The 56529-nt window shown below is 70.8% G+C and carries 55 protein-coding genes, 1 tRNA gene and 3 rRNA genes (2 of these 59 only partly in view); 31 read left to right on the forward strand and 28 right to left on the reverse strand.

The features are described from left to right. From V3C34_RS16825 to V3C34_RS16845, 5 genes are all read left to right on the forward strand, one after another. Positions 1-60, forward strand: the 3' end of a protein-coding gene (locus V3C34_RS16825; protein WP_068321164.1) for an ABC transporter permease. The gene continues 582 nt to the left of window position 1, outside the view; only the last 60 of its 642 coding nucleotides appear in the window; its start codon lies beyond the left edge, outside the window; its stop codon occupies positions 58-60. Beyond that, positions 60-1262 (forward strand): ABC transporter ATP-binding protein, encoded by a 1203-nt coding sequence (locus V3C34_RS16830; RefSeq protein WP_082817281.1) that lies wholly within the window; start codon positions 60-62, stop codon positions 1260-1262. Before V3C34_RS16825 ends, V3C34_RS16830 begins: the two co-directional genes overlap by 1 nt. Beyond that, positions 1259-2038, forward strand: coding sequence for an ABC transporter permease (locus V3C34_RS16835; protein ID WP_346007713.1), 780 nt, complete (start codon positions 1259-1261; stop codon positions 2036-2038). Before V3C34_RS16830 ends, V3C34_RS16835 begins: the two co-directional genes overlap by 4 nt. Then, complete coding sequence (locus V3C34_RS16840) at positions 2038-3042, forward strand: glycine betaine ABC transporter substrate-binding protein (RefSeq protein ID WP_346007714.1); 1005 nt, start codon at positions 2038-2040, stop codon at positions 3040-3042. The genes V3C34_RS16835 and V3C34_RS16840 overlap by 1 nt, the downstream gene beginning before the upstream one ends. Before the next feature lie 62 nt (positions 3043-3104). After that, positions 3105-4445: a serine hydrolase domain-containing protein gene (locus V3C34_RS16845; protein WP_346007715.1), complete on the forward strand. Its 1341-nt coding sequence runs from the start codon at positions 3105-3107 to the stop codon at positions 4443-4445. Positions 4446-4461: 16 nt separating this feature from the next. Here the strand turns inward: V3C34_RS16845 and V3C34_RS16850 are convergent, their stop codons facing one another. The 4 genes from V3C34_RS16850 to topA form a co-directional block, all read right to left on the reverse strand. Then, on the reverse strand, positions 4462-4896 hold the full coding sequence (locus V3C34_RS16850) for a pyrimidine dimer DNA glycosylase/endonuclease V (RefSeq protein WP_068321156.1): 435 nt from the start codon (positions 4894-4896) through the stop codon (positions 4462-4464). A gap of 30 nt (positions 4897-4926) precedes the next feature. Next, positions 4927-6510, reverse strand: coding sequence for an AMP-binding protein (locus tag V3C34_RS16855; RefSeq protein ID WP_346007716.1), 1584 nt, complete (start codon positions 6508-6510; stop codon positions 4927-4929). Next, the gene (locus V3C34_RS16860; RefSeq protein ID WP_068321150.1) at positions 6507-6959 is read right to left on the reverse strand and encodes an SCP2 sterol-binding domain-containing protein; all 453 of its coding nucleotides are present in this window, start codon (positions 6957-6959) and stop codon (positions 6507-6509) included. The genes V3C34_RS16855 and V3C34_RS16860 overlap by 4 nt, the downstream gene beginning before the upstream one ends. A 93-nt stretch (positions 6960-7052) precedes the next feature. After that, a complete protein-coding gene (gene topA, locus V3C34_RS16865; RefSeq protein ID WP_346007717.1) occupies positions 7053-9785 on the reverse strand; it encodes a type I DNA topoisomerase in 2733 nt (910 codons plus the stop codon). Between the two features lie 152 nt (positions 9786-9937). Here topA and V3C34_RS16870 point away from each other — a divergent pair, with 152 nt between their 5' ends. Both V3C34_RS16870 and V3C34_RS16875 read left to right on the forward strand, forming a co-directional pair. Continuing rightward, positions 9938-10726 carry a class III extradiol ring-cleavage dioxygenase gene (locus V3C34_RS16870; RefSeq protein ID WP_346007718.1) on the forward strand — a complete coding sequence of 263 codons (789 nt, stop codon included), beginning with the start codon at positions 9938-9940 and terminating at the stop codon, positions 10724-10726. 111 nt (positions 10727-10837) lie between these two features. Next, positions 10838-11221: a DUF4878 domain-containing protein gene (locus tag V3C34_RS16875; protein ID WP_068321141.1), complete on the forward strand. Its 384-nt coding sequence runs from the start codon at positions 10838-10840 to the stop codon at positions 11219-11221. A 94-nt stretch (positions 11222-11315) separates the two neighbouring features. On the opposite strand, the gene V3C34_RS16880 is transcribed toward V3C34_RS16875, so the two are convergent. The 3 genes from V3C34_RS16880 to V3C34_RS16890 all read right to left on the reverse strand — a co-directional run bounded on the left by V3C34_RS16880 (position 11316) and on the right by V3C34_RS16890 (position 15625). Next, positions 11316-12827 carry a DUF7059 domain-containing protein gene (locus V3C34_RS16880; RefSeq protein WP_346007719.1) on the reverse strand — a complete coding sequence of 504 codons (1512 nt, stop codon included), beginning with the start codon at positions 12825-12827 and terminating at the stop codon, positions 11316-11318. Between the two features lie 39 nt (positions 12828-12866). Then, positions 12867-15203 carry a sodium-translocating pyrophosphatase gene (locus tag V3C34_RS16885; RefSeq protein ID WP_068321137.1) on the reverse strand — a complete coding sequence of 779 codons (2337 nt, stop codon included), beginning with the start codon at positions 15201-15203 and terminating at the stop codon, positions 12867-12869. Between the two features lie 68 nt (positions 15204-15271). After that, complete coding sequence (locus V3C34_RS16890) at positions 15272-15625, reverse strand: STAS domain-containing protein (RefSeq protein WP_068321133.1); 354 nt, start codon at positions 15623-15625, stop codon at positions 15272-15274. 18 nt (positions 15626-15643) lie between these two features. Between V3C34_RS16890 and V3C34_RS16895 the strand changes: the two genes are divergently transcribed. Then, positions 15644-17968 carry a DEAD/DEAH box helicase gene (locus tag V3C34_RS16895; RefSeq protein WP_346007720.1) on the forward strand — a complete coding sequence of 775 codons (2325 nt, stop codon included), beginning with the start codon at positions 15644-15646 and terminating at the stop codon, positions 17966-17968. A 21-nt stretch (positions 17969-17989) separates the two neighbouring features. Then, the gene (locus V3C34_RS16900) at positions 17990-18499 is read left to right on the forward strand and encodes a hypothetical protein (RefSeq protein WP_068321128.1); all 510 of its coding nucleotides are present in this window, start codon (positions 17990-17992) and stop codon (positions 18497-18499) included. 59 nt (positions 18500-18558) lie between these two features. On the opposite strand, the gene V3C34_RS16905 is transcribed toward V3C34_RS16900, so the two are convergent. The 8 genes from V3C34_RS16905 to V3C34_RS16940 all read right to left on the reverse strand — a co-directional run bounded on the left by V3C34_RS16905 (position 18559) and on the right by V3C34_RS16940 (position 23793). After that, positions 18559-18942, reverse strand: coding sequence for an Rv3654c family TadE-like protein (locus V3C34_RS16905; RefSeq protein WP_068426134.1), 384 nt, complete (start codon positions 18940-18942; stop codon positions 18559-18561). Beyond that, on the reverse strand, positions 18929-19261 hold the full coding sequence (locus V3C34_RS16910; RefSeq protein ID WP_346007721.1) for a TadE family type IV pilus minor pilin: 333 nt from the start codon (positions 19259-19261) through the stop codon (positions 18929-18931). The genes V3C34_RS16905 and V3C34_RS16910 overlap by 14 nt, the downstream gene beginning before the upstream one ends. Positions 19262-19280: 19 nt before the next feature. Continuing rightward, on the reverse strand, positions 19281-19472 hold the full coding sequence (locus V3C34_RS16915; RefSeq protein WP_068321119.1) for a DUF4244 domain-containing protein: 192 nt from the start codon (positions 19470-19472) through the stop codon (positions 19281-19283). Positions 19473-19687: 215 nt separating this feature from the next. After that, the gene (locus V3C34_RS16920; protein ID WP_068321116.1) at positions 19688-20233 is read right to left on the reverse strand and encodes a type II secretion system F family protein; all 546 of its coding nucleotides are present in this window, start codon (positions 20231-20233) and stop codon (positions 19688-19690) included. Continuing rightward, entirely contained in the window at positions 20230-20910 is a 681-nt protein-coding gene (locus tag V3C34_RS16925) for a type II secretion system F family protein (RefSeq protein WP_082817279.1), read from the reverse strand. Before V3C34_RS16925 ends, V3C34_RS16920 begins: the two co-directional genes overlap by 4 nt. Further along, positions 20907-21944, reverse strand: a complete 1038-nt coding sequence (locus V3C34_RS16930) for a TadA family conjugal transfer-associated ATPase (RefSeq protein ID WP_068321110.1) — start codon at positions 21942-21944, stop codon at positions 20907-20909. The genes V3C34_RS16925 and V3C34_RS16930 overlap by 4 nt, the downstream gene beginning before the upstream one ends. Continuing rightward, a complete protein-coding gene (locus tag V3C34_RS16935; RefSeq protein WP_338537552.1) occupies positions 21941-22657 on the reverse strand; it encodes a hypothetical protein in 717 nt (238 codons plus the stop codon). Before V3C34_RS16935 ends, V3C34_RS16930 begins: the two co-directional genes overlap by 4 nt. A 281-nt stretch (positions 22658-22938) precedes the next feature. Next, on the reverse strand, positions 22939-23793 hold the full coding sequence (locus V3C34_RS16940; protein WP_068426121.1) for a Fic family protein: 855 nt from the start codon (positions 23791-23793) through the stop codon (positions 22939-22941). Between the two features lie 32 nt (positions 23794-23825). Here V3C34_RS16940 and V3C34_RS16945 point away from each other — a divergent pair, with 32 nt between their 5' ends. The 7 genes from V3C34_RS16945 to V3C34_RS16975 all read left to right on the forward strand — a co-directional run bounded on the left by V3C34_RS16945 (position 23826) and on the right by V3C34_RS16975 (position 30492). After that, positions 23826-25025, forward strand: coding sequence for a sensor histidine kinase (locus V3C34_RS16945; protein WP_082817278.1), 1200 nt, complete (start codon positions 23826-23828; stop codon positions 25023-25025). A gap of 10 nt (positions 25026-25035) precedes the next feature. Next, entirely contained in the window at positions 25036-25800 is a 765-nt protein-coding gene (locus V3C34_RS16950) for a LytTR family DNA-binding domain-containing protein (protein WP_346007722.1), read from the forward strand. After that, positions 25797-26168 carry a hypothetical protein gene (locus tag V3C34_RS16955; protein ID WP_346007723.1) on the forward strand — a complete coding sequence of 124 codons (372 nt, stop codon included), beginning with the start codon at positions 25797-25799 and terminating at the stop codon, positions 26166-26168. The genes V3C34_RS16950 and V3C34_RS16955 overlap by 4 nt, the downstream gene beginning before the upstream one ends. Beyond that, positions 26165-27682, forward strand: a complete 1518-nt coding sequence (locus tag V3C34_RS16960) for a cation acetate symporter (RefSeq protein WP_346007724.1) — start codon at positions 26165-26167, stop codon at positions 27680-27682. Before V3C34_RS16955 ends, V3C34_RS16960 begins: the two co-directional genes overlap by 4 nt. Before the next feature lie 172 nt (positions 27683-27854). Next, positions 27855-28202, forward strand: a complete 348-nt coding sequence (locus V3C34_RS16965) for a DUF485 domain-containing protein (protein WP_068321095.1) — start codon at positions 27855-27857, stop codon at positions 28200-28202. Continuing rightward, on the forward strand, positions 28199-29833 hold the full coding sequence (locus tag V3C34_RS16970) for a solute symporter family protein (protein ID WP_068321092.1): 1635 nt from the start codon (positions 28199-28201) through the stop codon (positions 29831-29833). Before V3C34_RS16965 ends, V3C34_RS16970 begins: the two co-directional genes overlap by 4 nt. 74 nt (positions 29834-29907) lie before the next feature. Then, positions 29908-30492 carry a TetR/AcrR family transcriptional regulator C-terminal domain-containing protein gene (locus tag V3C34_RS16975; RefSeq protein WP_346007725.1) on the forward strand — a complete coding sequence of 195 codons (585 nt, stop codon included), beginning with the start codon at positions 29908-29910 and terminating at the stop codon, positions 30490-30492. Here the strand turns inward: V3C34_RS16975 and V3C34_RS16980 are convergent. Further along, the gene (locus V3C34_RS16980) at positions 30489-31370 is read right to left on the reverse strand and encodes a phenylalanine 4-monooxygenase (protein WP_245634843.1); all 882 of its coding nucleotides are present in this window, start codon (positions 31368-31370) and stop codon (positions 30489-30491) included. The genes V3C34_RS16975 and V3C34_RS16980 overlap by 4 nt on opposite strands. A 305-nt stretch (positions 31371-31675) precedes the next feature. Here V3C34_RS16980 and acs point away from each other — a divergent pair, with 305 nt between their 5' ends. Further along, complete coding sequence (gene acs / locus V3C34_RS16985) at positions 31676-33610, forward strand: acetate--CoA ligase (RefSeq protein WP_068321082.1); 1935 nt, start codon at positions 31676-31678, stop codon at positions 33608-33610. 151 nt (positions 33611-33761) lie between these two features. Here acs and rrf read toward each other — a convergent pair. From rrf to V3C34_RS17005, 4 genes are all read right to left on the reverse strand, one after another. After that, positions 33762-33878 (reverse strand): 5S ribosomal RNA (gene rrf, locus V3C34_RS16990). Between the two features lie 95 nt (positions 33879-33973). Beyond that, positions 33974-37086: ribosomal RNA gene (locus V3C34_RS16995) — 23S ribosomal RNA — on the reverse strand. Between the two features lie 371 nt (positions 37087-37457). Then, positions 37458-38982 (reverse strand): 16S ribosomal RNA (locus tag V3C34_RS17000). Together the 16S, 23S and 5S rRNA genes form the textbook arrangement of a ribosomal RNA operon. A gap of 578 nt (positions 38983-39560) precedes the next feature. Beyond that, positions 39561-40382: a glycerophosphodiester phosphodiesterase family protein gene (locus tag V3C34_RS17005; RefSeq protein WP_346007726.1), complete on the reverse strand. Its 822-nt coding sequence runs from the start codon at positions 40380-40382 to the stop codon at positions 39561-39563. A gap of 229 nt (positions 40383-40611) precedes the next feature. Here V3C34_RS17005 and V3C34_RS17010 point away from each other — a divergent pair, with 229 nt between their 5' ends. Both V3C34_RS17010 and V3C34_RS17015 read left to right on the forward strand, forming a co-directional pair. Beyond that, positions 40612-41076 (forward strand): phage holin family protein, encoded by a 465-nt coding sequence (locus tag V3C34_RS17010; protein WP_082807789.1) that lies wholly within the window; start codon positions 40612-40614, stop codon positions 41074-41076. 53 nt (positions 41077-41129) lie between these two features. Further along, positions 41130-41984 carry an alpha/beta hydrolase gene (locus V3C34_RS17015; protein WP_346008577.1) on the forward strand — a complete coding sequence of 285 codons (855 nt, stop codon included), beginning with the start codon at positions 41130-41132 and terminating at the stop codon, positions 41982-41984. On the opposite strand, the gene V3C34_RS17020 is transcribed toward V3C34_RS17015, so the two are convergent. Together V3C34_RS17020 and nth are read right to left on the reverse strand one after the other, a co-directional pair. Continuing rightward, positions 41947-42633: an NUDIX hydrolase gene (locus V3C34_RS17020; protein ID WP_068329672.1), complete on the reverse strand. Its 687-nt coding sequence runs from the start codon at positions 42631-42633 to the stop codon at positions 41947-41949. The two genes, V3C34_RS17015 and V3C34_RS17020, sit on opposite strands and share 38 nt — an antisense overlap. Further along, on the reverse strand, positions 42630-43307 hold the full coding sequence (gene nth / locus V3C34_RS17025; RefSeq protein ID WP_346008578.1) for an endonuclease III: 678 nt from the start codon (positions 43305-43307) through the stop codon (positions 42630-42632). The genes V3C34_RS17020 and nth overlap by 4 nt, the downstream gene beginning before the upstream one ends. A 105-nt stretch (positions 43308-43412) precedes the next feature. Between nth and V3C34_RS17030 the strand changes: the two genes are divergently transcribed. Next, entirely contained in the window at positions 43413-44090 is a 678-nt protein-coding gene (locus V3C34_RS17030) for a Crp/Fnr family transcriptional regulator (RefSeq protein WP_068329667.1), read from the forward strand. Positions 44091-44154: 64 nt separating this feature from the next. Here the strand turns inward: V3C34_RS17030 and V3C34_RS17035 are convergent, their stop codons facing one another. Genes V3C34_RS17035 through V3C34_RS17050 form a run of 4 tightly spaced genes read right to left on the reverse strand, consistent with a single transcriptional unit; the run spans position 44155 to position 46416 of the window. After that, on the reverse strand, positions 44155-44970 hold the full coding sequence (locus V3C34_RS17035) for an MBL fold metallo-hydrolase (protein ID WP_082807786.1): 816 nt from the start codon (positions 44968-44970) through the stop codon (positions 44155-44157). Further along, positions 44967-45797, reverse strand: a complete 831-nt coding sequence (locus V3C34_RS17040; RefSeq protein WP_338537543.1) for an NUDIX hydrolase — start codon at positions 45795-45797, stop codon at positions 44967-44969. The genes V3C34_RS17035 and V3C34_RS17040 overlap by 4 nt, the downstream gene beginning before the upstream one ends. Continuing rightward, complete coding sequence (locus V3C34_RS17045) at positions 45797-46261, reverse strand: RidA family protein (RefSeq protein WP_068329661.1); 465 nt, start codon at positions 46259-46261, stop codon at positions 45797-45799. Before V3C34_RS17045 ends, V3C34_RS17040 begins: the two co-directional genes overlap by 1 nt. Next, a complete protein-coding gene (locus tag V3C34_RS17050) occupies positions 46261-46416 on the reverse strand; it encodes a DUF4177 domain-containing protein (RefSeq protein ID WP_169702087.1) in 156 nt (51 codons plus the stop codon). The genes V3C34_RS17045 and V3C34_RS17050 overlap by 1 nt, the downstream gene beginning before the upstream one ends. Positions 46417-46444: 28 nt before the next feature. Between V3C34_RS17050 and V3C34_RS17055 the strand changes: the two genes are divergently transcribed. Genes V3C34_RS17055 through V3C34_RS17065 form a run of 3 tightly spaced genes read left to right on the forward strand, consistent with a single transcriptional unit; the run spans position 46445 to position 51179 of the window. Then, positions 46445-47440, forward strand: coding sequence for an ArsA-related P-loop ATPase (locus V3C34_RS17055; RefSeq protein WP_082807785.1), 996 nt, complete (start codon positions 46445-46447; stop codon positions 47438-47440). Continuing rightward, positions 47440-48594 (forward strand): ArsA family ATPase, encoded by a 1155-nt coding sequence (locus tag V3C34_RS17060; RefSeq protein WP_068329659.1) that lies wholly within the window; start codon positions 47440-47442, stop codon positions 48592-48594. Before V3C34_RS17055 ends, V3C34_RS17060 begins: the two co-directional genes overlap by 1 nt. A 53-nt stretch (positions 48595-48647) precedes the next feature. Beyond that, positions 48648-51179 carry a penicillin-binding protein gene (locus V3C34_RS17065; RefSeq protein WP_346007727.1) on the forward strand — a complete coding sequence of 844 codons (2532 nt, stop codon included), beginning with the start codon at positions 48648-48650 and terminating at the stop codon, positions 51177-51179. Here the strand turns inward: V3C34_RS17065 and V3C34_RS17070 are convergent. Next, positions 51176-51634, reverse strand: coding sequence for a GatB/YqeY domain-containing protein (locus V3C34_RS17070; protein WP_346007728.1), 459 nt, complete (start codon positions 51632-51634; stop codon positions 51176-51178). The two genes, V3C34_RS17065 and V3C34_RS17070, sit on opposite strands and share 4 nt — an antisense overlap. 57 nt (positions 51635-51691) lie before the next feature. Here V3C34_RS17070 and V3C34_RS17075 point away from each other — a divergent pair, with 57 nt between their 5' ends. From V3C34_RS17075 to V3C34_RS17110, 8 genes are all read left to right on the forward strand, one after another. Continuing rightward, positions 51692-52633: a metallophosphoesterase gene (locus tag V3C34_RS17075; protein ID WP_068329648.1), complete on the forward strand. Its 942-nt coding sequence runs from the start codon at positions 51692-51694 to the stop codon at positions 52631-52633. After that, complete coding sequence (locus V3C34_RS17080) at positions 52630-53172, forward strand: hypothetical protein (RefSeq protein ID WP_346007729.1); 543 nt, start codon at positions 52630-52632, stop codon at positions 53170-53172. The genes V3C34_RS17075 and V3C34_RS17080 overlap by 4 nt, the downstream gene beginning before the upstream one ends. Before the next feature lie 72 nt (positions 53173-53244). Further along, positions 53245-53318, forward strand: a tRNA-Pro gene (locus tag V3C34_RS17085). Positions 53319-53434: 116 nt separating this feature from the next. Beyond that, a complete protein-coding gene (locus V3C34_RS17090) occupies positions 53435-53860 on the forward strand; it encodes a VOC family protein (protein WP_346007730.1) in 426 nt (141 codons plus the stop codon). Further along, a complete protein-coding gene (locus V3C34_RS17095; protein WP_068329638.1) occupies positions 53857-54492 on the forward strand; it encodes a GntR family transcriptional regulator in 636 nt (211 codons plus the stop codon). Before V3C34_RS17090 ends, V3C34_RS17095 begins: the two co-directional genes overlap by 4 nt. 17 nt (positions 54493-54509) lie before the next feature. Continuing rightward, a complete protein-coding gene (locus V3C34_RS17100) occupies positions 54510-55256 on the forward strand; it encodes a YoaK family protein (RefSeq protein ID WP_346007731.1) in 747 nt (248 codons plus the stop codon). Between the two features lie 13 nt (positions 55257-55269). Next, positions 55270-55635: a YchJ family protein gene (locus tag V3C34_RS17105; RefSeq protein WP_346007732.1), complete on the forward strand. Its 366-nt coding sequence runs from the start codon at positions 55270-55272 to the stop codon at positions 55633-55635. Then, positions 55632-56372 carry an enoyl-CoA hydratase-related protein gene (locus V3C34_RS17110; RefSeq protein ID WP_068329626.1) on the forward strand — a complete coding sequence of 247 codons (741 nt, stop codon included), beginning with the start codon at positions 55632-55634 and terminating at the stop codon, positions 56370-56372. Before V3C34_RS17105 ends, V3C34_RS17110 begins: the two co-directional genes overlap by 4 nt. A gap of 39 nt (positions 56373-56411) precedes the next feature. Here the strand turns inward: V3C34_RS17110 and V3C34_RS17115 are convergent, their stop codons facing one another. Further along, on the reverse strand, positions 56412-56529 hold the 3' portion of the coding sequence (locus tag V3C34_RS17115) for a pyrophosphate--fructose-6-phosphate 1-phosphotransferase (protein WP_068329623.1). Its footprint extends 1106 nt past the window's final position; the window shows 118 of its 1224 coding nt (coding positions 1107-1224); its start codon lies off the right edge, out of view — the gene reads right to left on this strand; the stop codon is at positions 56412-56414.

The following is a 56529-nucleotide window of genomic DNA, read 5'->3' on the forward strand; positions in this document are numbered from 1 at the left end:
CTCGACGCCGCCCTGCTGCTCGTCAGCCGACTCACCACCTCGAAGGGGATCCGCGCCTGATGTCCACCACCGACGACCAGCCCGCCGAGCACCACGACGACGCCCCTCGCCTCGAGGTCCCGACCCGCGAGGTGAGCGGCGCCGAGATCGTCTTCGACAGCGTGGTCAAGACCTACCCGGGGCAGCGGACGCCCGCGGTCGACCACCTCTCCCTCACCGTCCCCGCGGGCCAGATCACGATGTTCATCGGCCCCTCGGGCTGCGGCAAGACGACGACGCTGAAGATGATCAATCGGCTCCACGAGCCGACCTCCGGCACGATCACCATCGACGGCGTGGACATCCGCTCCAGGAACGCGACGGAGCTGCGCCGCACCATCGGATACGTCATCCAGGGCGGCTCGCTCTTCCCCCACATGAGCGTCGGCGACAACATCGCGCTCGTCCCCCGCCTGCTCACGTGGGACAAGCAGCGGATCACCGAGCGGGTCGACGACCTGCTCGAGCTCGTCGGTCTCGACCCCGCCCGCTACCGCAACCGCTACCCGAAGGAGCTCTCGGGCGGCCAGCAGCAGCGCGTCGGCGTCGCCCGCGGCCTCGCGGCGGACCCGCCCGTGCTGCTCATGGACGAGCCCTTCGGCGCGGTCGACCCGATCACCCGCCAGCGGCTGCAGGACGAGCTGATGAGCATCCAGGAGGAGCTGCAGAAGACGATCGTCTGCGTCACCCACGACATCGACGAGGCGGTCAAGCTCGGCGACCGCATCCTCCTGCTGCGCGAGGGCGCCCACATCGCGCAGTACGACACCCCGACCAACATCCTGGCCAACCCCGCGGACGAGTTCGTCGAGGACTTCGTCGGCGCCGGCTCCTCGCTCAAGCAGCTGAGCCTCTCCCGCGTCGACGAGCTCGAGCTGCAGTCCCCCGTCGTCGCCCGCGTCGGGGACGAAGGGAGGGCCGCCGCCGAGGCCGCCCGCGCCGCCGGACAGCGGGACGTCATCGTCCTCGACGGCCGGCGTCGCCCCGTCGGCTGGTACAGCCTCGGCGAGGCCTCGCGCATGGCCCGTCTGCCCGAGCTCACCGACCAGGACATCTCGGTGGTCGACCGTCGCGCCACGATCAACGACGCGCTCGACTCGATGCTCGCCAGCTCGCACGGTGGCGTCCTCGTCACCGGTCGCCGCGACGAGTTCCTCGGCGTCGTGACCTTCGCGGCGGTCACCGACCACATCAAGGCGACCGCGGAGGAGGCGGCCTCATGACCGACGCGCTCCCCTCCCCTTCGTCCGCGGACACCGGTGTCGAGGACCGGCGCACGACGATCGGCCTGCTCGTCGGTCTCCCGCTGCTCTGCGCCGCCGTCCTCGGCGGCTGGGCGCTCTGGCGGCAGAACGCGGACCTCGACGAGATCGAGAACCGGCAGCTCGCCTGGGGCACGATCCTCGACCTCACCCGCGAGCACGTCGAGCTCACCCTCGTCACGACCGCCGTCGTGCTCGTCACCGCGATCCCGACCGGCATCATCCTCACGCGCGGGCCCGCCCGCCGGTTCGCCGGACCGATCACCGCGGTCGCCAACGCCGGCCAGGCCGCCCCGGTCATCGGCCTCATCGTGCTGCTCGCGATGTGGCTCGGCTTCGGCACCCGCACGGCCGTGATCAGCCTGGCGATCTACGGGTTCCTCCCGGTGCTGCGCAACACGATCGTCGGCCTCCAGCAGGTCGACCACACCCTCGTCGAGGCCGCGCGCGGCATGGGCATGTCGCCGCTCGACGTGCTCCGCCGCGTCGAGCTGCCCCTCGCGATGCCGGTGATCATGGCCGGCGTGCGCACCGCCCTCGTGCTCGTCGTCGGCGCCGCGAGCTTCGCGACCTTCGTCAACGCGGGCGGGCTCGGGGCGCTCATCGTCACCGGCATCACGCTCTTCCGTTACCCGATCCTCGTGAGCGGCGCCGTCATCATCGCGGCCCTCGCCCTGCTCATCGACTGGGCGGGCCGGGTGCTCGAGCTGGTCCTCACGCCCAAGGGGACCCAGTGATGACGCGACGTCTCCCCCCTTCGCCGGGCCCGACGCGACGCGCGCTGCTCCTCGGCGGCGCCGGCGCGCTCGGCCTGGGTCTCGCCGGCTGCGGCCTCGGGACGAGCGGTGGTTTCGTGCCGTCGGGCGAGGCCGCCGGCCCCATCGCCGACATCGACCTGTCGGGCGCGACGATCGGCGTCGGGTCGAAGAACTTCACCGAGCAGCTCATCCTCGGCAAGATGGCCGTGATCCTCCTGCGGGCTGCGGGCGCCGAGGCCCCGGACCTCACCAACATCCCCGGCTCCTCCAGCGCCCGGCAGGCGATGATCGAGGACCAGGTGCAGATGCAGTGGGAGTACACCGGGACGGCGTGGATCGCCTACCTCGGCGAGACCACCCCCATCCCCGACGAGCAGAAGCAGTACGAGGCCGTCCGCGACCGGGACCTGGCGGACAACCAGCTCGTCTGGCTCGAGCCGGCGCCGATGAACAACACCTACGGCTTCGCCGGCCCGCGCGAGGAGATCGAGCGGCTCGGCATCAGCAAGCTGTCGCAGCTGAAGGACGTCCCCGAGGAGGACCTGACCTTCTGCGTGGAGTCGGAGTTCAACAACCGCAACGACGGCTTCGGCCCGATGCTCAAGGCCTACGGGCTGACCCGCGGTAGGAGCTTCCCCGACGACAACGTCAAGGTCCTCGACACCGGCGCGATCTACCAGGCGACCGACACCGGCACGTGCACCTTCGGCGAGGTCTTCACGACCGACGGCCGGATCAAGGCGCTCGACCTCGTCGTGCTCGAGGACGATAAGGCCTTCTTCCCCAAGTACAACGTCGCGCCCGTGCTCACCGAGCAGGTTGTCGACGAGTACCCGGCGGTCGTCGACCTCTTCGCGCCCGTCGTCGAAGAGCTCACCGACGAGGTGCTGATCGACCTCAACGCCAAGGTGGACGTCGAGGGCGAGGACCCCGCCGACGTCGCCATGGAGTGGCTGCAGGCCCAGGGGTTCATCGCCCGCTGAGCCCGCACCGACCGAGCGCCGCGAGGACGCGGTCGACGGCACCACGGGGATACCTTGGGCCGGTGACCTTCAGCGACGAGACCGCCCGCGCCCTGACCGCCCGCGCCCTGACCGCGCAGACCGACGGGCGGGTGCCGGGGCTCGCCGCCGGCGTCGCCCGACGGGGCCGTCTCGAGTGGTCCACGGGGATCGGCACGGTCGATGTCGACCGCCCGGGTGACGCCCCCGACGAGGACACCCAGTACCCGGTCGCGAGCAACTCCAAGACCTTCACCGCGGTGGTCACGATGGCGCTGCGCGACGAGGGCCGCCTCGACCTCGACGACACCGTCGAGACCCACCTCGCCGACGCCGCGCACCCGGGCGTGACGATCCGCCAGCTGCTCTCGCACACCTCAGGGATGCAGCGCGAGCCGGTCGGCGACGTCTTCGACACGATGGTCATGCCCACCCGGGAGGAGCTGCTCGCCGGCTGGTCGCAGGCCGAACGGGTCGGTCGGCCGCACGACCGCTGGCACTACTCCAACCTCGCGTACGCGACGCTCGGCGAGATCATCTCCCGCCTCGACGGGTGCAGCTGGGAGGACTCGGTCCGCCGACGCATCCTCGACCCGCTGGAGATGCGGCGCACCGGCACCGCACCCTCCGGGCGGCAGGCGAAGGGGTACTTCGTCCCGCCCTTCGCCGACGTCCCGGTGCCCGAGCCGGTCTTCGACGCGCGGGCCCTGGACCCCGCGGGCGGGCTGCGCTCGACGCTCGCCGACATGGCCCGGTGGGGTGGGTTCATCGCCGACCCGGTCGAGGAGGTCCTTTCCGCCGGCACGCTCGAGGAGATGTGCCAGCCGCAGGTCATGGCGGACACCGTCGGCTGGACCTCCGCGTGGGGCCTCGGCCTGCAGCTCGTCCGGCACCAGGGGCGGACGTGGGTCGGTCACACCGGCGGCTGGCCGGGGTCGATCACCGGCGTCTTCACCGAGCGCGCCTCGGCGACGACGGGCGTGGTCCTCATGAACAACACCGCGCCCGTCCCGCCGGCGGCGGCCGCCATCGAGCTCGGCACCATCGCGATCGAGCGCGAGCCGGTGCCCGCCGAGGCGTGGGTGCCGGGCACCGACCTGCCCGAGGACCTCGTGCCGCTGCTCGGCCACTGGTACTCCGAGGGCGTGCACTTCGTGCTGTCGGTCCGGCAGGGGGTGCTCGAGGCGCGCGTCGCGGGCCAGCCCAAGGAGCAGCCGCCGTCGGTCTTCGAGCCCGCTGGCACGGACCGCTTCGTCACCGTCTCGGGGCGCGAGGCGGGCGAGCACCTCGTCGTGCACCGCGACGGGCAGGGGGCGGTGAGCCACTTCAGCTGGGCGACCTACCGCTTCACCCGCGAGCCGCTGGCCTTCGGCGCCTGGCTGTAGGCCCCCGGCCGCGCCGTCACGACCCGGCCCGCTCCCAGGCCTCGACCGGTCCGGGCACGACGTCGAAGAGCGGGTGCGGGCGCGGGCCCTCGAGGCGCAGGGCGGCCGCCCACTCGGGTGCGCGCTGCTCGCACTTGGCGAGCAGGTGGGCGTGCTCGAGGGCGAGCTGCCCGTCGGTGACGATCATCCGCAGTCCCGGGTCGCCGGGACCCGAGAGCCGTGTCCGGTCGAAGCGGTAACCCCGCCGGTCGGCCTCGTCCGCGAGGCCGGAGAGCCAGGTGACCACGCCGGTCACCGGTTCCCCGAGCGCCCGGAACCGCTCGAGCTGGGGGTGGCGCGTGTACCCCTTCGTCCGGCCGAGCAGGACGGCCTGCGCGAGCAGGCCCTCCCGCCAGCCGGACACGAGGGCGGCCCGGTCGAGCTGGGTCGGGTCCAGGCTCCACAGCCTCATCGAGGCACCTCGTCCGGGGACGGCTGCACGTCAGCCCGGGAAGGTCTTGCGCAGCTCCCGGGCCAGGACCTTGCCGGTCGCATTGCGCGGGAGCTCGTCGAGGAAGACGACCTCGCGGGGGACGCAGTGCCGCGCGCGGTTGGCGCGCACGTGCTCCCGGACGTCGTCACCGGTGAGGCCCTGGCCCTCGTTGAGCGCGACGAAGGCAGCCAGCCGCTGACCGAAGTCCGGGTCGGGGACACCGATGACCGAGACCTCGCGGACGGCCGGGTGCTCCGCGAGCAGCCCCTCGACCTCGATGGGGTAGACGTTCTCACCGCCGCTGATGATCATGTCGTCGTCACGACCGTCGACGAAGTACAGGTCGCCCTCGACGTGGCCGATGTCCCCCGTGGAGACGAGCCCGTCGACGAAGTCCTTGGTGTTGCCGTTGGTGTAGCCGTCGAAGACGAGCTCGTTGCCGCAGAAGATGCGGCCCTTCTCGCCCGGTGGGACCTCGCGCCCGTCGTCGTCGAGGATCCTGACGACGGTGCCGAGCGGCGGCGTGCCCGCGGTGTTGGGGTGGCGCCGCAGGTCGGCCGGGGTCGCGATGCACACCCACGAGGCCTCGGTCGAGCCGTACAGGTTGTAGAGCACGTCGCCGTACTCGTCCATGAACCGCCGCGTGAAGCCGGAGGGGTAGGCCGAGCCGGAGGTCGCGACGACCCGCAGCCGGCGGCGCTCCCGCGCGGCCGGGTCGCTCGGCAGCTCCATCATCCGCTGGAGCATCACGGGGATGGCGAACATCGCGTCGGGCTGCAGCTCCTCGAGGGCCGCGCGGGCCGCCTCGGGCGTGAAGCGACGCTGCAGGACGATCGTCGCGCGCAGCGCCATCGACAGCTGCATGGCGGCGTAGCCCCAGGTGTGGAAGATCGGGGCGGAGACGAGGATCCGGTCGTGGGCGCGAAGGGGGATCCGGTCGATGATCGAGATGAGCGGGCCGAACCCACCGGGGGTCTTGCGGGCCGCTCCCTTCGGCGTGCCGGTCGTGCCGGACGTGAGGATGATCGTGCGGCCACCCCGGGCGGGGACGGGCATCTCACTCGGGCGCACCGTCCGCGCGACCCGGTCGGCCAGCTCGGTCTCGGTGACCCGCGGCAGGGACTGCGGCAGGTGCTCGACGACCTCGGCGAACTCGTCGTCGTGGATCAGGGCCTGGATGCCCTGCTCCTCCGCGACGAGCGCCAGCTGCGGCCCGGCGAGGCCGGTGTTGCCGAGGACGAGGTCGATGCCGACCGCCGACGTCGCGCACATGACCTCGATGGCCTGGACGTGGTTGCGGGCGAGCAGCCCGATCCGGTCGCCCGGGCCGAAGCCGAGCTCACGCAGGATGACGGCGACCTTCTCGGAGTTGGCGAGCAGCTCCGCGTAGGTCGTGGCGCCCCGGGTCTCGTCGATGACGGCGACGGTCCGGGGCGAGCGGCCCGCGGCCTGGCGCAGCTCACCGGCGAGGCCGAAGCCCCACTTCCGGAGCGCGGCCAGCTGCTTGACCTGGGCTGCCGGGGGTCCGGGGTTGAGCATGCCGCGCTTGGCCATGGTCTTGGCGATGATCAGGGGGTTCATGTCAGCGCTCACGCCTTCGGGATGTCGAAGAGGGTGGGGAACTTCGCGGCCAGGGCGAGGTCGCCCCTGACCTTGATCTTGCCGCGCATCGCGAGCATCGTCGGGTTGCCGCGGCCCGTCGCGATCTTCATGAACTCCGGCGGCGCCATCATCAGCGAGGCGTCGTAGGACTCCCCCGGCGTCTCGGAGATGGTGCACGTGCCGTCGGCGACGACGATCTCGTAGGTGTCGTGCGGCCGCTCGTCCGGCCCGCCCGTGATGCGGAACTGGACGGTGCCGTGCAGCCCCGCCGCCCGCTCGGGACGGAAGAGGCCGGGGAAGCGAGCGAAGACCGCGTCGAGGATCGGGATCCGCAGCTCACCCCGCATCGTCTCGCTGAGCTCGCGGTCGGACATGCCCTTGACCGTCCGGGCGAACTCCTGCGGGGTCATCGTGTCGAAGGTCGTCGGGTCGAGCTCCATCGCTGCTCCTCTGGGTACGCGGGTTGCCCGGACCATACCCATCGGTAACCACAGCGGCAACGGGAGTCCATCCCCCGTCGCCACCGACGGGGCTCACGCCTTCTTGGTCGCGGCCTTCTTGGCTCCTGCCTTCGTCGTCTTCTTCGCGGCCTTCTTCACGGTCTTCTTGGCCGTCTTCTTCGCCGACTTCTTGCGGGTCGCGGGGCCCTTGGCACGCTTCTCGGCGATGAGCTCGTAGGCCCGTGCCGCGGTGAGCGTCTCGGGCTCGTCATCACGTCGCAGCGTGGCATTCGTCTCACCGTCGGTGACGTACGGGCCGAAGCGCCCGTCCTTGACGACGACCTTCTTGCCGCTCACCGGGTCCTCGCCGAACTCGGCCAGCGGCGGCTTGGCCGCGGCCCGCCCGCGCTGCTTGGGCTGGGCGTAGATCGCCAGGGCCTCCTCGAGCGTGATCGCGAAGATCTGCGACTCGGTCTCGAGGGAGCGCGAGTCGGTGCCCTTCTTCAGGTACGGGCCGTAGCGACCGTTCTGCGCGGTGATGGGCACCTCGACCTGCGTCTCGGTGCCGTCCTCGGCGGTCTTGGTCTCGGTGACGGTGCCCACGGTGCGCGGCAGCGACAGCAGCTGCAGGGCGGTGTCGAGCTCGACCGTGGCCGGGTCCATCGACGCGAAGAGGGAGGCGGTGCGCGGCTTGACCTTGGCCTTGCCCCGCTTCGGCTTGTCCTCGGCGTCCTCCTCGAGCACCTCGGTGACGAAGGGGCCGTAGCGGCCGGTCTTGACGATGACGTCGCGGCCGGTCTCCGGGTCCTGCCCGAGGACGCGCCCGTCGTCGGCGGCCTGCGCGAGGTACTCGCGGGCCATCGCCGGGGTCAGCTCGTCGGGCGCGACGTCGTCGTTGATCGTCGCGCGCCTCGGGGTCTCCGAGGTCGAGACGACCTCCTCGACGTACGGGCCGTAGCGCCCCACCCGCACGACGACGCCGTCGCCGATGTCGATCGTGGAGATCGCCCTGGCGTCGATGTCACCGAGGTCGGTGACCAGCTCGTGCAGGCCCTGGCCGCCCCCTTCGCTCCCGTAGTAGAAGCGCTGCAGCCACGCCACCCGCTCCGCGGAGCCGGACGCGATCTCGTCGAGGTCCTCCTCCATCGAGGCGGTGAAGCGGTAGTCGACGAGGCTGCTGAAGTGCACCTCCATGAGGCGGGTGACCGCGAAGGCCAGCCACGTCGGGACGAGGGCGCTGCCCTTCTTGCGGACGTACCCGCGGTCCTGGATCGTGCTGATCGTCGAGGCGTACGTGGAGGGGCGGCCGATGCCGAGCTCCTCCATCTTCTTCACGAGCGAGGCCTCGGTGTAGCGCGCCGGCGGCGAGGTCTCGTGGCCGTTCGGGGTCGCGTCGACGACGTCGACCGCGGTGCCCTCGGTGACCTTCGGCAGCCGGGCCTCGCCGTCCTTCGTGGACTCGCGGGGCTCGTCGGTGCCCTCCTCGTACGCGGCGAGGAAACCCTTGAAGGTGATGACGGTGCCGGACGCGGAGTACTCGGCGGCGGTGGCGACCTCGCAGCCGCCGAGGTCGGCGGCCAGCCGGATCGTCGCGGTCGAGCCCTTGGCGTCGGCCATCTGGGAGGCGATCGTGCGCTTCCAGATCAGCTCGTAGAGCCGGAACTCGTCGCCGCGCAGCTCGCCGGCGACCTGCGCCGGGGTGCGGAAGCGGTCCCCCGCGGGGCGGATCGCCTCGTGCGCCTCCTGCGCGTTCTTCGCCTTCTTGCCGTACACGCGCGGCTGCTCGGGGACGAAGTCCGCGCCGTACATGTCGCGCGCCTGCCCCCGGGCTGCGGCGACGGCCGAGCCGGAGAGGTTGGTGCTGTCGGTACGCATGTACGTGATGTAGCCGTTCTCGTACAGCTTCTGCGCGACGCCCATCGCCGCGCGCGAGCCGAGGCCGAGCTTGCGACCGGCTTCCTGCTGCAGCGTCGAGGTCGTGAAGGGGGCGTACGGCCGGCGGGTATACGGCTTCTCGCTGACCGAGGAGACCGTGACGGACGCGGCGATCGTCGCCTCGGCGACCGTGGTCGCGGCGCGCTCGTCGAGCTGGCGGGCGGTGCCCTTGAGCGAACCGGTGTCGTCGAAGTCGGAGCCGGTCGCGACCTTGGTCCCGTCCAGGCTGGCGAGGCGGGCGGCGAAGGGGGCGGACCCGGCGGAGAAGCTGCCCTCGACGCTCCAGTACGAGGCCACCTTGAAGGCCATCCGCTCGCGCTCGCGCTCGACGACGATGCGGGTCGCCACGGACTGCACGCGCCCGGCGGACAGTCCGGCCTTGACCTTGCGCCACAGGACGGGCGAGATCTCGTAGCCGTAGAGGCGGTCGAGGATGCGGCGCGACTCCTGGGCGTTGACGAGGTCGAGGTCGAGGTCACGGGTCTCGGTGACGGCCCGCTGGATCGCCTCCTTGGTGATCTCGTGGAAGACCATCCGCTTGACGGGGACCTTGGGCTTGAGGGTCTCCAGGAGGTGCCAGGCGATCGCCTCGCCCTCGCGGTCCTCGTCGGTGGCGAGGTAGAGGGTGTCGGCGTCCTTGAGCAGGCGCTTGAGCTCGGTGACCTTCTTCTTCTTGTCCGGGTCCACGACGTAGTACGGCTCGAAGCCGTCCTCGACGTTGACGCCGAAGCGGCCGAAGGGCCCCTTCTTCATCTCCGCGGGCATCTCGGAGGGCGTGGGGATGTCGCGGATGTGCCCGACGGACGCCTCGACGACGTAGTCGCCGCCGAGGTAGCCGGCGATGGTCTTCGCCTTGGCGGGGGACTCCACGATGACGAGCTTGCTGGCCATGCGTGCCTCTTCTCCCGACCCTGCGTGCAGCGGATTCGTCGCTGCCTCGACGCACGGGTCGCTGGCGCCGACCGTACTACGCCCCGGTGGCCGGGTCGGAACCCATTCCGCCGGGGGTGGATTTTCATTGAAGATACAAGTATTATGGGTGCATGACCGCCACCCCGCCCGTGCTGTTCCTGTCCCACGGCGCTCCCCCGCTGGCCGACGACGCCCGCTGGACCGCCGAGCTCGCCCGTTGGTCGGGCTCCTTCGAGAAGCCGAAGAACATCCTCATGGTCTCGGCGCACTGGGAGAACGCCCCCGTCACGGTCAGCCCCACGCAGCGCAAGGTGCCGCTCACCTACGACTTCTGGGGTTTCCCGCAGAAGTACTTCGAGGTCGAGTACGACGCGCCGCTCGCCCCCGGCCTGGCCGCCGAGGTCTCCTCCCTCCTCGGGGCGAAGGGGGTCGACGTCCAGCGCGACGAGACCCGTGGCCTGGACCACGGCGCCTACGTGCCGCTCGTGGAGATGTTCCCCGAGGCCGACGTGCCGGTGCTCCAGATGTCGATGCCGACCCTCGACCCGCACCGCCTGCTCGAGATCGGCCGGGCGCTCGCCCCCCTTCGCGACCAGCGCACGCTCATCGTCGGCTCGGGCTTCACGACGCACAACCTGCGCTGGTTCAACCCGCGTGCCGGCGCCGACGCCACGCCCCCATCCGCCTCGAGCGAGTTCGACCACTGGGCCGCCGAGACCGTGGCGGCCGGTGACGTCGACGCCCTCGAGCGGATGCTCGAGCTGGCACCCGCCTCCCACGAGGCGCACCCGCGCACCGAGCACTGGGCGCCGCTGTACATCGCGATGGGCGCGGCCGAGGCCTCCGGCGCGACCGAGCGCCGGACGGCGGTCGACGGCTTCTGGTTCGGCCTGTCCAAGCGCTCCTGGCAGTTCGACTGATCGGACCGACCGGGGCGGGCAGTCCTCCCCATCGCCCACCCCGGCCGGCGTCGTTAGGGTCGTGACCGACGAGCGCTGCACCACGGCCGCGCCACGACCGGGGAGGACCCCATGAAGAAGCTCGCCACCATCATCGCCGCCAGCGGGCTCGCGCTGGGCCTCTCGGCCTGCGGCAGCCCGGAGAAGGACGCGGAGCAGGCCGTCACGGACTTCGCTCAGGCCTTCGAGGACAAGGACTACGACAAGGTCTGCGACAGCATCGACCCCGAGATGCTCAAGACCATGGAGTCGGCCGGCACCACGTGCGTCGAGGGCATGAAGGAGGGCGGCGACGACCTGGCCGAGGAGGCCAACGCCGACGACATCGAGATCCTCTCCTCCACGGTCTCCGAGGACGAGAAGACCGCCACCGTCAAGGTCAAGAACAGCAAGGACGAGGAGAACGACGTCAAGCTGGTCAAGGTCGAGGACGAGTGGAAGATCACCATGCAGTGACCTCGACACCCCGCTAGCACCCCCAGAGGGTCACGTCGTGCACATCAGACGCGTTCTTGGTGCATGACGTGACCCTCTGCGCGTGGGGTCAGACTCAGGCGGGCAGGATCAGGCCGTCGGCGGCCAGGCGCCGCACGAGCGTCGCGCCGGCCCCGAGCGCCTCACCGGTCGGCAGGTCGAGCAGCGCGGAGATCGCGGTGAGCGACTGCCGGGCGGTCAGCTCGCCGTCGCTCACGGACACCAGGGCCGCGTCGAGGGTGTCGAGGCGGATCGAGCGCGCCAGTCCCCCGCCCTGCCTCAGCACGATGACATTGGGGTCGGTGGCGCCGGGAGCCGCGTGCGTCTCGGTGGTCACGTCGTCGGCGCAGCGCCACGCGGTGTCGAGCAGGGCGTCGTCGTCGAGGCCGGCGAGCCGGTCGCGGGCGACGAGCCCGGCAGCGATGGTCGGCCCCATCGGGGTGGCAACCGGTCCGTGCGCCTCGACGAGGTCGACGAAGGGGGTCCGCTGCGCCGTGGGTCGGTGCAGCGTGATGATCCCGAAGCCGATCTGCTCCACGCGGCGCGACGCGAAGTCGTCCAGCCAGGCGCCGACCAGCGTGTCGTGCTCGCTCGTGCCCGGCAGGTGACCGCCGTCGCGGGTCCACAGCTCGGCGTACTCCGCCGGGTCCTGCACGTCGCGCTGCACGACCCACGCGTCGAGGCCGCTCTCCGCGACCCACTCCCCGACCCGGTCGCGCCAGTCCTGGCCGGCGCCGGTCTCCCAGTTGCCGAGGAGCTGGGCGACGCCTCCGGGCGCGAGGTGGGCGCCGACCCCCTTCGTCAGGGCGGCGACGACCGCGTCACCGGCGGCGCCCCCGTCGCGGTACTCGTAGAGCGGCACGTCCCCGCTCCGCGGCGTGATGACGAAGGGCGGATTGCTCACGACGAGGTCGAAGGCCTCCCCGGCCACCGGCTCGAGGAAGCTGCCCTCGCGCAGGTCCCAGTCGGCGCGGTTGAGCGCGGCGTTGAAGGCGGCGTAGCCGAGCGCGCGGCGCGACAGGTCGGTCGCGACGACGTGCTCGGCGTGGGTCGACAGGTGCAGGGCCTGGACGCCGCAGCCGGTGCCGAGGTCGAGGGCGCGGGCGACGCGGGTGCGGGGGGTCCACGACGCGAGGGTCGTCGAGGCGCCACCGATGCCGAGCACGTGGTCGACGGGCAGCGGCTCGCTGCGGGCGTGCTCCGTGGGGTCGGAGGCGACCCACCACGCGTGCCCGGTGTCGTCCCCGTAGGGCCGCAGGTCGCAGGTGGCCCGGACGTGCGCGCCCTCCGGCTCGACGATCCCGAGGGCGACGGCGCCGGTGACGCCCGTGCGCGGCAGGGCGCTCGCCAGGTCGTCCGCGGCCGTGGGCAGCCCGAGCCCGAAGCACCCGATGAGCACGCCGAGCGGGTCGCTCGCGCCGGCGACCGCGCGCCGTGCGGGCAGGGTCTGCTCCCGGCCGAGGGCCGCGCTGGCGAGGGCACCGAGGCGTTCACGCACCTCGTCCACGCCGAAGGGGGCGCCCGCCAGGTCCTCCCTCAGGGAGTCGAGCAGGGCCGGGTCGGTGCGCAGGGTCGCCGAGGTACTCACCCGACGAGCCTAGCCAGCCCGGCCCGCTCCCTTCGCCCGTCAGGCTCGGTCGAGGACCGGCTCGACGTCCGGGTCGGCCATCGCGACGTCGTCACGCTTGGAGTAGAGCAGCGCGCCGACGATGACGACGAACGCGACGAGTGCGATGCCCCAGCGGATCATCTGGTCGGTGTCGTCGCCGAGGTAGAGGGTGATGATCGCCGGGGCGATGAGGACGGCGACGAGGTTCATCACCTTGATGAGCGGGTTGATCGCCGGCCCGGCGGTGTCCTTGAAGGGGTCGCCGACGGTGTCACCGATGACCGCGGCCTCGTGGCCGGACGAGCCCTTGCCGCCGTGCTTGCCGTCCTCGACGATCTTCTTCGCGTTGTCCCACGCGCCGCCGGAGTTGGCGAGGAAGACGGCCATGAGCGCGCCGCAGGCGATGGCGCCGGCGAGGAACCCGGCGAGCGCCCCGATGCCCAGCCCGAAGCCGACGATGATCGGGGTGAGGGCGGCCAGCAGGCCGGGGGTCGCGAGCTTCGTCAGCGAGTCGCGGGTGCAGATGTCGACCACGCGGGCGTACTCGGGCTTCTCGGTGCCGGCCATGATCCCCGGGTGCTCGCGGAACTGCCGGCGCACCTCGTGGACGATCGACCCGGCGGCCACGGTGACCGCGTTGATCGCCAGGCCGGAGAAGAGGAAGACAACCGCGGCGCCGACGAGCACGCCGACGAGGACGTTGGGGGCGACGATCTGGGTGTTGACCATCTGCTCGAGGTCGGACACCCGGTCCTTGGAGAGCGAGCCCGGGTCGACCGCGCGGACTGCCGAGGTCCACGCGTCCGTGTAGCTGCCGAAGAGCGCCGTCGCGGCGAGCACGGCCGTCGCGATCGCGATGCCCTTGGTGATCGCCTTGGTCGTGTTGCCGACGGCGTCGAGCTCGGTGAGGATCTGTGCGGCCTCGCCGTCGACGTCACCGGACATCTCGGCGATGCCCTGGGCGTTGTCCGAGACCGGGCCGAAGGTGTCCATGGCGACGATGACGCCGACGGTCGTGAGCAGCCCGCAGCCGGCGAGCGCGATGAAGAAGAGCCCGAGCACGACCGACGAGCCGCCGAGGAGGAAGGCCAGGTAGATGCAGACCGCGATCGTCACGACCTTGTAGACGGCTGACTCGAGGCCGAGGCTGATGCCGGAGAGGATGACGGTCGCGGCGCCGGTCTCGGTGGTGCGCGCGACGTCCATCGTCGGTCGCTTGTCGGTCCCCGTGTAGTACCCGGTCATGCGCAGGATGACGGCGGCCAGCACGATGCCGAGGACGACGGCGAGCAGCGCCGCCCGGCGCGGGTCGCCCACGAGGGCGGCGACGCCCTCGTCGGGCGAGCCCAGGTCGGCGTAGGCGCCGGGCAGGTAGGTGTACGCCGCGACGGCGCACAGGACCGCGGAGATCACCGCAGAGATGTAGAAGCCGCGGTTGATCGCGTCGAGCGCCGACTCCCCCGCCCGCGCGCGGGTGATGAAGATGCCGATCATGGCCGTCACGGCGCCGATGGCGGGGATGAGCAGGGGGAAGACGAGGCCGTAGGCGCCGAAGGCCGCGGAGCCGAGGATGAGCGCCGCGACGAGCATCACGGCGTAGGACTCGAAGAGGTCCGCGGCCATGCCGGCGCAGTCGCCGACGTTGTCACCGACGTTGTCGGCGATGGTGGCGGCGTTGCGCGGGTCGTCCTCGGGGATGCCGGCCTCGACCTTGCCGACGAGGTCGGCGCCGACGTCGGCGGCCTTGGTGAAGATGCCGCCGCCGACGCGCATGAACATCGCGAGCAGGGCGGCACCGAAGCCGAAGCCCTCGAGGACCTTGGGAGCGTCACCGCGGTAGGCGAGGACGACGACGGCCGCACCGATCAGGCCGAGGCCGACGGTGAACATGCCGACCGTCCCGCCGGTGCGGAAGGCGATCCGCATCCCGTCGTCGCGACCGGTCGAGCGGGCGGCCTGGGCGACGCGGACATTGGCCTTGACCGCGAGCGACATGCCCAGGTAGCCGATCGTCGCGGAGAAGACGGCGCCGAGGACGAAGAACCCGGACCGTCCCCAGCGGACCCCCGCGGTGTCGGCGGGCAGGAAGAGGAGTAGGACGAAGACGAGGACGACGAAGACGACGAGCGTCCTGAACTGCCGCCGCAGGTAGGCGTGCGCGCCCTCCTCGACCGCCCCGGCGATCTCCTGCATGCGCTCGGTGCCGGCGCCCGCGGCGAGCACCTGCCCCCGCAGGACCACCCCCAGGACGAGCGCGAGGAGGCCGATCGCGGCCACGCCGCCGACGAGCCCGAGGTTGGTGCCGTCGAGCGTGATCGATGACGCTGCGGTCAGGGACGCGTGCGAGCCAGCCATGCCATCCTCCTTGATGGGCGCGGGTCACGGCCGGACCGTCGTCGTGGCGGCACGACCGTTGGCTCACACTACTGCCGAGTTGCCTCCGCGGCGCGGACTGCGGCGTCGACATCCGGGTGGACGTCGAGGAGCTGGTCGAGGCCGGTGATGGAGAAGACCCGCAGCACCCGGGGGTGGGCGGCCGCGACGGTCATCGTCCCGCCGTGGCGGGAGAGGCGCTTGAGGCGCCCGACGACGATCCCCAGGCCGGTGGAGTCCATGAAGGTCACCGCGGACAGGTCGAGGGTCAGACGGCGGCGCCCATCGGCGATGAGCGCCTCGAGCGCGTCGCGCAGCACGGCGGCGGAGGTCACGTCGATCTCACCACTGACGTGGACGATGTGGACCTCGCCCGCTTCGCTGGTCGTGATCGTGATGGGCACCGGCCTACCGTAGATCACATGTCCAGCACCCGTCCGCAGGCCCCCGACCTGCTCCGCGCCCTGGCCGCCGGCCGCGAGGACCGGGTGCGGCACGTCGAGTCGATGCCCCGTCGCCCTGCGGAGCACGCCGACCTGCCGGACTGGGTCGCCCCGCCGCTGCGGACCGCCCTCGCCGGCGCCGGCATCGACCGGCTCTGGTCACACCAGGCCGCTGCCGCCGAGGCGGCACGGGAGGGCAGGCACGTCGTCCTGGCGACCGGTACGGCCTCGGGCAAGTCGCTGGGGTACCTCCTCCCTTCGCTCACCGCGGTGCTCGAGGGTCGGGCCGCCGCCAACGGCCGCGGCGCGACCGCGCTCTACCTGTCCCCGACCAAGGCGCTGGCCGCCGACCAGCTGGCGCGGATCCAGTCGTGGGCGGTCCCCGGCATCCGCGCCGCGACGTACGACGGCGACACCCCGACCGACGAGCGGCGCTGGATCCGCGACCACGCCGACGTCATCCTCACCAACCCCGACCTCGTGCACCACTCCCTGCTGCCGGGGCACGAGCACTGGGCGCACGTGCTGCGGCGGCTGCGCTACGTCGTCATCGACGAGTGCCACGTCTACCGGGGGGTCTTCGGGTCGCACGTCGCCCTGCTCATCCGCCGGCTGCGGCGGGTGGCACGCCGGTACGGCGCCGACCCGGTGTTCGTCCTCGCCTCGGCCACCGTCGGCGACCCGGGCGGCCACGCCTCGCGGCTCATCGGGGACGACGTGCTCGCGGTGACGCGAGACGGCTCGCCCCGCGGGGCGCTGACCTTCGCGCTGTGGCAGCCGCCGGAGGACGACGAGGGCGCCCGCCGCTCCCCCACGACGGAGGCCGCCGAGCTCATGGTCGAGCTCGTGGGCCGGGACGTCCAGACGCTCGCGTTCGCGCGGTCGCGGGCGGGCGTCGAGGCCCTCGCCTCCTCCGCCGCGCGGCGGGTGAGCGCAGTGGACGAAGGGAGGATCGCGGCCTACCGGGGCGGCTACCTGCCCGAGGAACGGCGGATCATCGAGCGTCGGCTGCGCGACCGCGACCTGCTCGGGCTCGCCGCGACCAACGCGCTCGAGCTCGGCATCGACATCGCCGGGCTCGACGTCGTCCTCATGGCCGGGTGGCCCGGTCGGCTGGCCTCGGTGTGGCAGCAGGCGGGTCGCGCCGGGCGGGACGGGCAGGACGCCCTCGCCGTGCTGCTCGCCGGCGACGACCCGCTCGACACCTGGGTGGTGGAGCACCCCGAGGCGGTCTTCGACGCGCCGGTCGAGACGAGCGTGCTCGACCCGCGCAACCTCCACGTCCTCGTGCCGCACGTGGCCTGCGCGGCCGCGGAGATCCCCGTGACCCTCGACGACGAACGCTGGTTCGGCGAGGGGCTGAGCGGCGTCCTCGACGTGCTCGTCACGCGAGGGATCCTGCGTGCCCGCCCCGGCGGCTGGTTCTGGACCCGGCCCGACCGGCCCGGTGAGCACGTGTCCCTGCGCGGCATCGGCGAGGTGGTGAGCATCGTCGAAGGGAGGTCCGGTCGCGTCGTCGGGACGGTCGACGAGAGCTCGGCGCACGCGCAGGTCCACACGGGCGCCGTGCACGTGCACCAGGGGCGCACCTTCGTCGTCACCGACCTCGATCTCGAGCAGTCGACGGCCACGGTCGTGCTGGGCGACCCGGGGTGGTCGACGCACGCCCAGTCGGTGTCCTCCTTCGACATCGTCGCCGAGGAGGTCGGGGTCGACCACGGACCGGTCCGGGTCTCCTTCGGCCGGGTGGACGTGCGCCGTCAGGTGACCGGGTTCCTCCGGCGACTGCCGGGCGGCGAGGTCATCGGCCGCCACGAGCTCGACCTGCCCGAGCGGACCCTCTCGACCCGGGCGGTGTGGTGGACGATGACGCCGGAGGCGCTGGCGCGGGCCGGTGTCGCCGAGCAGGACGTGCCGGGCGCCGCGCACGCCGCGGAGCACGCCGCGATCGGGATGCTCCCGCTCCTCGCCACGTGCGACCGGTGGGACATCGGCGGGGTCTCCACCGACCAGCACCCGCAGACGGGGCTGCCCACCGTGATGGTCTATGACGGGCACCCCGGGGGTGCGGGGTTCGCGGCACGCGCGCACGAGCGGATCGGCGAGTGGCTGACGATGACCCGCGAGACGATCGCCGCGTGCGGGTGCAGCGGCGACGGCTGCCCGGCCTGCGTCGTGTCGCCCAAGTGCGGCAACGGCAACGAGCCGCTGGACGCTCGCGGCGCCGTCGCGCTGCTCGACCTGCTCCTGGCCTCGCTCGGACATACAGTGAGCGAGGACCCGCTGCAGGAGACCGCGGGCTGACAACTTCCGGGAGCTACTGCCATGGTCATCCTCGGCCTCATCCTCGTGCTCGTCGCCCTCGCGCTCGGCGCGGCCCTGCTCCTCGGCACCCAGGCCCCGGACGTCGCCGGCCAGGACGTCGACATCAAGCTCTTCGACGCGGTGACGATCACCCTCGACCCGCTCGCGCTCGTCGTCGCGGGCATGGCGACGATGCTCCTGCTGTGGCTCGGGCTCGTGCTCATCAAGGCGGCCCTGACGCGACGGACCAGACAGCGCCGCCAGCGCAAGGAGCAGGAGCTGGCCGCCAGGCAGCGCCTCGCCGACCAGGAGGCGGCCCACCGCGAGGAGGTGGCCCGCCGCGACCGCGAGCTCCAGGACCAGCGCGTCTCCACCGAGATCGCCCGCGAGCGCGCCGAGGTGGCCGAGCGACACGACCCGACGCTCACCGACCAGCCGACCGAGCGCATCGACACGGGTGTCGCCACCCCGGGCCGCGACGCCCTCGGACCGGACGCGACGCGCCCGATCCGTCGCGACCCGCGCCCCTGACGGGCCAGGCCGTGGTCGTGGCCGGCCACGGAGGGTCCTCGGGGAGGCGGTCCGGGGCATCACCCGTCCTCCGGTGACGGGCCGGCGCGAGCCCTCCCCTCGGCATGGTCCGGGCCGACCCCGCCGAGGCGAAGGGGGATCCTCGCCGACACCGTGACGGTCACCTCGCCCCCGCCACCGACATCGCAGCCGATGACCGCCACGTCGTGGTGTGCAGCCACACGGCGGGCTTCGGCGCACGCGCCGCCCGCGTCGGCCGACTGCTGGTACTCGACAGCCCCCGCGAGGGCGGACAGGTCCGCCGCAGAGCGGGCGACGTGCGCCGCCCGCACCGCGCTGAGGACGGCCAGGGCCGCGAGCGTGATGGTGAGCAGGACCGCGATGAGCCCGACAGCCAGGACCGTCGACGAGCCGGCCTCGGCGCGCAGCTCACGGGGCGACATCGACGGACTCGAGCCGGGCGGTCGACGAGCACGAGGTCTCCGCGGCCGCGAAGGCCAGGGCCGGTGGTGACGGAGCCGTCACGGTGACGGTGACGTCCGAGCCGCTGCGCCCGGCCTCCAGACGCGCCCCGTCGGGAGCCGTGCGCTGCGCGTCCGTGAGCGCACGGGACGGGGACTCGCCCCGGGCCAGCTCACGGACGGCCACCCTGGCGGCGTCCACGCAGCGCACCCGGTCGACGCCCCAGGACAGGGCGGACAGGCAGATGACGAGGACGAGGACGACCGCGGGGATGGTGAGGGCGAGCTCCGCCGTCACCATCCCCGCGTCCCCCGTCCCCTCAGCGGATGCCGAGCGCCTCGAGGATGACACCCGACAGGCCCGTCTTGATCGTCCCGGACTTCACGACCGCGAGCAGCACGATCGCGAAGGTGCACGCGGCGAGCGTGCCGACCGCGTACTCCGCCGTGGTCATCCCGGCCTCGCAGGCCAGTCGCCCACGGTGGACCCAGCTGACGATGGACTTCTTCATGGGTCGTTCCTCCCTCTCGGCAGCACCTGGTGTGCTGCGCTGACTTCCACCCTTCGCCCCTGGGCCCGCACGCGGGAGGGTCGCGCGGGACCTGTGGACCGTCACGACACGCAGGACCGGGTTGGGGAAAGCGCCGATCTCGGCTGGCCGGGTCGAGGTCGCAGCGACCGCCCACCCGGTCGGGATCACCTCGACCCGTGGGGCGCGCCGACGGGTCAGCCGAGCTGGGTCCCCACGAGCACGGCGACCAGCGGGATGACCGCGGTCGCGATGAAGGCCGGCAGGAAGCACAGCCCGAGCGGGAGGACGAGCATCACGGCGGCCTTGCCCCCGGACTCCTCGAGCCGTCTGGCCTCGGTGTCCCGCAGGGTCTCGGCCGCGTCGAGCAGCACCGCGGCAGAGGGGGCACCCACCGCGTCGGCGACGACGAAGGCCGTCGCCGTCGGACCCCACAGCTCTCGCGCGTAGGTCCAGGACTCCGCCATCGAGCGGCCCCACCCGAGTGCGGCGGCCACCCGGTGCAGGTCCTCGCCCGCGCCCTGCGCGGACACCTCGGCGACCTCCTCCAAGGCCTGGACCAGGCCCCGCCCGGACTGCAGCGCGAGCGCCAGGAGGACGCTCGAGTCGGCGACCTCGTCGACCGTGAGCGAGGCCGTCGACCTGGGTGGCTCCGGCTCCCGCCGCAGCCACCCCACGCCGGCGGCCCGGCCCGGCCACACCGCCACCGCGACCACCACGAGCAGCACCACGAGGATGCTCACGTGTGGACCCTCGGCTGCACGGCCCGTGCGAGCACCCACCGGCAGACGAGCCACCCGACGGCGGTGAGCACGAGCCCCAGGACGGCCGCGCCCATCGTCACCGCGCTGTGGCCGTACACCTCCCAGGGCGTGAGGCCGAAGGCGAACCCCGCGAGCATCCCCACGAGTGGCAGCAGCGTCAGCATGTGCATCGTCGCCCGCGCACCCGCGGTCGCCGCCTCGAGGCGGCGCCGCGCCTGCACCCGGGCCCGCAGCACCTGCGCGCTGGTCGCCATGGACGGGGCGAGGGCGACGCCGAGGTCCTCGCTCAGCGACCAGGCGCCCGCGAGCGGACCCAGCTCGGGACGCCCGGCCGCGTGCCTCCGCCACACCCCGCCCGCGCCACCCCCGGTCGCGAGCTCGGCCCCCACCTCCTCGAGCACCGACCGCCACGGCCGTGGGGCCTCGCCCGTCACCACCCGCACGGCAGCCACGGGAGTCGCTCCCGAGCGCAAGGCCATCGCCAGCAGGTCGGCGACGACGGCGAGGGACTCGAGGTCGCGCAGGCGTCCACCTGCGGTCCCAAGGGTCCACCACCCACGACTGGGCGCGGCGGGCGCCGTGAGGGACACGCCCGTCGTCGGTCCCGGCCAGAGCAGCACGGCCGCGAGCACGAGGCCGACCACGGCGAGTGTCATGTCCGCACCCCGGGCAGCGGGCCGATCGAGTCGACGACGCGACGCCCACCGACCCGCCGCAGGTGCACGACCACCTCGATCGCGCTGACCAGCTGGGCGCGCACCGCCTCACGGCTCATGCCGGCGAGCGCACCCAGCGCCTCGAAGCGACTGGGCACGTCCTCGGCGCGGTTGGCGTGGAGGGTGCCGCAGCCCCCTTCGTGCCCCGTGTTGAGCGCGAGCAAGAGGTCACGCACCTCCGCGCCCCGCACCTCTCCGACGACGAGCCGGTCGGGCCGCATCCGCAGCGCCTGCCGCACAAGATCGACCATCGTCACCTCACCGGCGCCCTCGGTGTTGGCCGCCCGCGCCTGCAACCGCACCACGTGAGGGTGCCCGACCTGGATCTCCCCCACGTCCTCGACGACGAGCAGCCGCTCTGCGGACGGCACCTCGGCGAGCATCGCCGCGAGGAGCGTCGTCTTGCCGGTCCCCGTCCCCCCGGTGACCACGTGGGCGCGCTTGTCGGCGACGACCTCGCGCAGCTGCTCCGCCTGGGCGGGGGTGGCCATACCGAGCCGGACGAGCGCGTCGAGCCCACCGCCCCGGTGCCGCGGGATGCGCAGGCTCACGTGTGCCCCGTCGGCCACCAACGGCGGGAGCACGGCGTGCAGGCGGATCCCGCGCGGCAGCAGGCCGTCCACCCAGGGCTGGGCGTCGTCGAGACGCCGCCCCGCGATCGCCGACAGCCGCGTGGCCAGGCGCCGGACCGCGTCCGCGTCCCCGACGACCACGTCGGCCCGGGTCACGCCCTCGCCCCGGTCGACCCACACCGAGCCGTCCCCGTTGACGAGCACGTCGGTCACGAGCGCGTCGGCGACGAGCGGCTCGAGCGCACCGAGACCCATGAGGTCCGCGCGCAGCTCCCCCGACCTCCGCGCCGTCCCGGCCGCACCCAGGCGCACCGCCTCGGAGCGGGCCACCTCGTCGATGACCCCGATGTCCGGGGCCCTGCCAGCGCGCACCTGCTCGTCGATCGCGCTCGACCACCTCATGACGCCAGCCCCAGGACACGCTCGGCGAGCGCCGGGCCGTGGCCGGGCAGCTCCGCGGCGAGGGCCCGCGCCACCTCGCCGACGGCTCCTCTGGGCCGGGGCGCGCGTCCGTGGGCCTCGTCGCGGACGACGCCCGGGTCGTCGGCGAGGTGATCGAGCAGCGGTAGCCCCAGGTGCTCGGCCGCCCGCTCCGAGACCCGTTCCGCCCGCCGCGGCCCGCGGGTGACGAGCAACGTCGACCCGCGCAGGTCCCCGAGCGCGCCCGCGACCACCTCCCCGTCGCGCAGCCACCGGGGCCGCAGGCCGACCACGAGCACGACGAGCGCGGCCAGCTCCGCCCACACCGCCGGCACCCGGCCCATCGCGGGCAGGTCGACGACCACCGGCCCCTCGGCCGCCAGCCCCAGCATCACCTCGCGCACCGCCCCGGGGGAAGGGCGCCGCCCGCGGGCGGCGAGGACAGGCACCGGCCCGAGCGGCAGGGCCCGGCGCAGGCGGGCGGCGTCGACCTCCCCTTCGTGCTCGGCGAGATCACCCCAGCGCAGCCCGTCGAGGTGCTCCGCGGCGACCGTGGCATCGAGCCCACCGGAGGCGAAGGCGCCGTCGACGAGCACCGGTGAGCCGTCGCGGGCGAGCACGGTGGCCGTGACGGCAGCGAGCGTGGAGGCGCCGAGCCCTCCGGAGGCGCCGGTGACGATGACGACGGGATGCATGTCCTCGACCCTGCCCCCGACCCGACGGCGCCCGGAACGGGGCCGGCGGCCCTGTGGATGCCCCCTTCACGCCACCGTGGTCTGTGGACGAGCGTGGTCCGTGGAGCACACTCCCAGGAAAGGGGACGGCCCCGGCGGGGGAGCGCCGGGGCCGTCAACGCGCGGACTCCGGGGGGAGGGAGCCGGGCGTTGGCCGCTCGACCCGAAGGGAGCAGCTGAGGACAACAATAACCCTCCACGCCGGGAACGCAATTCCCGACGCGCGCGAGGTGCCGAGGGTCTCAGCCGAGGCGCCCCGCACGCACCGAGTCGGCCACCCGCCAGCCCTCCTCGGCGCCCGCGACGAGCGAGTCACCGCAGTGCCTCAGCCACAACGTGACCCCCGGCACGCCACCGTGCACGTAGCCCCCGAGCGAGCCGAGGTACGCCGGACCGCCCTCGTGGCCGTGCCCCGCCTCGGGCACCGCGACGCCCGTGGGGTCGAGCCCGGTCGCGGCGATCATCGCCCGCTCCACGGCCCGCGCGACGAGCCCGTTGCCGACGACGAAGGGCCGCACGGTCGCGATCTCCGCGTGCACGATCGAGGCGACGACGAGCGCCGGCGCCTCGCTCGCCGACTGCATGAGCTCGATGATCCCGGACAGCCGGCGCCGCAGCTCCTCGCCCGTCGGCGCCGGGCCGAGGTCGGCGAACTCCTCGCACCCCTCCCCCTCGACGCGGGGCCGACCGAGCTGGCCGTGGTCCGTGACCAGCTGCGCCGCCGCCGCGGTGTGCAGGCGCGCCAGCGCCTGCCCGGGCGAGCGGGTGACGAGGTCGCGCAGGTGCTCGCTCTCCGCGGTGGCCGCGATGGCGCCGTGGATGACCCGCTCTGCCGGGTCCGGGTCGGGGCTGCGCTCCCGCGCCCCCCGCATGAGGTCGCGCACGATCGTCGCGGTCGAGCGGGCCCCGTCGAGCTCGGCGCTCGCCCAGGCACCGCGGACGCGGGACTCCGCGGACGCCTCCGGGATCCGCCGGCGCAGTGCCTCGTGCCAGCGCAGGTTGGTGCACGCCTCGCGGGCCCGGTCCGAGGCCTCGGCGACCTCCGGGATCGCGGCGAGCTGGGTCAGGGCGGCGACGAGCGGGCTTGAGTCTGGCACCCGCACAGCGTAGGCGGCACTAGGGTTCGCCCATGGACGCCGGCCTGCACCTGCCGACCGTGGCCGTGGTCACGGGAGGCTTCCTCGCGCTGGGCCTCGTCATCGCCCTCGTGCGCTGGCGACGGGCCCGACCCGGCTTCATCTCGGTCACCGACCTCGCGACCTACGAGACCCTCCACACCGCCTCCATGGCCGGTCGGCACCTCGCCGACGGATTCACCGACGACGGCTGCGAGCGCGCCGCCCCGTACCTGCGGGCCATGCTCGCGACCCCCGGGCTGGCGGTCTGCGACACCTCCGGCGTCATCGTCTGGGAGGGCGAAGGGAGACACCACCTGCCGGCCGTGATGGACCAGGCCGCGCCGGTCCTCGCCTCGGGGCAGGTCGTCGTCCTCGGGCCGGACACGGTCACGTGCACCTCGACCGAGTGCCCGGTGCGGGCAGCCGTCATCGCCCCCGTCATCGTCGACGACCGGGTCGTCGGCGCGATCGCGGGTTACGGCCCGCAGGTCTCGGCCGGCCTGGCGCGAGCGGCCGAGGAGGTCGCGTCGTGGGTGGCGACCCAGGTCGAGCTGGCCGACCTGTCCTTCGAGCGCACCCGTGCCATGGAGGCGGAGCTGCGGGCGCTTCGGGCGCAGATCTCCCCGCACTTCATCTACAACTCGCTCGCCGCGATCGCCTCCTTCGTGCGCACCGACCCGTCCCGTGCGCGCGAGCTGCTCCTGGAGTTCGCCGACTTCACCCGCTACGCGCTGCGTCGCGACGGTGCGTTCACGACGGTGAGCGAGGAGCTGCGCAATGTCGAGCGCTACCTCGTCCTCGAGCAGGCCCGCTTCGGCGACCGGCTGTCCATCACCCTGAAGATCGCGCCCGAGGTGCTGCCCGTCCGCGTGCCCTACCTCGCGATCCAGCCGCTGGTCGAGAACGCGGTCCGGCACGGCCTGGCGCCCAAGGAGGGACCCGGGCACGTCGTGCTCAGCGCGACCGACCACGGCAGCGTCGCGGAGTTCTCCGTCGACGACGACGGGGTCGGCGCCCACCCCGAGACGATCCGCAAGATCCTCGACGGCCAGTCCCGCTCCGACTCCGTGGGGCTGGGCAATGTCGACGCGCGGCTGCGCCAGGTCTACGGCGAGGAGTTCGGCCTCGTCGTCGACACGGCTCCCGGCGCGGGGATGAAGGTCTCGTTCCGGGTGCCCAAGTACTCCCCTGCCCTCGAGCAACCCGCCTAGGGTGGGGGCCATGCCGCGACCGTCTCGTCCCGCCGCGCTGACCGTCCTCGTCGTCGACGACGAGGCGCCGGCGCGCAACGAGGTCGCCTGGCTCCTCGACCAGGACGAGCGCATCAGCCGCGTGCTCACCGCGGCGAGCGGCACGGCCGCCCTCGCGGCGCTCGAGCGGGAGGCCGTCGACGTCGTCTTCAGCGACATCTCGATGCCGGGGCTGGACGGCATGCAGCTGGCCCGCGTCATCCGGCGCTTCGCCGAGCGGCCCCAGGTCGTCTTCGTGACCGCGCACGACAACCACGCCGTCGACGCCTTCGACCTGGACGCCGTCGACTACCTCATGAAGCCGGTACGGCCCGAGCGCATCGGCGAGGCGGTGCGCCGGTGCCTCGCCGCCGCCGAGCGTGAGGACCAGCCCGCCTCGGCCCCCGAGGACGAGGAGACGATCCCCGTCGAGCTCGGTGGGATCACCCGGTTCGTCCCCCGGAGCGAGATCCGCTGGGTGCAGGCCCAGGGCGACTACGCCCGGCTGCACACCCCGAGCGGCTCGCACCTCGTGCGCATCCCCCTCGCCACCCTCGAGGAGGAGTGGGCCGACGTCGGGTTCGTGCGCATCCACCGCTCGACGCTCGTCTCGACCCGCCACATCAGCGAGATCCACAACGACGCGGGTCGGTGCTCGGTCGTCGTCGACGGCACGGAGCTGCAGGTGAGCCGGCGGCACACCCGGCACCTGCGCGGCACCCTCCTGCGGCCCCGCCCGGGCCAGGACGAGGGGTGAGCACCCCGCCCCACCGGGTCCGCGTCACCCGCACCCGCCACCGGACCCGGCAGGTCCGACCGCCCACCGTCCGTCAGGAGATCGCCGACCAGTCCCGGCTCGGCACGACGTACGTGCGCTCCCTCATGCGTGCCCAGCTCCAGCTCTCCCTCAGCGTGCTCGCCGTCGGTCTGGTCACCCTGGGCGCACTGCCCCTCCTCTTCGCCCTCGCCCCGGCGCTGCGCCGGCTGGAGCTGCTCGGTGTCCCGCTGCCGTGGCTCGTCCTCGGCCTGCTCGTCTACCCCGGCGTCGTCCTCACCGCCCGCTGGTACACCCGGGCCAGCGAGCGCATCGAGGCCGACTTCAGCGACCTCGTGGGCCGCAGGTGACCCAGCCGCTCAGCGTCGCGGCGATCGCCCTCGTCTGCCTGACGACGCTCACGCTCGGTGCGCTCGGTCTGCGCCTGGCCAAGGGCACGAGCGACTTCTACGTCGCGGGCCGCGCCGTCACCCCGTGGCGCAACGCGAGCGCGATCAGCGGCGAGTACCTGTCCGCCGCGAGCTATCTCGGCGTCGCCGGGCTGGTCTTCGACCAGGGCATCGACATGCTGTGGATGCCCATCGGCTACACCGTCGGCTACCTCGTCCTGCTGCTGCTCGTCGCCGCGCCCCTGCGTCGCTCGGGCGCCTACACCCTCCCCGACTTCGCGGAGTCGCGTCTGGAGTCCACCGCCCTGCGCCGCGGCTGCGCCCTGCTCGTCGTCGGCATCGGCTGGCTCTACCTGCTGCCGCAGATGCAGGGAGCCGGGCTCGCGCTGCGGCACGTGAGCGGCCTGCCGACCTGGGTCGGCGCCACCGTCCTCACGGTCATCGTCGTGCTCAACGTCGCGGCCGGTGGCATGCGCTCGGTGACCCTCGTGCAGTCGGTGCAGTACTGGATCAAGCTCACGGCCATCGCGGTGCCCGCCTTCGTCCTCCTCCTCGTCTGGCAGCGCACCGGAGCCCCCACCCCGCAGGCGGAGGCCTCGTGGTGGGAGCCGCTCACCTCCGACGACCCCACGAGCCGGACGCTCTTCACGACGTACAGCACGCTCGCGGCGCTGTGCCTGGGCACGATGGGCCTGCCGCACATCGCCGTGCGCTTCTACACCAACCCCGACGGCGTCGCGGCCCGGCGCACGACAGTCTCGGTGCTCGTGCTGCTCAGCCTCTTCTACGTCTTCCCCCCGATCTACGGCTACCTCGGTCGCGCCTACCTCGACCGGGCCGACATCAGCGACGACCCGAGCCGCACGGTCGTCCTCGCGCTCCCCGGCGCGATGCTCCCCGGCCTGGACGGCCAGCTGCTCACCGCCCTCGTCGCGGGCGGCGCCTTCGCCGCCTTCCTCGCCACCGCCTCGGGCGTGGCGATGTCGGTCGCCGGCGCCATCGACCAGGACGTCCTGCGTCCGCTCTCCTCCAGGCTGACGCACGGGGACGCCGGCCCGGCCGCCTCCTTCCGTCTCGCGGCAGGGGTCGGGGTGCTCGCCCCCTTCGTCGTGGCCTGCACGGCCGGCCCGGTCGGCATCTCGACGGCGGTCAGCCACGCCTTCGCGATCGCGGCGGCGACCTTCGCGCCCCTGCTGATCCTCGGCGTCTGGTGGCCTCGGCTCACGGCGAAGGGGGCCGCCGCGGGCGTGAGCGTTGGAGGCCTCACCACGTCGGTCGCCGCCATCGTCTCCGTCACCGACCTCGCCCCCGAGGGGTGGCTCGGCGCCCTCACCTCCGCGCCGACCGCGTGGGCGACTCCGCTCGCCTTCGTCGTGACGATCGTGGTCTCCCTGGCGACGCCGCGCCCGCGGAGGTGGGCGCGGACGATGACCCGGCTGCACACGCCCGAGGACGTCCTCGTGGAGACCGGTTGACCGTTCGTCGCGTCCACGGGGCCGCTCGGCGCACGCTCGTGGTCCGCACGGCGACGGGTGCTCCCGCCGACCGCGAGCCCGCGCGCGGTGGCCCCGGGGACGGACCGGGCGGTCCACTCTGGTCCCGACCCGGCCACCGCTGTCCGGGTCTCCCCCTAACCGGAGGTGAGCCATGAGCAGCGACGCTCAATCGCTCGGCGAGCGCTACATCGCCGTCCAGGAGTCGAAGGAGTTCGGCGACCTGCGCCGCACCTTCCGCGGCTTCGTCTTCCCCGTCACCGCGTTCTTCCTCGCGTGGTACTTCCTCTACGTGCTGCTGTCGATGTTCGCCCCCGGCTTCATGTCGACCAAGGTCTTCGGCAACATCAACATCGGCGTGATCCTCGGCCTCGGCCAGTTCGTCACGACCTTCGCGATCACCATCGCCTACGTCCGCTGGGCCAGCCGGGTCCTCGACCCGCAGGCCGAGGCCGTCGCCGCCCAGGTCGGCGCCCACGGGACCCCGGAGGTGGACGGATGATCCCCGCACTCGTCGCGGCCGAGCAGACCGGCTCCCCCGCGCTCAACATCTCGATCTTCGTCGTCTTCGTCGTCGTGACCCTCGCGATCGTCATCAAGGTGGCCTCGGGCCACAAGACGGCCAGCCAGATGTACACCGGTGGGGCCTCCTTCTCCGGTCGGCAGAACGGCCTGGCCATCGCCGGCGACTACCTGTCCGCCGCGAGCTTCCTCGGCATCGCCGGCGCCATCGCCCTCCAGGGCTACGACGGCTTCCTCTACTCCATCGGCTTCCTCGTGGCGTGGCTCGTCGCCCTCCTGCTCGTGGCCGAGCTCTTCCGCAACACCGGCCGGTTCACCCTCGCGGACGTGCTGTCCTACCGGCTCCAGCAGCGCCCCATGCGCATCGCGACGGCCAGCTCGGTCCTCGCCGTCTCCTTCTTCTACCTGCTCGCGCAGATGGCCGGCGCCGGCGGCCTCGTCTCGCTGCTGCTCGGCGTCGACGGGTCGGCGGCGCAGAACGTCGTCATCGCGGTCGTGGGCATCGTCATGGTCGCCTACGTGATGATCGGTGGGATGAAGGGCACGACCTGGGTGCAGATGATCAAGGCGGTGCTCCTGATCTTCGCGGTCGCCGTGATGACCGTCTGGGTCCTCAGCAAGTTCGGCATGAACCTCTCGAGTGTCATGCAGGCCGCCGTCGACAAGAACCCCGCGGCGGGCGAGAAGCTCCTCGAGCCGGGCCTGAAGTACGGCAAGAACCTCACCACGAAGATCGACTTCATCTCGCTCTCGCTCGCCCTGGTCCTCGGCACCGCCGGCCTGCCGCACGTGCTGCAGCGCTTCTACACGGTTCCGACGAGCAAGCAGGCGCGCAAGTCGGTCGAGTGGGCCATCTGGCTCATCGGTGGCTTCTACCTGCTGACCCTGGTCATCGGCTACGGCGCCGGCGCCCTCGTCGGCCCGGAGGTCATCGCCAACGCTCCCGGCAAGGCCAACGCCGCCGCCCCGCTTCTCGCCTACGAGCTCGGCGGGTCGGTCCTCCTCGGCATCGTCTCCGGCATCGCCTTCGCGACGATCCTCGCCGTGGTCGCCGGCCTGACCATCACCGCCAGCGCGAGCGTCGCCCACGACCTGTACAACCAGGTCTTCAAGAAGGGCCAGGCCTCGCAGGACGCCGAGGTCAAGGTCTCGAGGTACGCGGCGGTCGGCACCGGCGTCGTGGCGATCCTCGGCGGCATGCTCGCCAAGGACCAGAACATCGCCTTCCTCGTGGCCCTGGCCTTCGCGGTCGCGGCGAGCGCCAACCTGCCGACCATCCTCTACAGCCTCTTCTGGAAGCGCTTCAACACCCGGGGTGCGCTGTGGTCGATGTACGGCGGTCTGTCCTCCGCGCTCCTGCTGATCGTCTTCTCGCCCGTGGTGTCCGGCAAGCCGATCGACCCGCTGACCGGCAAGTCGCCCTCGATGCTGCAGGACGTGGACTTCAGCTGGTTCCCGCTGGACAACCCCGGCCTCGTCTCGATCCCGCTCGGGTTCTTCCTCGGTTGGCTCGGCACCGTGACGAGCAAGGAGTTCAACCGGGCCAAGTTCGCGGAGATGGAGGTCCGCAGCCTCACCGGACACGGCGTGGCCGAGGTGGTCGAGCACTGACCGTCCGGTCAGCGCGAGACGAAGGGGGGGAGAGCTGCGGCCCTCCCCCCCTTCGTCGTCATAGGGTCGGGACCGTGCCATCCCCTCGTTCCCCCCGCCGGCCGCTCACCCACGCGCTGGTCGTCGAGACCGCCCTGTCGATCCTCGCGCGGGTCGGCCTGCCCGACCTGACGATGCGGGCCATCGGCACCGAGCTCGGGGTGCAGCAGAGCGCGATCTACCACCACGTGCCCAACAAGCAGGCGCTCCTCGGGGCGGTCGCCGACGAGATCCTGCGCCGCGGGCCGCAGCACCCGTCGGCACCGGGCGCCGACTGGCGCGAACGCGCCCACCGCCGCTGCACGGACCTGCACGCTGCCGTCACCGCCTACCCGGACGGCGCCGACCTCGTCATGAGCATGTGGGCCTTCGGCATGGGCGGGCAGGCACCCGCCGCGGAGGTGGGCGAGCTGCTCGCCGATGCCGGGCTGGAGGAGGACCTCGCATCGACGGCGGCCAGCACGCTGCTGCACTTCGTCTACGGGCACGCGTACGTCGCCCAGTCGCACGACCAGGCCACCCGCTCGGGCATCGCCCCGCCGCCGCGCTCCCCCGCGGAGTTCGGGACGGGGCTGGGCATCGTGCTCACCGGCATCGCGGCCCTCGTCGAGGCTCCCTAGCCGGGGACGAGCCCCCGCCGGCCCGCCTCGGCACGCAGCGCCGCCGCCGCGTCGTCGTCGACCGTCGTGAAGAACTCGCCGACGACGTCCTCGAGGTGCGTCAGCGACTCGGCGGCGAAGAGCACCGGCTGGTAGGCCGTGATGTCGTAGTTGAGGGTGCCCATGTCGGCGAGGTCGAGCTCGCGGATCTCCATGTGGCCGAACTCCTGGATCTCGCCGTAGCTCGAGAGGATCCCGGCCCCGTACGCCTTGGCCTCGCCGTGCTCGCGCATCACGCCGAACTCGATGGAGAACCAGAAGACGTCCGCGACGAGCTTCATCGCCTCCTGCGTCTCGAGGCGCAGGGAGGCGCGCCCGGCAGCCTGCGTGATGGCGGCGAACCGCGGGCTGGCGAGCTGGTTGGCGTGCCCGATCACCTCGTGGATGATGTCCGGCTCGGGCGTGTACAACGGCTGGGAGTCATGGCGCAGGTACTGCGTGGAGTTGAAGGTGCGGCTGCCCAGGTCCGCGTAGAAGTCACGCAGCGGCACCAGCCCCGGCGCGCAGACGTAGGTCCACCCGGTGAGCGGGACCAGGCGCTCGCCGACCTCCGCGAGCTGGGGCACGTGGTCGGTCGGCAGCGCCAGCCGCTCCTTGGCCGCGAGGTACTCGCTGTGCGCGTACCGCTCGTGGAGCGGGGCGAGCTCGGCGCTCACCGTGCGCCAGACCTCGTGCTCCCGCTCGGAGTAGGTGATGGTCGGGACGGGCTGCGAGCCGCGCTCCCACGCGAGGGCGGCGCCGGCGATCTCGCCCCGTCGCCGCAGGTACTCCGGGTCCTCACGGCCCGGGTGCGTGTCCGCCAGGTGCACCTCGACGCTGCCGTCTGCGTGTTCGGTCACGGGCGAGTACAACTGTCCTTCGGTGAACACGTCAACCACCTCCTTGTGATCACCCAACCGTCCCAGATCGCGGCGGAGGGGGCCACGCTCGCACCGATCACTGGTCACTGTGCTCAGGGTGGCGCGGCGCGGTCGGTCCGGAGGCTGTGCAGGGTGACCACACTCCCCTCGACCGCTCGTCGCCTGCTCCCCCGCGCCCGGCGACGGTCCGTGGGACCACGTTGTGCTCACCGCCCCCGCGGGCCAAGGTGGAGACGTACACCACGTCCGCGCACCGTCGCGCGGGCTCTCGATGAGGAGGACATGTGTCGGACTACGCCCCGAGCACCGAGTTCGCCGCACAGGCGAACGGCAAGGCAGCGCTCTACGACGAGGCAGCGGCGGACCACGAGGGATTCTGGGCGGCACGAGCCCGGGAGTACGTCACGTGGTCCAAGGACTTCGACACCACGCTCGACTGGAGCGAGGCCCCCTTCGCCAAGTGGTACCTCGGCGGCGAGCTGAACGTCGCCTACAACTGCGTCGACCGGCACGTCGAGGCCGGCAACGGTGACCGCGTCGCCCTCCACGTCGTCGCCGCGGACGGCAACGACCGCACGATCACGTACGCGGACCTCCAGCGCGAGGTCTGCAAGGCGGCCAATGCCCTCGAGTCGCTCGGAGTGACGAAGGGGGATCGCGTCGCCGTCTACATGCCGATGATCCCGGAGGCGGTCATCACGATGCTCGCCTGCGCGCGCATCGGCGCGCCCCACTCGGTCGTCTTCGGCGGCTTCTCCTCCGACGCGCTCAGGACGCGCATCGAGGACGGCGAGGCCAAGGTCGTCGTGACCACGGACGGGCAGTTCCGCAAGGGCAAGTCGATGCCGCTCAAGGCCGCCGTCGACCACGCCGTCCAGGGTACGACCGCGGAGAAGGTGCTCGTCGTCAAGCGCACCGGCATGGACGTCGACTGGGACGACTCGCGCGACGTCTGGTGGCACGACGTCGTCGACAGCGCCTCCGACCAGCACGAGCCGCAGCCGCACGACAGCGAGCACCCGCTCTTCATCCTCTACACCTCCGGGACGACGGGGAAGCCGAAGGGGATCCTGCACACCTCCGGCGGCTACCTCGTGCAGAACGCCTACACCAACTCCGTCGTCCACGACCTTCATCCCGAGACCGACGTTTACTGGTGCACCGCCGACATCGGCTGGGTGACCGGTCACAGCTACATCGTCTACGGGCCGCTCGCCAACGGGGCGACCCAGGTGATCTTCGAGGGGACCCCCGACAGCCCGCACCAGGGCGTGTTCTGGGAGATCGTCGAGAAGTACAAGGTGAGCATCCTCTACACCGCCCCCACCGCCATCCGCACCTTCATGAAGTGGGGCGAGGAGATCCCCAAGAAGTACGACCTCTCCTCCATCCGGGTGCTCGGCTCCGTCGGTGAGCCGATCAACCCCGAGGCGTGGCGCTGGTACCGCGATGTCATCGGTGCGGGCACCGCCCCCATCGTGGACACGTGGTGGCAGACCGAGACCGGCGCCATCATGAACTCCCCCCTCCCCGGGGTGACGACGCTCGAGCCGGGCAGCTCGCAGAGGCCCATCCCGGGCATCAGCGCGGAGATCCTCGACGACGAGGGCCAGCCGCTCACCGAGCCCGAGCAGGTCGGATACCTCGTGCTCACCAAGCCGTGGCCCGCCATGCTGCGCGGCATCTGGGGGGACCCAGAGCGCTACAAGGACACCTACTGGAGCCGCTTCGGCCCCGAGTACTACTTCGCCGGTGACGGGGCGAAGTACGACGCCGACGGCAACATCTGGATCCTCGGCCGGGTCGACGACGTCATGAACGTCTCCGGTCACCGGCTGTCCACGGCGGAGATCGAGTCCGCGCTCGTCTCGCACCCCAGGGTGGCCGAGGCCGCCGTGGTCGGCGCGAGCGACGAGACGACCGGCCAGGCGGTGGTCGCCTTCGTCATCCTCCGGCAGGAAGGTGCCGACTCCGGGACCCAGGGCGAGGAGCTCGTCCAGGAGCTGCGTGGCCACGTGGCAAAGGAGATCGGTCCGATCGCCAAGCCGCGCTCGATCATGATCGTCGAGGAGCTGCCCAAGACCCGTTCCGGCAAGATCATGCGGCGGCTGCTGAAGGACGTGGCGGAGAACCGAGAGGTCGGTGACGTCACCACGCTCGCGGACTCGTCCGTCATGAACCTCATCAAGGACGGCATGAACAAGCCCTCGGACGGCTGACGCAGGTCCGAGCACGACGAAGGGGGCCCCGCCGGCATCGTGCCGGCGGGGCCCCTCTTTCGCCTGGGTCGTCCTGCAGCGACGGGTGTGCACCCGCCCCAGGACACACCAAAGCCCTCGACGACTCGTCGAGGGCTTTGGCTCAATGTTTGTCCGGCTGCGTCCTACTCTCCCACACCGTCACCAGTGCAGTACCATCGGCGCTGAAGGGCTTAGCTTCCGGGTTCGGAATGGGACCGGGCGTTTCCCCCTCGCTATGACAGCCGAAACTCTATGGAAATACGTGGACAGTGTCCCGACCGTATCTCGGGAACTGCACAGTGGACGCGAGTCAATCTTTTGTTACGCAACAGATGTTGTGTGTGTATCAAGTTATCGGCTTATTAGTACCAGTCAGCTCCATGCATTGCTGCACTTCCACATCTGGCCTATCAACCCAGTAGTCTACTGGGAGCCTCTCGGAGCAAGCTCCATGGAAACCTCATCTTGAGACATGCTTCCCGCTTAGATGCTTTCAGCGGTTATCACTCCCGAACGTAGCTAATGAGCGGTGCCCTTGGCAGAACAACTCACACACCAGAGGTTCGTCCAACCCGGTCCTCTCGTACTAGGGTCAGCCTCTCTCAAGTTTCCTACGCGCACAGCGGATAGGGACCGAACTGTCTCACGACGTTCTAAACCCAGCTCGCGTGCCGCTTTAATGGGCGAACAGCCCAACCCTTGGGAGATACTCCACCCCCAGGATGCGACGAGCCGACATCGAGGTGCCAAACCATCCCGTCGATATGGACTCTTGGGGAAGATCAGCCTGTTATCCCCGGGGTACCTTTTATCCGTTGAGCGACGGCGCTTCCACAAGCCACCGTCGGGTCACTAGTTCCGACTTTCGTCCCTGCTCGACATGTCTGTCTCGCAGTCAAGCTCCCTTGTACACTTGCACTCGCCACCTGATTGCCAACCAGGCTGAGGGAACCTTTGAGCGCCTCCGTTACATTTTAGGAGGCAACCGCCCCAGTTAAACTACCCACCAGGCAATGTCCCTGATCCGGATCACGGACCGAGGTTAGATAACCAGAACGACCAGAGTGGTATTTCAACGATGACTCCACACACACTGGCGTGCATGCTTCACAGTCTCCCACCTATCCTACACAAGCCGTCCCGATCACCAATACCAAGCTATAGTGAAGGTCCCGGGGTCTTTCCGTCCTGCTGCGCGTAACGAGCATCTTTACTCGTAATGCAATTTCGCCGAGTTCGCGGTTGAGACAGTGGAGAAGTCGTTACGCCATTCGTGCAGGTCGGAACTTACCCGACAAGGAATTTCGCTACCTTAGGATGGTTATAGTTACCACCGCCGTTTACTGGGGCTTAAATTCTCAGCTTCGCCCACAAGGGGCTAACCGGTCCTCTTAACCTTCCAGCACCGGGCAGGCGTCAGTCCGTATACATCGTCTTGCGACTTCGCACGGACCTGTGTTTTTAGTAAACAGTCGCTTCTCCCTGGTCTCTGCGGCCCATCTTCCTAGCCCGCAAGGGGCTTCAGAATCCGGGCCCCCCTTCTCCCGAAGTTACGGGGGCATTTTGCCGAATTCCTTAACCACGATTCACTCGATCGCCTTAGTATTCTCTACTTATCCACCTGAGTCGGTTTGGGGTACGGGCGGCTAGAACCTCGCTAGAGGATTTTCTCGGCAGCATAGGATCACCCTGCTTCCCGCCAGAGGCGGTCACTATCAGGTCTCAGGATATGTGCCAGGCGGATTTGCCTACCTGACTCCCTACACCCTTGGACGTGGACAACCATCGCCACGCGGAGGCTACCTTCCTGCGTCTCCCCATTGCTTGACTACTACCAGATAGGGTCACACGTTCCACCCACCAACGACACCCCGAAGGGCATCTACGGTGAGCTTCAGGCGTTTAGCATCACTGGATTCATCATGGGCGGTTCTTCGCCGGTTCCGGAATATCAACCGGATGTCCATCGACTACGCCTGTCGGCCTCGCCTTAGGTCCCGACTTACCCAGGGCAGATTAGCTTGACCCTGGAACCCTTGGATATTCGGCGGACGGGTTTCTCACCCGTCTTTCGCTACTCATGCCTGCATTCTCACTCGTGTGGCATCCACGGCTGGATCACTCCGCCGCTTCGCTCGCCACACGACGCTCCCCTACCCATCAACACGCCTGGACACCAAAGGTGCCGAGCAGTGTGTCAATGCCACAGCTTCGGTGGTGTGCTTGAGCCCCGCTACATTGTCGGCGCGGAATCACTTGACCAGTGAGCTATTACGCACTCTTTAAAGGGTGGCTGCTTCTAAGCCAACCTCCTGGTTGTCACGGCAACTCCACATCCTTTTCCACTTAGCACACGCTTAGGGACCTTAGCTGGTGATCTGGGCTGTTTCCCTCTCGACTACGGAGCTTATCCCCCGCAGTCTCACTGCCACGCTCTCACTTACCGGCATTCGGAGTTTGGCTAACGTCAGTAACCTGGTGAGGCCCATTAGCTATCCAGTAGCTCTACCTCCGGTAAGAAACACGTGACGCTGCACCTAAATGCATTTCGGGGAGAACCAGCTATCACGGAGTTTGATTGGCCTTTCACCCCTACCCACAGCTCATCCCCTCAGTTTTCAACCTAAGTGGGTTCGGTCCTCCACGACGTCTTACCGTCGCTTCAACCTGGCCATGGGTAGATCACTCCGCTTCGGGTCTAGACCCAGCGACTAAAACGCCCTGTTCGGACTCGCTTTCGCTACGGCTTCCCCACACGGGTTAACCTCGCCACTGAGCACTAACTCGCAGGCTCATTCTTCAAAAGGCACGCCGTCACCCCACAAGGAGGCTCCGACGGATTGTAAGCGCACGGTTTCAGGATCTATTTCACTCCCCTCCCGGGGTACTTTTCACCTTTCCCTCACGGTACTTGTCCGCTATCGGTCACCAGGGAATATTTAGGCTTAGCGGGTGGTCCCGCCAGATTCACACGGGATTTCTCGGGCCCCGTGCTACTTGGGAAATCTCTCCATGGAGTCCACGACATTTCGTCTACGGGGGTCGCACCCTCTGTGCCGGGCCATTCAAGACCCTTCGACTATGACATGGATTTCTTACTCCACCCCGAAGTGTCAGCTCCGAGCAAAAGCTCCCACAACCCCGGACATGCAACGCCTGACAGCTATCACACATGACCGGTTTGGCCTCATCCGCTTTCGCTCGCCACTACTCACGGAATCACTGTTGTTTTCTCTTCCTGCGGGTACTGAGATGTTTCACTTCCCCGCGTTCCCTCTACCCGGCCTATATATTCAGCCGGGAGTGACTGGACTTGCCTCCAGCCGGGTTTCCCCATTCGGAAATCCTCGGATCAAAGTCTGGTTATCGACTCCCCGAGGCTTATCGCAGATTCCTACGTCCTTCTTCGGTTCCTGGTACCAAGGCATCCACCGTGCGCCCTTAAAAACTTGAGCCACAAAGATGCTCGCGTCCACTGTGTAGTTCTCAACATACGGGCGGCACCCCACCAAACCGTGACGCCAACACCACGCAAACGCGATGCGGTACGCCACCAGGCGAGGCCCACAACCAACCCCCCTCAGAAGGAGAGCCGGCCCGAAGCTTCACTCGCGTGAACCCTCAGGACCCAACAACGTGCCAGACACCCGCCACCCAGCACCAGCTTTCCACCACACCCCCCAAAGGAGCGCAGGTACTCACCAGCACGAGCCACGAGCGTCAAATAATCGATGTTCCACCCAGAGCACTCGGTGCCGGACATACGCCGACAAACCAAGCTCTACATGAACCCAGCCCACGAATGGACCAGGCCAGTGCTCCTTAGAAAGGAGGTGATCCAGCCGCACCTTCCGGTACGGCTACCTTGTTACGACTTAGTCCCAATCGCCAGTCCCACCTTCGACGGCTCCCCCCACAAGGGTTGGGCCACCGGCTTCGGGTGTTACCGACTTTCGTGACTTGACGGGCGGTGTGTACAAGGCCCGGGAACGTATTCACCGCAGCGTTGCTGATCTGCGATTACTAGCGACTCCGACTTCATGGGGTCGAGTTGCAGACCCCAATCCGAACTGAGACCGGTTTTTTGGGATTCGCTCCACCTTGCGGTATCGCAGCCCTTTGTACCGGCCATTGTAGCATGCGTGAAGCCCAAGACATAAGGGGCATGATGATTTGACGTCATCCCCACCTTCCTCCGAGTTGACCCCGGCAGTCTTCCATGAGTCCCCACCATTACGTGCTGGCAACATAGAACGAGGGTTGCGCTCGTTGCGGGACTTAACCCAACATCTCACGACACGAGCTGACGACAACCATGCACCACCTGTATACCGACCCAAAGGGGGCAACCATCTCTGGAAGTTTCCGGTATATGTCAAGCCTTGGTAAGGTTCTTCGCGTTGCATCGAATTAATCCGCATGCTCCGCCGCTTGTGCGGGCCCCCGTCAATTCCTTTGAGTTTTAGCCTTGCGGCCGTACTCCCCAGGCGGGGCGCTTAATGCGTTAGCTGCGGCACGGAACTCGTGGAATGAGTCCCACACCTAGCGCCCAACGTTTACGGCATGGACTACCAGGGTATCTAATCCTGTTCGCTCCCCATGCTTTCGCTTCTCAGCGTCAGTAGTGGCCCAGAGACCTGCCTTCGCCATCGGTGTTCCTCCTGATATCTGCGCATTTCACCGCTACACCAGGAATTCCAGTCTCCCCTACCACACTCTAGTCTGCCCGTACCCACTGCAAGTCCGGGGTTGAGCCCCGGATTTTCACAGCAGACGCGACAAACCGCCTACAAGCTCTTTACGCCCAATAATTCCGGACAACGCTCGCACCCTACGTATTACCGCGGCTGCTGGCACGTAGTTAGCCGGTGCTTCTTCTGCAGGTACCGTCACTTTCGCTTCTTCCCTGCTGAAAGAGGTTTACAACCCGAAGGCCGTCATCCCTCACGCGGCGTCGCTGCATCAGGCTTTCGCCCATTGTGCAATATTCCCCACTGCTGCCTCCCGTAGGAGTCTGGGCCGTGTCTCAGTCCCAGTGTGGCCGGTCGCCCTCTCAGGCCGGCTACCCGTCGTCGCCTTGGTGAGCCATTACCTCACCAACAAGCTGATAGGCCGCGAGCCCATCCCAAACCGAAAAACTTTCCAGACGGTACCCATGCAGGTCCGTCACATATCCAGTATTAGACGCCGTTTCCAGCGCTTATTCCAGAGTCTGGGGCAGGTTGCTCACGTGTTACTCACCCGTTCGCCACTGATCCACTCGAAGCAAGCTCCAAGCTTCACCGTTCGACTTGCATGTGTTAAGCACGCCGCCAGCGTTCGTCCTGAGCCAGGATCAAACTCTCCGTTGATGATCAACACCCCCCGAACCCAAAAGGCTCAAAGGGAGCAATCCATAACCCAACAAAGGGCTGAACCATGACTGAGCAAGAACAACCAGCGCAATCGCTGTTTGAATCTCTTGTCAACCAAAGGAAAAAATTTCACTCCAACCAACCAGGCCCAACCCCACAATAGAGTCGAACCACAATCAGCCAGAACGAGGTATTGGCATCGATTTTTGACACGCTGTTGAGTTCTCAAGATTCACACGCACACCCCACACACACCACCCAAACCAGGCGGCCCGCACAAGGGGCAACTTCTCAAACTTACCGCTGTCCACGCTTGGGCGTCAACTTCGTGATCCGCTCTCGGAGCGGCCGACGCTGATCGCGCTTGGATCTTCAGCGGTGGCCCACCGTAGCAGCGCAGCTGCTCGGTTCCAAATCCCCGGATCTTGTCTGTCCGCGACCACCTGGGTGGCCGCCGACCTGATCCGCGTACATCGGTTGGGGGCTGTCAACTCGTGGGACCGGCCTGCCTGGGGCGACTTCAGCGAGTCACCGCTTGGTGTCCGTTCCTCCCTGTCGGGCTGACATCGAGAACACTAGGACACCGATCCCGAGGTTGCCAAATCGACCGGTATTCCGGGGTTCTGGGTGTCTCCCCGCATGGGGGTCCACGTCCCGCGGCTGATCATCACCGTGCGCAGGACGTCCGGCCGGTCGGTGATGATCCCGTCCACACCCATGTCGAGGAGCTCGTGCATCAGCCCCGGCTCGTCGACGGTCCACACCACCACCCGCACGCCCAGCCGGTGTGCCCGCCGCACGAGGGAGGGCGAGTGGATGGGCAGCCGCCCGAGACGGACGGGGACGTGGGCGAACCGACCCCGCACCACCGACGACGGTGGCTGCACACCCGCCTTGGACGCGGAGATCAGGGCGACGAGCGATCGCCACCCGAGCGCGGTGCGCAGGTGGGGCGCCTGGGAGGCGAGCAGCTGCAGCCACCCGTCCCACGCACCGGCGACGCACACCCGCTCGGCGAAGTCACGGCGCTGGAGGAGGCGGGCCATGGGCGCGATGGCCGCCCGGTTCTTCAGGTCGACGGTGAAGCACGCGTCCGGGAAGGTCGTCAGCGCCTCCTCGAGCGTGGGGATCGGCTCCGTCCCCCGGACGCGCACGGTGCGGCGCAGGTCCGCCAGGGTGCGCGCGCCGATCCGACCCGTGCCCGTCGTGCACCGGTCGAGCACCTCGTCGTGGAAGCAGACGAGCTCTCCATCGGCGGTGAGCCTGATGTCCGACTCCAGGTAGCGCAGCCCCAGCGCCGTCGACATCGAGAAGGCCGCCAGGGTGTTCTCGGGCGCGAGGTGCGCGCCACCGCGGTGCGCGATCGCGAGAGGCTCCGTCTCCTCGCCGTAGGTCATGTCTCGATGGTCCCCCCCTTCGCCCGCCGGGGTCGCCGATCCCGGGTGTGGCGCGGGAAGGTTCACCCGGACTTCGTCGTCCTGTTCCTCCCCCTTCGCCCTCGGGCACCGACAGGCCGCCTGGCGGGCCGCACTGCTGTGACCGCGAACCCAGCCGACTCGTGGGTAGGCTGGCTCATGCACAGGCCACCCCGGTTGTGGCACCCGATCCACTGGGACCAGGAGCAGCATGAGCAACGACCAGCCCCGCACCACCACCGGCAGCAGCGATCCCGCCACGCGTCGGCGGATCGGTCAGCCCGCGCCCGGGGAGACCGAGCGCACCGTCGGCCAACTCGTCGCCGACGCCTCGCACGACATCTCGGCCCTGGTCCAGAGCGAGATCAAGCTCGCCAAGGCGGAGGTCACCAAGGGCCTGTCCTTCGGCGGCAAGGGGGCCGCCCTGCTCGGCGGCGCCGCCTTCCTCGGGCTCCTCGGGCTGATCTTCCTCTTCCACACCCTCGCCCAGGTCATCGCGATCTGGCTGCCCCTGTGGGCCGGCTACCTCATCGTCACCGTCGTGCTCCTCGCGATCGCCGCGGTGCTCGGCCTCATCGGCCTGAAGGCCCTCAAGAAGGCCAAGGAGAACACCGTCCCGCAGAAGGCGATCCGCAACGCGCAGGAGACGGTTGCCGCGATCAAGCCGGGCAGCTGAACCCGCCCGACGCCGCGGCCGCCCTCGTCGAGGGTCCGTGGGAGCACCGCTTCATCTCCGCCAACGGGGCCCGGTTCCACGTCACCACGACGGGGACCGGGCCCGTCGTCCTCTTCGTGCACGGCTACCCGCAGTTCTGGTGGGCCTGGCGTGCGCAGCTGCCGGCCGTCGCCGCCGCCGGCTACCGCGCCGTGGCCGTCGACCTGCGCGGCTTCGGGGCGAGCGACAAGCCGCCGAGCGGGTACGACGCGCCGACGGCGTGCGACGACCTCGCGGCGATCGTGCGCAGCCTGGGCGCCGAGAGGGTCGCCTTCGTCGGGCTCGGGCTCGGCGCGACCTTCGTGTGGAGCATGCCCACGCACCATCCCGAGGTGACCGCGGCGATCGCCCCGATCGGCATGCCCCACCCGGCGGTCTTCCACCACGCGATGTGGCGCCACCCGGTCCAGTGGCGCGCCAACCGGTACCTGCGGGCGATGCAGACCCCCTTCGCCTCCGAGCGCCAGTCACCGAGCGTGGCCCGACGGTTGCGCGCGTGGTCCGGGCCGGACCATGCGTGGATCACCGACGAGGTCGTCGAGCGCTACACCGAGGCGATGTCCTTCCCCTTCGCCGGGGTGGCCGCCGCGGAGTACCACCGCTGGTTGTACCGCTGCCGGCTCACCCCGCAGGGGGTCCGCTACCTGCAGCGGGTCAAGGCCCGCATCGAGGTCCCGGTCCTGCACCTGCACGGCTCCGAGGACCCCACCTCCCTGACGACGATGGCCGCCGAGTGCGAACGCCATGTCTCCGGCCCGCTCACCGTGCGGACCATGGCCGGCGCGGGGGCCTTCGTCCCTGAGGAGGCTCCCACGGAGACCACCTCGGCCCTCATCGAGTGGTTGGCCATCGCCCACCCGACGCACTGACGTACTGGCGCACGAAGCGCAACGGGAGGCGGCGCCGTCTGCCGTCGTCCCAGGGCCGGGTGAGTCCCGAGGCGTCGAGCAGCACCGAGAGCAGCTGGGCGGTGAAGCCCCACACGAAGAGGTCGGCCACCTCGAAACCCGGCCCGACGTAACCGCTCGGTCCCTTCACCGTGAAGCGGTTGGCCGGGTCCACGAGGTCGTCCACGGGGATCCGCTCGACGCGGGCGACCTCGCCCGGGTCGACGACCCGCAGCGGGCCGGGCGCACCCCACCAGCCGAGGACCGGCGTCACGGCGTTCTGCGAGGGGCTGAGCCACAGGTCGGGGAAGGACCCGACGACCTCCACGCCCTGCGGGTCGACCCCGACCTCCTCCCACGTCTCGCGCAGGGCGGCCTCGACCGGCCCCTCGCCGGGGTCGAGCCGACCTCCCGGGAAGGAGACCTGGCCCGCGTGGCTGCGCAGCGCGTGCGAGCGCTCGGTGAGCACGATGTCGTGCCCCCGTTCCCCCTGCGCCACGAGCATGAGGACCGCGGACCGACGGGCGACGTCCTGCGGGGGCGCGAAGTCCCTGAACCAGGCGGGCTGGTCGGCCCGCAGGTTCTCCTCCGCCCGCAGCAGCCACTCCGGGGGACGCACGAGCGCCGTCATCGCGTCGCCGCCTGCGCACCGGGAGCGAGCTCGTACCTGAGGAGCTTGGCGGCCTTGTCCGGGTCGGTCTCCCCCACACCGTAGGAGGGGCACAGCCGGGCGACCGGGCAGGCGCCGCACGCGGGGCGGCGGGCGTGGCAGGTGCGTCGGCCGTGGAAGATCAGGACGTGGCTGAGCATCGTCCAGTCCTTGCGGGGGAAGAGCTCACCGACCGCGTGCTCGACCTTGACCGGGTCCTCCTCGTCCGTCCAGCCCATGCGACGGGCGAGCCGGCCGAAGTGCGTGTCGACGGTGATCCCCGGGACCCCGAAGGCATTGCCCAGGACGACGTTGGCGGTCTTGCGGCCCACGCCGGGCAGCTTGACGAGGTCGGCGAGGCGGGGCGGGACCTCCCCTTCGTGCCGCTCGACGATCGCGGCGCCCAGTGCGAGGACGGAGGCGGTCTTGGCCCGGAAGAAGCCCGTGGGCCGCAGGACCTCCTCCATCTCCGTGCGCTCAGCGGCGGCGAGGTCGGCAGCCGTCGGCCACCGGGAGAAGAGGAGCGGTGTCACCTTGTTGACCGTGACATCGGTCGTCTGCGCGGACAGCACCGTCGCGACGAGCAGCTGCAGCGGGGTGTCGAAGTCGAGCTCGCAGTGGGCGTACGGGTAGCGCTCGTGCAGCATCCGGTACATCCTGCGGGCACGGCGGACCAGGGCGAGCGGGGACTCGACGCGTTCGGCAGACACCCCCGCAGCCTAGGCCCCCTACGGCAGGTGCCCCGTGGCACACTGCCCTCTGTGAACCTCGATGTCGTACGCCGCGCCCCGCTCTTCGCGACCCTTGACGACGACTCCGCCGCCGAGGTGATGGCGACCATGACCCCCGTGCGCATGGAGCGTGGGGACGTCCTCTTCAACGAGGGCGACCAGGGCGACCGGTTGTACGTGATCACCGAGGGCAAGATCAAGCTCGGCCGCACCTCGACCGACGGCCGGGAGAACCTGCTGGCGATCCTCGGTCCGTCCGAGATGCTCGGCGAGCTCAGCCTCTTCGACCCCGGGACGCGCACCGCGACCGCCACCGCCGTCGCCGAGACGCAGCTCATCGGGCTCGGCAACGAGCAGCTCACGCAGCTCCTCGGGGCGCACCCACGCATCGCCGGCACGCTGCTCGCCGCGCTGGCCCGCCGCCTGCGCCGCACCAACGAGAACCTCGCCGACCTCGTCTTCACCGACGTCCCCGGTCGCGTCGCGAAGGCGCTGCTCGAGCTGAGCCAGCGCTTCGGCCGCCCGGTCGAGGAGGGCGTCATGGTCGCCCACGACCTCACCCAGGAGGAGCTCGCCCAGCTCGTCGGCGCCTCCCGCGAGACGGTCAACAAGGCGCTGGCCGACTTCGCCTCGCGCGGCTGGCTGCGCCTCGAGGCCCGCGCGGTCCTGCTCACCGACGTCGAGCGCCTGCAGCGTCGCGCACGCTGACCCCTGGCACGACGAGGGCCCGGATGCACGAGCATCCGGGCCCTCGTCGTGCGCGGGGTACCGGTCAGCCGACCTGCTCGAGGTGGGCCATCTGGGCGAGGACGGACATCCTCGCCGCGGGCCAGACCGAGCGGTCGACGTCGGCGTACACGCGCGCCACGACGGCGTCGGCGTCGCCGGCCCCGTCGGCGAGCGCCGCCCGCACCTGCTCGAGCCGCTCGCGGCGGTGCCTCCGGTAGAAGTCCACCATCGCAGCCGCGTCGGGGACCGTGGGGCCGTGGCCGGGCAGGATCGCGGTCACCTCGCCGTCACCGGTGAGCCCGCGGATGCGCTCGAGCGAGTCGAGGTAGGCCGCGAGCTCGCCGTCCGGGTGGGCCACGACCGTCGTCCCGCGCCCGAGGATCGTGTCGCCGGTGAGCAGGGCGTGGTCGGCGGTCAGCGCGAAGGAGACCGAGTCGGACGTGTGCCCGGGCGTCGCCACGACCCGCACCTCGAGGCTGCCGGCCCGCAGCACGTCGCCGTCGACGAGGTCGTCGTGACCCCGACCGACCGCCTGCACGGGAGCACGGGTCAGGTCGGCGAGGCGCGGAGCACCCTGGCTGTGGTCGAGGTGCCCGTGGGTGAGCACGATCCGCGACACGCGGGCACCGAGCGCGGCGACGTGGTCGACGACCCGCTGCTGATGGGCGGCCTCGTCCTCACCGGGGTCGATGACGATTGCCTCGGTGCCACCGGGCTCGAGGAGGACCCACGTGTTGGTCCCGTCGAGGGTCATCGGCCCGGGGTTGCCCTGGAGGAGGCAGTAGGCGTGCGGGGTCACCGCTCCTCCCGCCCACGAGCCGAAGGGGGCAGAGGGCTCCGGCGCGACCGCTGCGCTCACGGCAGGTCGGCCCGCATCGCCGGACCGGCCTCGGTGAGGACCGGGTGCGGCATGACCGGGGCGACGTCGACGTCCTGGTCGAGGGCGGCCCGCACCGTGCTGACCTCGGCGAGCTGCTCGAGGCAGACGATCGTGGGCGGCATGAGGAGCAGGTCGCCGTCGGCGAAGGCGTCGAGCACCCCCGAGGGGCGCACCCACTCGGACAGGTCGGCCTCGCTCGTGTCGCCGTCGGGGTCCTGCCCCTCCGGCACCGCCGCGACGAAGAAGCGGGTGTCGTAGCGACGCGGCTCGACCTCCGGGGTGATCCAGTGGGCCCGGTAGCGCAGCAGGTCGCTGCGCAGGACGAGGTGCTGGTCGAGGAGCACGTCGCCGAAACCGATCTCGCGCCGCACGAGGCGGGCGCGCAGCTCGGCGGCGAGGGCTGGGTCGAGGTGGGGGACGCCCCCTTCGTCATCGACCGGAGAGGCGAGGAGCACGCCGGTCTCCTCGAAGATCTCGCGGACCGCCGCGGCGACGAGCATGCGCGCACTGGCCTCGTCGGTGCTGAGCTCCTCGGCCCACTCGGCCACGCTCGGCCCGGCCCACGGCAGCTCGTCCTCGGCATCGCGCTGGTCGACGCCCCCGCCGGGGAAGACGTGCATCGATGCCGCGAAGGCCATCGACCCCGCCCGGCGCAGCATGAAGACCTCGAGCGGGCCCTCGTCGTCGCGCAGGAGCATGACGGTGGAGGCGAGCTTGGCCCGCACCGGCCCATCACCGGAGGGCTCGACGTCGAGCCCGAGGACCTGCTGGGCCCGGGCTCCCAGCAGGAAGTCGCGCTGGGCCATCAGTGACGGACCCGGACGGTCACCTCGACCTCGACGGGCGAGCCGAGCGGCAGGGCCGCCACGCCGACCGCCGAACGGGCGTGCTCACCCGCGGTGCCGAAGACCTCGCCGAGCAGCTCGCTGGCGCCGTTGATGACCCCCGGCTGCCCCGTGAAGTCGGGGGCGCTGGAGACGAAGCCGACGACCTTGACGACCTGCTCGACCCGGTCGAGGTCGCCCACGGCCTGGCGGATCGCGGCGAGCGCGTTGATCGCGCAGGTCCGGGCCAGGTCCTTCGCGGTCTCCGGGTCGACCTCCGCGCCGACGTGACCGGTCGCGGGGAGCGACCCGTCGACGAGCGGCAGCTGGCCCGAGGTGAGGACGTGGTCACCGTCGACGACGGCCGGGACGTAGGCGCCGGCCGGAGCGGGCGGGTCGGTCAGGGTGATGGACAGCTCTGCGAGGCGCTCGTCGATGCGTCCCATCAGGCGGCCCTGGGTCGCTTGAGGTAGGCCACGAGGTTGCCCCCGTCGCCCTGCAGGACCTGGACGAGCTCCCAGCCGTCCTCGCCCCACTGGTCGAGGATCTGCTTGGTCGCGTGGACGATGAGCGGCACGGTTGCGTACTCCCACTGGGTCATGGCCGCACCCTACTCGTAGGGTGATCACGTGACCGGTCCCTCCACCTCCCCCGTGCGGTTGCACGTCGTCTCCGGCAAGGGCGGCACGGGCAAGACGACCGTCGCGACCGCCATGGCGCTCGCGCTCGCCGCCCGTGGCCAGCGCGTCCTGCTCGCCGAGGTCGAGGGGCGGCAGGGTCTGGCCCAGGTCCTGGACGTGGCCCCGCTCGGCACCGAGGAGCGCACCCTGGTGACCGACCCCTCGGGCGGTGAGGTCGTCGGCCTGTCGGTCGACGCCAAGACCGCGCTGCTGGAGTACCTGCAGAAGTTCTACAAGCTCGGTCGCGCGGGCTCCGTGCTCGAGCGGGTCGGCGCGGTGGACTTCGCGACGACGATCGCCCCCGGCGTGCGCGACGTCCTGCTCATCGGTCGCGTCTACGAGGCCGTCGGGCGGGTGACGAAGGGGGCGAAGAAGCGTCCCGTCTTCGACTCCGTCATCCTCGACGCGCCCCCGACGGGACGCATCGGCCGCTTCCTCGCAGTGAACTCGGAGGTGTCCGAGGTCGCGAGGGTCGGACCGATCCGCAACCAGGCCGACTCGATCACCCGGATGCTCCAGAGCCCGACGACCGCGGTGCACCTCGTGACGCTGCTCGAGGAGATGCCCGTGCAGGAGACGCTCGACGCCATCGAGGAGCTGGGTGAGCTGTCCCTGCGGGTCGGCTCGGTCATCGCCAACGACGTGCGACAGCCGCTCGTGGCCGACGAGGACGCCGAGGCCATCGCCTCGGGCGAACCGGAGGTGCAGACCGCACTCGAGGAGGCGCTGGCGCTGGTCGACATCACGGCGGGACCTGCGCTCGTCAGCGGGTTGCTGCGGGAGGGCGCCGACCACGTCCACCGCTCACGGCTCCAGGCCGAGCAGCGCGAGGTGCTCGGCGCTCTGCCGGTGCCGCTGCGGGTGCTGCCCCACCTCACCGACGGGGTCGAGTCCGGCGACCTGCGCGTGCTCGCCGAGGTCCTCGACGAGCAGGGCGGTGTGTGATGGCGACCCGTCAGGGCCCCGTGCTCGACCTCGACGCCGTCATCGGCGACCCGGGGCGGCGGATCATCGTCTGCTGCGGCTCCGGAGGGGTCGGCAAGACCACGACCGCCGCGGCCCTCGCCGTGCGGGCGGCTGAGCAGGGGCGGCGGGTCGTCGTGCTGACGATCGACCCGGCCCGTCGGCTCGCCCAGTCGCTCGGGCTCGAGGAGCTCGACAACACCCCGCGGCCCGTCGCCGACATCGACACCTCGGCCGGTGGCTCGCTCGACGCGATGATGCTCGACATGAAACGGACCTTCGACGAGGTCGTCGAGTCCCACGCCAGCCCCGACAAGGCCGCGCAGATCCTCACCAACCCCTTCTACATCGCTGTGTCGAGCTCCTTCGCCGGCACGCAGGAGTACATGGCGATGGAAAAGCTGGGCCAGCTGCGCGCGCAGATGGCCGACGGCTCGCGTGACTGGGACCTGGTCATCGTCGACACCCCGCCGTCGCGCTCGGCCCTGGACTTCCTCGACGCCCCCAAGCGGCTCGGGTCCTTCCTCGACGGGCGCTTCATCCGCCTGCTCACCGGTCCGGCCAAGGTCGGCGGGCGCGCCTCGCTCAAGGTCTTCACCGCCGGCGTCTCGGTCGCGGGCGGGATCATGAGCAAGCTGCTCGGAGGCGAGTTCCTGCGGGACGTGCAGACCTTCGTCGCCGCGATGGACACGATGTTCGGCGGGTTCCGCCAGCGGGCCGACCAGACCTACGCCCTCCTCGCCCGCCCGGAGACGGCCTTCGTGGTCGTGGCCTCCCCGGAGCGGGACGCCATCCGCGAGGCCGGCTTCTTCATCGAGCGGCTCGCGAGCGACCGGATGCCGCTGGCCGGCGTCGTCGTCAACCGCGTGCAGGTCGCCTCGGCCAAGCAGCTCGGCGCGGGCCGCGCCGAGGACGCCGCCGTGCAGCTCGAGGAGACCGGGGGCCACGAGCTCGCGGCCGCCCTGCTGCGGGTGCACACGGAGGTCGCCGAGACCGCCGCCCGCCACCGGCAGGTGATCACCCGCTTCCGCACCAGCCACCCGGGCGTCCCCCTGGGCACCGTCCCCGCGCACCCGCTCGACATCCACGACCTCGAGGGCCTGCGCGAGATCGGTGAGGCGCTCGCCGGGCGCTGACCGGCTGCACGGGGTCCCCGACCCGCACAGGTTGCTTCGTTACCCTGTGCCGCATGTCTGACTCAGGGATGCCGCACCTCTTCCGCCTGCTCGGCGCCTTCCTGGCCGTGGCGGTGGGTCTCGGCCTCGTCGGTGCGGGCATCGTCATCCCGATCGCCGGGGCGACCGGCGGCGCGGCCAAGTCCACGGCCACCGCCTTCAACGAGCTCGATGACGAGTTCACGGCCAGCGCTTTGTCGCAGCAGTCGAAGATCTACTCGGCCGACGACAAGCTGCTCGCCACCCCCTACGCCGACAACCGCGTCGTCGTCCCGCTGAGCAAGATCTCGCCGACGATGCGCAAGGCGCAGATCGCCATCGAGGACAGCCGCTTCTACGAGCACGGCGGCATCGACGTGCGCGGCACGACCCGTGCGCTCGTGTCCAACGCCTCGGACGGCGAGACCCAGGGTGGTTCCTCGATCACCCAGCAGTACGTGAAACTCATGCTCGTCGAGAAGGCCCGCGCCGAGGGCGACGAGGCCGGCGTCACGGCGGCGACGGAGCAGACCTACAGCCGCAAGCTGCAGGAGCTCAAGTACGCGCTCAACGTCGAGAAGACTCACACCAAGGACCAGATCCTCGCCGGCTACCTCAACCTGGCCCTCTACGGCGACCAGGCCTACGGGGTCGAGGCGGCGGCGCAGCACTTCTTCAGCAAGCCCGCCAAGGACCTCGGCCTCGCCGAGTCGGCGACCCTGGCCGGCGTGGTCCAGTCCCCGAGCCGCCTCAACATGCGCACCAACCCCGACGAGGTCCAGGAGCGCCGTGACCTCGTCATCACCCGGATGCAGCAGCTCGGCATGGTGACCCCGGCCCAGGCGGACGCGGCCAAGGCCAAGGACGTCGAGGACATGCTGAAGATCAAGAAGAACGAGGGCGGCACCTGCTCCAAGGCCGCCGACCCGTACTTCTGCAACTACGTCATCCAGTACCTGCGCACGATGCCCGAGCTCGGGCCCGACCCCGACGCACGCATGCTCGCCGTCAACACCGGCGGTCTGAAGATCAGGACCACGCTGCGTCGCGACTGGCAGAAGAAGCTCAAGGACGACCTCACCGAGCGCGTCCCCACCGGCACGGAGCGGTTCGGCGCGGCCGGCGCCCTCGTCGAGCCGGGCACCGGCAAGGTCCGGGCGATCGCCCAGACCTCGACGTACAAGATCGGCCTCAAGAAGGCCTCGACCCGCTACTCCGAGCAGGCGTGGAGCGTCCCGGCCCAGTACGGCGGCACCAACGGCTTCGCCATCGGCTCCACGGCCAAGATGTACGCCCTCGTCGCCGCGCTCGAGAAGGGCAAGCCGCTCAAGTCGACCGTCAACGCTCCCCCGGCCGGCGTGAAGAACCCGCACGAATTCTCCCCGGGCGACTTCCAGAAGGGCTGCACGACCAACGACCCGACGTGGGCCGTGTCGAACGACTACCAGATCGGCGGCAGGATGACCCTCGCCGAGATGACCAAGAAGTCGATCAACACCGCCTTCGCGCAGCTCGCCTCCGATGTCGGCTCGTGCAACATCCCCAAGGTCATGTCGAAGATGGGCCTGGTGGACGGCTACGGCCTCCCCTACGGCCTGACCTACGCGGGCGGCAAGAAGGTCAAGGGCGACTACGCCATCTCCAACCTCGTCCTCGGCTCGGACTCGACCTCCCCCCTCCAGCTCGCGTCCAGCTACGCCACCCTGGCGGCGGACGGCAAGTACTGCCCGCCCAACCCGATCGAGTCGATCACGACGGCGACCGGCAAGAAGCTGAAGATCACCCCCCGCCCGTGCAAGCAGGTCCTCGACAAGGACGTCGCCAGGGGCGTGACCCAGCTGCTCCTCGGACCCCTCGAAGCCGGCGGCACCGCCGCGGGCCTCGACCTCGCCAACGGGCGCCAGGCCGCGGGCAAGACCGGCACGACGGACAACCACAAGCAGTCCTGGTTCGCCGGGTACACCCCGCAGCTGTCCACCGCGATCTGGGTCGGCTCCCCGATCCGCGAGTACGACATGGACGGCATCACCCTCGGCGGCCGGTACTACGACCAGGTCTTCGGCGGCACGATCGCGGCGCCGATCTGGCAGGAGATCATGAACGAGGCCTCGGAGGGGATGGCGAAGAAGCGCTTCGCCAAGCCGAGCAAGAAGGTCGTCAACGGCGACCTGCGCACCATCCCCGAGGTCACGGGCCAGGGCCCGACGCAGGCCAGGGCCGCGCTGGAGAAGGCCGGTTTCAAGGTCAAGGAGGGCAGCCAGGTCAACAGCAGCGTGCAGGCCGGCGCCATCGCCTACACGCAGCCGAGCGGCAAGGCGCTCAAGGGTGCGACCGTGACGATGTACATCTCCAACGGCATCCCGCCGTACACCCCGCCGCCCCCGCCGGCCACGACGTTCACGCCGCCGCCGGTCACGACGACCCAGCAGCCGGCTCCCACGACGACGCAGCAGCCGAGCACGACCTCGACACCGGCGCCGACGACGACCTCCGCACCGAGGACGACGTCGAAGCCCAAGCCGACGGCGAAGCCCAAGAAGACGACCAAGCCCTCGGGCGGCAACTAGCCCGCCAGGCGCGCCCTGACCTTGGCCGCGATGGCGCCACCGTCGGCGCGACCGGCCGCCTCCGCCTGGGCCACCCCCATGACCTGACCCATCTGGGCCATCGAGGTCGCGCCGACCTGCGCGATGGCGCGGTCGACGATGGCGGCGAGCTCGTCGTCACCGAGCTGCTCGGGCAGGTACTCCGCGAGGACGGCGAGCTCGGCCTCCTCGCGCTCGGCCAGCTCGGGGCGACCGGCGTCGCGGAAGGCGGTGGCCGACTCCTTGCGCTTCTTGGCCTCCTTGGCCACGACCTTGAGGGTCTCCGCGTCGGTGAGCTGCTTGCCCTCGGTGCCGGAGACCTCTTCGTTGCTGATGCCGGTGAGCACCATGCGCAGCGTGGCGACCCGGACCTGCTCACGGGCGCGCATCGCCGTGTGGAGGTCGTGCTGGAGGGTGGCCTTGAGAGTGTCGGTCATGACCCGATTGTCGCAGTGTCGGCGCGCGGCGTCCGCCGACTTTGCCAAGATGGGGCGGTGACCTCCTCCCCCTTCGTCCGGTCCGTCGCCGGGATCGCCGCCACCGGAGCCGCCGTCCTGGCCTGGGGGACGCTCGTCGAGCCGCGGCTCTTCGCCCTGCGCCGTTACACGCTGCCGGTGCTGCGCGCCGGCTCGCTGCCCGTGCGGGTCCTGCAGCTCAGTGACATCCACATGGTCCCCGGTCAGCGCGCCAAGGCCGAGTGGATCCGATCGCTCGCCGCGCTCGAGCCGGACCTCGTCGTCAACACGGGCGACAACCTCAGTCACCTCGAGGCCGTCCCCGCCGCGCTCGCCGCGATGGGGCCGCTGCTCGAGCGCCCGGGGGTCTTCGTCATGGGCTCCAACGACTACCACGCGCCGGTCCTGAAGAACCCGGCCCGCTACCTCACCACGAACCACGCCGAGATCGTCGGCCGCAGGATCGCGCTGCCGACCGACGAGCTGCGCTCCGGCATGACCGAGCGCGGGTGGGTCGACCTCGACAACGCGCGCACGAGCATCACCGTCGGTGCCGATCGCCTGGACCTCGTGGGCGTCGACGACCCGCACATCCATCGGGACGACTACGCCGCGGTGAGCGCGCCCGCCGACCCGACCGCGACGACCACGATCGGCGTCACGCACGCGCCGTACCGGCGCGTCCTCGACGCGATGACGGGCGACGGCGCGCGGCTCGTCATCGCCGGCCACACCCACGGCGGCCAGCTGTGCGTACCGGGGTACGGCGCGCTCGTCACCAACTGCGACCTCGACCGACGTCGGGCGAAGGGGGTCTCGCGCTGGTGGCCGGGTGCCGGTCGCGCGGGCAGCGGGCCGGACGACGCGGCGTGGTTGCACGTGTCCGCGGGCCTCGGGGCGTCGCGCTTCGCGCCTGTACGCTTCGCCTGCCGACCAGAGGCCACGCTCATGACCCTCGTCCCGGAAGGACTCGATCGATGAACGCACGCGAGGTGGCCGCCCTGGCGGTCGCGGCGGTCTTCGCCTGCGGGTCCTCCGCCTGGGCCCTCGCCGGGGCCGCGCCCGTCGCGGACCTGCCCCCGGCACCCAACCTGTCGACGAGCCAGCCCTCCACCTCGTCGAGCTCGTCCACGAGGACGAGGAAGAGCTCGACGACGTCGACATCGACGTCTTCCTCCGCGAGCACCGTGGAGACGACGGCCCCGGAGCCGACCACCACCCAGGCGCCCGAGCCCGAGCCGACGACGACCAGCGAGTGGACCCCGCCGCCGACCGACATCTGGACGCCGCCGCCCACCGAGGCGTGGACCCCGCCGCCGACGCCGGAGTACACGCCTCCGTACACGCCCCCCGCGACCGAGTCGACGACGACCGTCCCGGGCCCGGACCCCACCGGCACCGGGACGGGCGAGACGACCGAACCGACCGAGCCGACCGGGCCGAGCGAGACCGGCCTGACCGACACGGTGACGGAGCGGCTCGCGCCCACCGCCCCGGGTCCGCGGCGGACCGGGCGCTGACCCCGATTGTGGCTCGGGCCGGGGACTGGGTTATCCTTCCTTGTCGCCGCCTCGAGCAGGTGGTGCACGCTTCGGGGTGTGGCGCAGCTTGGTAGCGCGCTTCGTTCGGGACGAAGAGGCCGCAGGTTCAAATCCTGTCACCCCGACCCGCTGAACCGGCTCCGGTCCTCCAGGATCGGGGCCGGTTCTTTCGTGCCCGACCTTGGCGCCGGTTGTATACATTGGGTAGCGTTGTATACATCATCTGTACCGAGGAGGACCCGTGACCCACCGCCCCTGCTTCCACCTGGCCATCCCCGTCGACGACATCGCCGCAGCCCGTGCCTTCTACGGCGGCGTCCTCGGCCTCGAGGAGGGGCGCTCGGACACCCTGTGGGTCGACTGGAACTTCTACGGCCACCAGGTCGTGACGCACCAGACCGCGGACGGCTCGCCCGGGCCCGCCGGGCACAACCCCGTCGACGACCACCAGGTGCCGGTCCCGCACTTCGGCGCGGTCCTCTCGTACGACGACTTCCACGACCTCGCCGGCAAGATGCAGGCCGCGAGCGCCGAGTTCGTCATCGAGCCCTACCTGCGGTTCGAGGGCCAGGCAGGCGAGCAGTGGACGATGTTCTTCCTCGACCCGGCCGGCAACGCCATGGAGTTCAAGGCCTTTGCCGACGAGTCGATGATCTTCGCCAGGTGAGCACCGCGCCCTCGGCGACGACCAAGGCCGGACAGGTCCACGCCGCGCTGCGCGCCGCGATCCTCGACGGCTCCCTCGCCCCCGGCGAGGCGGTCGACGAGGCCGCGATGGCCACGGCCCACGGCGTCTCGCGCACCCCCGTGCGCGAGGCGCTGCGCGCCCTCACGAGCGAGGGGCTGCTCGTGCCCGGCGCCCGACGCCAGCTGCACGTCGTCGACGTCTCCGAGGACCACCGGCGCGAGGTCGCCTCCCTTCGCACCGCACTGGAAGGTGCCGCAGTGGAGGCGGCCTGCGAGCGCCGCACCGACGAGGACGTCGACCGGCTGCGGCTCCTCGTCGCCCGGCAGCGGCGGGAGGCGAAGGGGGGCGACGCAGCAGCCTTCCTCGGCAGCGACGAGGCCTTCCACCGCGCGCTGGCGCAGGTCGCGGGCATGCCCACTCTCCTGCAGCTGCTCGACCAGCTCGGCGCCTTCGTCCGGCTCGCCCGTCTCGGTGAGCCGACGCCGCAGCGGCACATGCTCGCGCTCGCCCGGGAGCACGACCAGCTCGTCGACCTCCTCGAGGCCCGCGACGCCGCGACCCTCAGGACGACGCTCACCCAGCACATCCGCTCCACGGCACCTCGTGCGTGAGGGATGACCTCCGTGCCATGGCGCGCCCCGGCTTCCTCACGCGCATCGCGGGCGCCGAGCGGACCCCGGAGCTCAACCACCAGCTGGCGACCCTCCTCGCCCTCGTCGCCGGCGTGCTCAACTCGGTCGGCTTCGTCGCCGTCGCCTTCTACACCTCGCACATGACGGGCGTGGGCGCGCAGGTCGCCGACCACCTCGTCCTCGGCGACTACTACCTCGTCGGCATCGGCCTGCTGTCGATCGCGAGCTTCGTCACCGGCGCGATGGCCTGCGCGGTGATCTTCAACTGGGGGCGCCGTCGTGGCCTGCGCAGCCGCTACGCCAACGTCCTGCTCGTCGAGGGGACGCTGATGCTCGTCTTCGGCCTGCTCGCGGAGGAGCTGACGGTGTCCTGGCGCGAGCTCGTCTTCGTCCCGGTCCTGTGCTTCACGATGGGCCTGCAGAACGCGATCATCACGAAGATCTCCGGCGCCCAGATCCGCACGACGCACATCACGGGCATGGTGACCGACATCGGCATCGAGCTGGGCAAGCTCAGCTACCGCAGCCGACGCACCGACCTGGAGCCCGTGCAGGGTGACTGGCCCAAGCTGCGGATGCTCGGCTCGCTCGTCCTGCTCTTCGTCCTCGGCGGCGTCATCGGCGCAGGAGGCTACCTCAGCCTCGGCTTCGCGGTCCTCGTACCGTGCGCCCTCGCCCTCGTCGCCGTCTCCGTCCGCCCGCTGGCCGTCGACCTGGCCGAGCGTCGGTCCGAGCAGGCCTGACTACCCTGCTGCCATGAGCACCGACCTCTGCCCCTGCGGCTCCGGAGCCGACCTCGCGACATGCTGCGGCCCGCTCCTGGCGAGCGAGCGCCAGGCGAGCACGGCCGAGGAGCTGATGCGCAGCCGCTACACAGCCCACGTCTACGGCAACGCCGAGCACCTGTGGCGCACCTGGGACGGCCGGACCCGACCGGCCCAGGTCCACCTGGACGACACCCGCTGGCTCGGGCTCGAGGTGCGGGAGGTCGTCGACGGGGGACCCGACGACACGACCGGCGTCGTCGACTTCGTCGCCAGGCACGCGGACGGCGAGCTGGCCGAGCGCAGCGAGTTCACCCGACGCGGCGGGCGTTGGTTCTACACGAAGGGAAAACCATGACCGAGGTCCGCTACGAGGTCGCCGACCACATCGCGACCATCACCCTCGACGCCCCGGACCGGCGCAACGCGCTGTCCGTGGAGATGTCGCGCCAGCTCGTGGACGCCGCGCGCACGGCCGAGGCCGATGCAGCGGTGGGCGCCGTCGTCGTGACGGGTGGGGGCCACTTCTGCGCCGGTGCGGTCCGTGACGTCCTCGCCGGCGTCGGTGCCGACCCGGTCGAGGACGAGGCCTACCGCGGCCTGGAGACGGTCTACTCCGCCTTCACCACGATCGGCTCGATCGAGCTGCCGACGATCGCCGCCGTGCGCGGGGCCGCCGTAGGGGCTGGCCTCAACCTCGCCCTGGCGACCGACCTGCGCGTCGTCTCGCGCACGGCCCGCCTGCTGCCCGGCTTCGCCCAGATCGGGATCCACCCCGGCGGCGGGCACCTGTCGCTGCTCGCCCGGGTCGGCGGGCGGGAGAGCGCCGCGGGGATGGGGCTCTTCGGCGAGGAGGTCAGCGGCGAGGACGCCGTCCGCCTCGGCATGGCGTGGTCCGCGCACGAGGACGAGGACGTCGAGCAGGCCGCCCGGGACGTGGCCGCCCGCGTGGCCGCGGACCCCGAGCTGGCCCGTCGGCTCGTGCGCAGCTTCCGCCGCGAGACCGCACCCGCCACCTTGCCCTGGGACGTCGCCGTCGAGGTCGAGCGCTCGCCCCAGATGTGGTCGCTGCGGCGCAAGCACGGGTCGAGGTAGTACGGGTCGAAGGGCCAGCGACCGGATAGCCGGTCGCGATTACCTCGAATCGCTCCGGTTGTGGGGGTGCTGACCGATGTCGGAGAGGAGGTCGGCGAACCAGTCGACGCCCGGGTCGAAGGCCCCGCCGCCGGCGATCCGGTCGAACTCGACGACG

It is taken from the genome of Janibacter terrae (assembly GCF_039636765.1).
Taxonomy (GTDB): Bacteria; Actinomycetota; Actinomycetes; order Actinomycetales; family Dermatophilaceae; genus Janibacter; species Janibacter terrae.

Coding starts and splice junctions, on each gene's coding strand:
- V3C34_RS16830 (WP_082817281.1), top strand. CDS start 60: ATGTCCACCACCGACGACCAGCCCGCCGAGCACCACGACGACGCCCCT.
- V3C34_RS16835 (WP_346007713.1), top strand. CDS start 1,259: ATGACCGACGCGCTCCCCTCCCCTTCGTCCGCGGACACCGGTGTCGAG.
- V3C34_RS16840 (WP_346007714.1), top strand. CDS start 2,038: ATGACGCGACGTCTCCCCCCTTCGCCGGGCCCGACGCGACGCGCGCTG.
- V3C34_RS16850 (WP_068321156.1), bottom strand. CDS start 4,896: ATGAGGCTGTGGAGCCTGGACCCGACCCAGCTCGACCGGGCCGCCCTC.
- V3C34_RS16860 (WP_068321150.1), bottom strand. CDS start 6,959: ATGGAGCTCGACCCGACGACCTTCGACACGATGACCCCGCAGGAGTTC.
- topA (WP_346007717.1), bottom strand. CDS start 9,785: ATGGCCAGCAAGCTCGTCATCGTGGAGTCCCCCGCCAAGGCGAAGACC.
- V3C34_RS16870 (WP_346007718.1), top strand. CDS start 9,938: ATGACCGCCACCCCGCCCGTGCTGTTCCTGTCCCACGGCGCTCCCCCG.
- V3C34_RS16875 (WP_068321141.1), top strand. CDS start 10,838: ATGAAGAAGCTCGCCACCATCATCGCCGCCAGCGGGCTCGCGCTGGGC.
- V3C34_RS16885 (WP_068321137.1), bottom strand. CDS start 15,203: ATGGCTGGCTCGCACGCGTCCCTGACCGCAGCGTCATCGATCACGCTC.
- V3C34_RS16895 (WP_346007720.1), top strand. CDS start 15,644: ATGTCCAGCACCCGTCCGCAGGCCCCCGACCTGCTCCGCGCCCTGGCC.
- V3C34_RS16900 (WP_068321128.1), top strand. CDS start 17,990: ATGGTCATCCTCGGCCTCATCCTCGTGCTCGTCGCCCTCGCGCTCGGC.
- V3C34_RS16905 (WP_068426134.1), bottom strand. CDS start 18,942: ATGTCGCCCCGTGAGCTGCGCGCCGAGGCCGGCTCGTCGACGGTCCTG.
- V3C34_RS16910 (WP_346007721.1), bottom strand. CDS start 19,261: ATGGTGACGGCGGAGCTCGCCCTCACCATCCCCGCGGTCGTCCTCGTC.
- V3C34_RS16915 (WP_068321119.1), bottom strand. CDS start 19,472: ATGAAGAAGTCCATCGTCAGCTGGGTCCACCGTGGGCGACTGGCCTGC.
- V3C34_RS16925 (WP_082817279.1), bottom strand. CDS start 20,910: ATGACACTCGCCGTGGTCGGCCTCGTGCTCGCGGCCGTGCTGCTCTGG.
- V3C34_RS16930 (WP_068321110.1), bottom strand. CDS start 21,944: ATGAGGTGGTCGAGCGCGATCGACGAGCAGGTGCGCGCTGGCAGGGCC.
- V3C34_RS16935 (WP_338537552.1), bottom strand. CDS start 22,657: ATGCATCCCGTCGTCATCGTCACCGGCGCCTCCGGAGGGCTCGGCGCC.
- V3C34_RS16945 (WP_082817278.1), top strand. CDS start 23,826: ATGGACGCCGGCCTGCACCTGCCGACCGTGGCCGTGGTCACGGGAGGC.
- V3C34_RS16950 (WP_346007722.1), top strand. CDS start 25,036: ATGCCGCGACCGTCTCGTCCCGCCGCGCTGACCGTCCTCGTCGTCGAC.
- V3C34_RS16965 (WP_068321095.1), top strand. CDS start 27,855: ATGAGCAGCGACGCTCAATCGCTCGGCGAGCGCTACATCGCCGTCCAG.
- V3C34_RS16970 (WP_068321092.1), top strand. CDS start 28,199: ATGATCCCCGCACTCGTCGCGGCCGAGCAGACCGGCTCCCCCGCGCTC.
- V3C34_RS17005 (WP_346007726.1), bottom strand. CDS start 40,382: ATGACCTACGGCGAGGAGACGGAGCCTCTCGCGATCGCGCACCGCGGT.
- V3C34_RS17010 (WP_082807789.1), top strand. CDS start 40,612: ATGAGCAACGACCAGCCCCGCACCACCACCGGCAGCAGCGATCCCGCC.
- V3C34_RS17020 (WP_068329672.1), bottom strand. CDS start 42,633: ATGACGGCGCTCGTGCGTCCCCCGGAGTGGCTGCTGCGGGCGGAGGAG.
- nth (WP_346008578.1), bottom strand. CDS start 43,307: ATGTACCGGATGCTGCACGAGCGCTACCCGTACGCCCACTGCGAGCTC.
- V3C34_RS17040 (WP_338537543.1), bottom strand. CDS start 45,797: ATGGCCCAGCGCGACTTCCTGCTGGGAGCCCGGGCCCAGCAGGTCCTC.
- V3C34_RS17045 (WP_068329661.1), bottom strand. CDS start 46,261: ATGGGACGCATCGACGAGCGCCTCGCAGAGCTGTCCATCACCCTGACC.
- V3C34_RS17050 (WP_169702087.1), bottom strand. CDS start 46,416: ATGACCCAGTGGGAGTACGCAACCGTGCCGCTCATCGTCCACGCGACC.
- V3C34_RS17060 (WP_068329659.1), top strand. CDS start 47,440: ATGGCGACCCGTCAGGGCCCCGTGCTCGACCTCGACGCCGTCATCGGC.
- V3C34_RS17065 (WP_346007727.1), top strand. CDS start 48,648: ATGTCTGACTCAGGGATGCCGCACCTCTTCCGCCTGCTCGGCGCCTTC.
- V3C34_RS17070 (WP_346007728.1), bottom strand. CDS start 51,634: ATGACCGACACTCTCAAGGCCACCCTCCAGCACGACCTCCACACGGCG.
- V3C34_RS17080 (WP_346007729.1), top strand. CDS start 52,630: ATGAACGCACGCGAGGTGGCCGCCCTGGCGGTCGCGGCGGTCTTCGCC.
- V3C34_RS17100 (WP_346007731.1), top strand. CDS start 54,510: ATGGCGCGCCCCGGCTTCCTCACGCGCATCGCGGGCGCCGAGCGGACC.
- V3C34_RS17105 (WP_346007732.1), top strand. CDS start 55,270: ATGAGCACCGACCTCTGCCCCTGCGGCTCCGGAGCCGACCTCGCGACA.
- V3C34_RS17110 (WP_068329626.1), top strand. CDS start 55,632: ATGACCGAGGTCCGCTACGAGGTCGCCGACCACATCGCGACCATCACC.